The sequence below is a fragment of the Mesorhizobium sp. Root695 genome (assembly GCF_001428185.1).
Classification (GTDB): Bacteria; Pseudomonadota; Alphaproteobacteria; order Rhizobiales; family Rhizobiaceae; genus Mesorhizobium.
Map to the genome: position 1 here is coordinate 1 of NZ_LMHO01000021.1, position 55,548 is coordinate 55,548.

A 55,548-nucleotide genomic window follows, 5' to 3' on the forward strand; every position below is an offset into this window, starting at 1 on the left:
CGCCGGATCGCAACGAGATACGACCGCCTCGAAACTAATTTCCTCGCCGCAGTCTGCATCGCCGCGACCGTCAGCTTCTGGTTATGAGTCCGGACCCTAGGGGACCATCATTTTGGGTATCCGTAAAGGCTATCAATACTCAAGGCCGCACTTGCCCTGTTTAGGAGGCCATGAAATGAGGGGGGCACAATTCGGCCAAACTGTCGATTTCGTACATTTAGATGAGCCTTTTGAGACGGGACGTGTTACTCCTAGCGGTAACCTGGAGAAGTCTGGTGACGGCACGCGCTCGCGACCTGTTCAACCTATACGTTGTCGGTAGTCTCAACAGTCCTGAGCTCAAGGGGTTGCCCCTCCTCAGCCACGTTTTCAACCTCAACTCGGCAGCCGGGGACCGGCGCATCCCGAACGCAGAGATGGTGGAAGAACTCGGCCCTCTTGCGCAGGCGCTTCTGGCCGCGCGGACATAGGACTCGCTAAGTCGATCTAATGGCGTACACTGCGTTATCGGCGATCACGCAAGGGCATCACCGATTGGGAGACAAGTCGCACTCTCGCCCCGATGAGGCGTTGAGATGCAGCGTACGTTGAAAAGCGATTTCCTTGGGCCAGAAGATCTAACTATCTGCCAGCATGTCTTTGATCAGATATGCGCCGATGCCAGGTTATCGGATCGGCAGTCGCTTGACGCCCAACTCCTCGCATCGACCGTGCTCACGGTCTTCCAGGCATCGCCCGAGATGTCCAAAGCGGACCTGCTCGCTGCGATCCTATCACGGCGCAATGACTTCGATAAGCTGGCCGGGTAAGTCTGTCGCATTCATCGCGACGGTCGCCCCCGAAAACCTACCCCATTCCGCCCGCACTACGGGGTAGGGCGCGCTTTCGTTGTCGTCGCGACACATGACCCCCGATCCTCGCGCTCGCTGACCTCACCCTGCTGGTAACGCCCTGTGCACAAGCGGGTCAGGTCTAGTTAGTTCTCCCTTTGTCTGACGAGAGGTATAAATGAGTCGGTCATCTGAAATCTGCGAAAGGATTTGCGCCCCGATGACCCTCCTCCAGTTTGCCTATTCAATGCTCGCCGTCTCGTACCTCGTTGCCGTGGTGGCGTTGTGGGCGGGGTACTAGCGCCCTTGTCATTGCCCGTTTACTGCTGAGGATCCTAAACTTATCGGGGTTAGATCTTGGCTCTACGTGCTTGCATTGATGCCGGCCGGTCGAAAGATGGCGTCTTTTCGGTCGCCGGAGTGGCTTTCGGCTATGGACAGGCTGCGAAGGCAAACGCCGAGTGGAGGCGCCCATTGAACGGGCGCACATTTCACATGACCGACTTGCACAATCGAAAGAAGGACTTTGAAGGCATAGACGACGACGAGGTGGATAAAATCATGCTCTGCGTAGTAGCGATCATTCGCAAATATGCTGCCAACGTCGTAGCCGTTTCTTGCGACCTCACTTTGCTCACCGAACCATTTCCGATGACTAGCAACAGTCGAGACGAGTTTCTTACGACGGCCTTCCGTTCACCATATGCAGCCATGTTGTACATCTGCATGTGGGCGATGGGACGCTTTGCAAACAACCATTCCAAAGGCCGCCGCGAAATTTCTTATGTGCTGGAGTCCGGAGATGCAGGCCAACCGGCATTCGTTTCATATATCCAGGGTTTAATGGCCGAGCCAAAGTTTGGGAGCCAATTGGATCACTATTCACTGTCGGCGCTGACAAGCAAATCAAAGGACCAGATTGAGGGCGTGTTCCACTCAGCCGATTTCTTCGCTTGGGAGTGGGCTCGTCAGGTCGAGCGGCATAAGAAGACTCTGCCTATGCGGAAGTCGTTCTCAATCGTCACTGAACAGGGACAATCCGATTCGGATTATTTCGGGCTCACATTCAGCGACAGGCGCAAGAACTTCTTTCGCCATTACGACGAACGTCACCTCAATCGCTGGGTACGTTTCCTGCGAGAAGGTCTCGGCGCAAAGACCTCTGATGACCTAGATGAAGCCCTCAATCAGTGGACAGCGACGAGGTAGGTAGGAACCTTAGGCAGCGACCGTCGCGCGTCTTCGCATAGGCGTTGCCGGTGCGCTTGGCGTCGGCCTTCGCGTAGTCGGGCGTATAGATCAGATCGACGTTCCGACTTTGGCACTCGCCGCACTTCATCCTGGGTAGCAGATCGTCGCGCATGGCCGGCGTGTCGGCGCCGAGCGTGTCGCGCAGGCGCAGGAGGTCGAGTTCCTGCTTGTGGCCGCAGCTAACATTCCGGCAGTGGGCCGTCACCACCATGTCACCGTCAGGAGTTACGCTTTCGCCTTCCGTTTAGCCGGCGCCTTCTTGACTGGTTCGCTCTTGCGACCGAGACCACTAGCCTTCGCCATGTCTGATCTGCGTACGGAATAGCTAGGAGCCACCATTGGGTAGTCGTGTGGCAAACCCCACTTTTCGCGGTATTGATCTGGTGTCATGCCCAGCAGGCCCAAAGCCCGTCTCATCGACTTAAATTTGCGGCCGTCTTCGAGGCTGATGATGTAGTCAGGAAACACCGACTTCTTCGGATTAACCGCAGGCGTCTGAGGCTCGATGGCCGGCGCCTGTGGTACGCTGAGACCGGACAGTGATTGATGAACCGACGAGATCAGATCCGGTAGACCCGATACAGGTATCGAATTGTTGCCCACAAACGCCGATACGATCTCGGTGGTCAATTCGGCCAGGTCGGCTGCGCGGTCTGCGGCTTCATCTGTCATGTATCGATTCTCCTTGGCGAGTGCATGATTTGTTATCTACCGCCCTAAGCACAAGCGCAATATATTAGTTAACGCTAAAATGACGGCATTTGCCAATCTGGAACCAGTTTAGCGCGGTTTAATTGAGTCGCGTTTGGGTTTGTGGGTTGCGTCGATGAGTTTGCGGTTCATTCAACCGATGTTGCCGACATTGGTAGAGGTCGCCCCGACAGGGGACAATTGGATTCACGAAATCAAATATGACGGCTACCGCACCCAGGTACATATAGAGGGTGGTACGGCGCGCGCGCTCACGCGCACTGGCATTGACTGGTCGGGCACATACAAGCAGGTTGTCGAGGCTGCAAAGGGCCTCGCAGACAGCGCAATCATCGACCGCGAGGTGATCGTTCTAAACGATGCCGGCGCCTCTGATTTCCACGCGCTCCGATCCGCCATGCGCTGGAACCCCGGCAAGTTCATTTTCGTCGCCTTCGACCTACTCCATATCAACGGCGACGATCTTCGACGCCTGCCATTGATCGAGCGCCGCGCCATGCTCGCCGAACTGATCCAGTTTAGCCACCATGTCTGCGGTGGTGCTGAGTTCTACGCGGCTGTCGATCGGCTGGGTCTCGAAGGCATGGTCTCGAAACGACCGGACAGCGTCTATCGCAGCGGCAAGACAGAGACGTGGTTGAAAAAGCAAATGCTACGAGCAGATCGATTACGAGGTGGCAGGCCCGTTGCGCAAGCCAGGCATGGCGCCCTTGGCGTTGATGGTCACGCGACACGCGGATCGACGCTATGTCGGCACGGCCAATATCGCCTTGACCAAGGCCATGCGTGTGCGGCTATGGGCGAGGGTCGAGGCTGGCAAGGGGTCAGGGCGTCGACAAGGGCGAGGCCGAATGGATCAAGCCCGGCTGGTCGGCCGCGTGAGCACGTTGAAACGAGAAGACAAGCTGCGCCACGCGACATTGCGATCCATATCAGACGAGAGCGATCCGAGCGACCTCGCCGACTGACGACACACACCCCACCGTGTCAACTGGTCCAAGGAAACACTAGCCGGATTGAAACCCATCGAAACGCCCGGTCACGGCGGCGAGGAGCTTATCTTCGTCAGCCAAGCCGGCGTTAAAAACATTGATTACAGCCACCGCGAGATCCTCCGCATCACCGGACGATCGTTCGACTCTCCTTTCCGCGCAAAGCCGATCAAAGACACGTTGGCAGATTTGCAACTCAGATGGGGAGAATCCGTTGGGACGAAGGCGGTTCAACATCAAGGCGCACTCCCGTGTGGAGCAACTGCGGTGAGGGAAGGCTTTCGAGCGGGATGTAAATATCCTGCCCACCGGGAGTCAAGAGGCATGAAATGCGATAAGCCCTCGACCCATCGATGCGGAACCTTAGATCTACCCCAGACTTGTGTTGATGCGGGTGACAAGGTCAGGTCGATGGCTGACGAAAAGAAGAGCCCTCATGGGACTGAGGAATACGTTCACAGGCTGGCGCTGAAAACTGGCGTCACCGACCAGCAAGTTCGCGAGATAATTGCAATGGTTGGCTACGATCAGTCCTCAATCATCCGCGAAGCCCGGATCATCGCCAATGGCAAGAACGACAATGGCCGTAGCTAAGAAGGGCCAAGAGCGCACGAACTACGCTTGGATGTACGTCGCTCAGGCACGCAAGGACGGCAAGGGGCAGGCCGTTCCCGCGTATTGGCAGGAGTTGACAGATGCATGGTTGCGAGGCTTCGACGGCGTCTCATTAGTTGGGACTGAAAGGCCAAAACCGGTCAGCGACCAGCTCGAGGCCGAGCTTGACGAAGCCGCGGTCGAGAGCCCGCCTACCGAGTGATTGGCGCCAGAGCTATTTTTGCCCAAGATGTCAAATTTTATAGACGGCGGATTTTAGCGTGATCTAATAAGATGCTGCGTGCCGTTTCCGGTGGGAATGGACGGCAAGCCCATGAGACCGTCGCGAGGTGGGAAGCGACGGTCTCTATTAGGCGCGAAGACTACCTTCGATCAGCTAGGATCTGGAACGCGCCTGAAGTTAATGTCCTGCCAGGCTGAAAACAACCGTGCCCTCGTCCTTGCGAACTTCCACCGCCACAATACCGTCGACTTCCTTGCGAGCTGGAAAAGTTGCTAGAGCGTGATCTCGAGCGGCTCTCTCGGTGTCAAACGGCACCTTTTCAACGATACCATGTTTCCCGTACCAAATCACAGTGTAGGCCACTGCGACGCCCCCTTGGCAGGTAATTTGATGCTTCGTGCCTTAGCCAACAATTCGCGTGGCACATCTAGGTCCTTTAGGGCGGCATAAAGGGCCACGGTAGCAACCACCAGATGACCCTCCGTAGTCACGTTGTCGTTGGCCAGGTCGATATTAAGCGGCGTTTTCATTTGCCAGCTATGCGCCTTGCGCGATCGTTGGTCTACCTAGGCCCGCAAAATTTGCTTAAACTGAGGCTCTCAAGATTTGGGTGCCGCGTCCCATTTAGGCCTCATCTCTTTGCCCCACTTCTCCGGATCTTTGTTGTGCATTTCTTCCATCTTCTTGGCCACGTCCGGGTGCTTGTCCATGACGTGCTTGGTCATCTTCTTGACCATCTCGTCCCATGTTTCCGCAGAAATTTTCTGATCGCACTTACCGCCGAGTTCTTTGCACGTCATCGTCTTCACGGCCAATCTCCGCTCTTAAGTTCCGGACTTGTTGCTGATAGCCAGAACGTGTTGCCGAGACAATGTTCCGGTCCGTTCCCTCCTTCGGTGAAGCTAATCTGCACGGAACCGAAAGCCCATCCAACTTAATGGGCTCATGAGCACACGTGGCACAAACTTCTTAGAAAAATGGCTGTGAACAACGTTCCCGAGACAGCCAGCGCTGATATCATTTCGGTCGCTGAACTGACCCAGCAGCTGTTCGCCAACGCGAAAGCCTTAACCAACAGTAGCGTTGAGATCGAGGAAGACATTGGCAGTGTTTACGACACGATCCTCGACGCCATAGTGCACTATGACGCAGGGCTGCCGGAGTAGCTTCCACTCCCTATCGGGTCAATCGTTCGACCGTAGCAATGATCGCCTTCGCCGGCGCCTCTCCGGCTCGGGACCGTAAAACCCCGTCACCCATTCCTCGCTCTGCAGAACCCTGCCGGACATACCTGTTCGATGGTCATGCGGATCAGCTTCAATGCGGCTCGAGCGTCGCGAGTATCGCTTGTTGGTTCATTCACTTCAATGCTCATTAGGTTTAAGCGATATCGCCGAACGTCGGCGATTGTGGATCTTCGGCAGCCATCTGTGCGGCGAGAGCGTATGGCAGCGCGCGTACCCACCTTTCCGACACGCCGTGAGCTGCCATCGTGCTCGCTTCCATCAAGGGCAAGGCTTCGCCGACCGGATTTGCTCGCCGTAAAGTGTGGCGGCACGTCGAGAGCGTTGGCGATATTGATGGACTGTCGAGCAAGGGGGCCATGGGCTTGATGCCAATGATGCCTGCGACGCCTACGAAGTGCGCATCAGGCACCGCCTGGGCACCGACCAGCATGGTCGATGATTCACTTCCAATGCGGTGCAGCAAAGCTCGTGCAGGGTGGACGCATCCCGATCTCCAGTGTCAGGCCGCCTCAGCGACGCACGACGGCGCGAAACACTCATCACGGATCCGCGGAGCTTGTGGATGCCGGCAGCGCGCGTCGCGCCCATAGTGCGTGCTGCGGAGCCACGCAGCTTGGCGCGATGGAACGGTGACTGCGATGCACGCCGATAGCCCATCGTGTGTTGGCGCAATGAACGTCCTGGGCGACAAGCAAGCGTCCGACCGCCCTTGACGTAGGGGCGGTTGGCGGAATGCCCGATAACCAGACGCTTTACCCATTCAACTCGGTGCAAAACTATGCCGCGTTCTCAGCCTGGGTTTTTTCGACTGTGGCCCGACTATCCGCACTTCCGCTTTCGGACACCGGTTGATCAGCAAAATTCGGAACAAAGCAGCACAGGCTGCGTTTTTTTCAAAGACGAGGTCCATCCGTTCAACCGACCGCGTTTGAAGTGGGCAAGAGAGTGCTCTTTAGACGCCGAAATCCTGATGGTCTCGTTGAGCGATTGCGCATTTATATGTGGCCGCGCCGCTCCTTCTCGCGATCGTTTCAGTATGTCTCAAAGCGCGTTCTCCGTCTGAACGCCACTCCAAACGCCGTCGCGGCGGGGGTGGCGGCTGGGGTTTTCGCGTCTTTCTTTCCACTAGGGTCCCATTTCGCCATTGCCGGCATCGTGTGCTGGCTGATTTCAGGAAACATGGTGGCGGCAGGGCTAGGAACATTTGTCTTTGGCAACCCGCTGACCCTCCCGTTTGTTGTGGGAGCGACTTGGGAGACCGGCAAGATCATGTTGCACGGCCACATGCAAAGTCACGAACGGCCAGCCCATCTGAGTGAGATGTTGCAGACCCTTTCAATTTCGCAATTGTGGGCACCGGTCTTAAAGCCCATGCTGTGCGGCGCGGTGCCACTCGGGCTGATTTTTGGCCTGTTGTTCTATGGCATCACCCGCTATGGCATGACAGCCTTCCGCGAACAGAGGCGCAAGCGACTGGCCGAAAAGGGGAGCCTGCTCCAGCAGCAGGAAGACATCGTGTTATCACCCCCTCTGCCCACTCGACATCGCCGTTCTGGAGGGTGAATTGCGCGTAGGGCAGCTGTAGAAATGCCTCCGCTCGTCGGCAATATCGCCGCTATAGTGCTTCCCTACAATTGCGACCCGATATTCCCTACCCCCGCAAAGGCACCATTGCTGTCGGCTCGGACGCCGACATCGTGCTGTGGGACCCCAAGCGCGAGGTCACGATCACCCATTCGATGCTGAAGGACGGCTGCGACTACACACCCTATGAAGGCATGGCTGTGCGGTCCGCACCATATTGCGCGGCAGGACGATCGATCCCGACGTGGCTGCGCGCAACGGAGAACTTGTCTCCCGCTAGTCTAGCTCAGCGATTGGTCGAGCACATCGATCAGCCGGTCGACTTCGGCAATCGTGTTGTAGTGCACCATGGATACGCGAATGACGCCGCTGGGCGACAGCCCAAGCGCTTCAGCCAGGCGGCGCGAATGGAAATCGCCGTGACGCACGCCGATCCTGGCCTGGTCCGTTCTGGCGACGATATCATGAGGGGCGTGGCCGTCGACCGTGAAGCTGATCGTCGGCACCCGAAGTGCCGCCTGCGAGCTCCGGTCGCCAACGATCCGGACGCCATTGCGCACGCGCAGCCATGACAGCAGGCGTTCGCCGATCTCGGCCTCGTGCGCCGCGATATGGTCGAATGCGCTCTCGATCGCCTGGCGGCCTTGGCCCCCGCCTAGTGCCTCCAGATAGTCGACAATACCGGCCGCGCCCCAGACAAGTTCGTAGCAGGGATTTCCGGGCTCAAGTTTTCCCGGCACTTTGTCCTTGCCGTAGAAATAATGGTATAGCCCGTCGAATTCGAGCAGCAGTTCATGGCGCCCGTACATGACCGCGTAATGCGGCCCGTAGGTCTTGTAGAAAGAGAATACGTAGTAGTCGACGTCGAGTTCCTGGACGTCGAGCGCGCGGTGCGGGGCGTAGGCGACACCGTCGACGCAGATGCGAGCCCCGCGCGCATGAACGAAATCGGCGATTTGCCGGATCGGGTTGATGGAGCCGAGCAGGTTGGAGGCATGGGTCACGCAGACCAGCCGCGTGCGATCGCTCATCAGCGCCTCGAGCGTATCGAGGCTTGGCATCAGCGTTTCGGGATCGATCTCCCATACCTTGAAGACGATGCCACGCTCCTTGAGGATCAGCCAAGGACCGATGTTCGACTCATGATCGAAATTGGTCAGGATAATCTCGTCGCCCGCCGTCAATTGGCTTGCCATGGCGGTTGCCAGAAAACGCACCAGCACGGTTGTCGAAGGTCCGAAGAAAACCTCATCGGGTCGCGCCGCGCCAACGAATGTAGCGATGCGGGCGCGTGCCTGCGCCAGCATTTCGCTGGCTTTGACCGACGGCCCGTAAGAGGCGCCGGTCTGGACGCTGGTGGTGAGCAGATAGTCGGCGACTCGCTCGGCCACTGGGCGCAGCACCTGCGAACCACCGGCATTGTCGAAAAACGCCCAGCCTGTTTCCAGCGCGGGAAATTGGGAACGGACAAAATCGATATCGAGCGACATGGAGGGCCTCGTCGGGAAGTTTTCAACGTTCGGATTTTGCGAGACGCTTCTCCAGCATGCCGACAAGCCGGACCAGGGGAAGCAGGATGATGAGGTAGATGGCGGCCGCTACGATCAGCGGCGTGGGATTGGCTGCCAGCGCCTGCGCCTGATTTGCCTGTTTGAGCAGGTCGGGCATAGCAACGACCGACGCCAATGCCGTGTCCTTCATGACGTTGATGGCGTTCGAGGTCAGCGGCGGCACGACAATCTTGATCGCTTGCGGCAGGATCACCTTGAGCATGGTCGAGTAGAAGTGGAGGCCGAGCGCCCGTGCCGCTTCGAATTGACCTTTTGGGATAGCGACGATGCCGGCGCGGATGATTTCGGCAGAATAGGCGGCCGATATCATCGAGATCGAGGTTGACGCGGCCGTGAACGAGCTGAACCGGATGCCGGCAAAGGGCAGCGCGTAGTAGACGACGAACAGCAGCACCAGAACAGGTATAGAGCGGAAGACGTCGATATAGGCGACTGTCACAAAACGCACCGGCGAAGGCCCGTAAAGCCGCAGCATCGCCAGACCAATGCCGACGAAGAACCCGACGAGGATGCAGACGACGCCAAGCGTCAGCGTGGTGGCAAGGCCACTCAGGATGAGCGGCAGCGTCTCCACGAAAACGCGGTAGTTCAAAAACGTATCGAAAATGGACATGTCCCAGCCTCTGCGTCACGGGAGAAGGAGGCCGCAACGCGGTCTCCTTCCACATGATGACCGGGATCAGAGCTTTGGCATATCCAGGACAGTCGACGTCGCAAGCCCTTCATCGGGCTTGGCGCCAAACCAGGTTTCGTGAATCTTTGCCAGTGTGCCGTCTTTTTTCAGAGCTGTGATGACGTCGTTGACCTTGGCAGCCAGCGGCGCATCCTTGGCGAACATCACCGAGTATTGCTCCGTGGTCTTGATGCGTTCGACGACCTTGAATTGCGGCTTATCCTTCGAATAATAGAGCAATGCCGGAATGTCCGAGATGTAGCCGTCGATGCGGCCCGCCTGCAGATCCAGCATTGCCGGCTGCAAGCCCTCATATTTGTTGATGGTGGCGATTTTCGTTTCGGCCTGATGCGCGGTGGTCCAGATATCACCGGTCGAACCGGTATCGACGCCGACAGTCTTGCCAGCCATGCCGGCGAGGCCGGTGATGCCGCTGTCGCTCTTGACCGTCAGCGACTGGTCGCTGTCGTAATAGGGCTGGGCGAAGCTGACCGACTCAAGGCGTTTCTTGGTGATCGTGATCGATGAGACCGCGGCGTCGATCTGACCGGACTGAACGGCAGCGAACAGACCGGCGAATGGGATGTTCGTGAACTTGACGTCCATGCCGAGCCGCTTTCCGACCTCTGTCATCAGGTCGATTTCAAAGCCCACCATCTTTCCGCTGGCGTCCTGGAACTCCCAGGGAACATTGCCGATGTTGGCGCCGACATTGATCTCCGCTGCGTGCGAAACGGCGGCACTGAAAGACCCCAGGGCAAGTGCTCCCGAGATCAGAATCGCTTTCAACGCTCTCATTGAATTCCCCTTTTTTGATGACTTTTTTGATTGAGGTGGTTAGACCGGTCTGACCAGTCCGACCAACCAATCATGTGCCCCTGAAAAATGCAAGGCATTCCGTCCGCCAGCCGGATCGGTTACAGCGATCAGAGGTGCATCCGGATCAGGGCTGTCGCCCCAGAATGGAAGAAATTCGATGCTTTCGCGTGTTCCAGTACCCCACGCCGCCGCGAGGAAAATCCAGGGCATGATCCTCAGTGGAGAACTGAGGTCAGGTGAGAAGGTGCCGTCGCAGCGCGAGTTCGCGCTCAGCCTCGGCGTCAGCCGCGCCTCATTGCGCGAAGCGCTGCTCACACTCGAGACACTGGGCTTGCTGAAGACGGAACCTGGGCGAGGGACGTTCGTTTCGCAGGAAAGGCCTTCTGCGTCGCGTAACATGGCGCGGTGGCGATATGCCGACAGCTATCCGGTAGCCGATGTCTTCGAGACGCGCATCATGCTGGAAGGGCGGATAGCGGGCCTGTCATCACAGACCCTCACAGAAGCCGAGTTTCAGGCACTTGAGACTGAAACGGATACGATGGAGCGCAATTGGGAAAGCGGCGACCTGCTGTCCAATGTCGAAGCTGACCTTGAATTCCACGCAATCATTGCATCCGCCTGCCCGAACAGAATGATTGTCGATCTCTATCAGTCTGTGCGTGACCAGCTGACTGAGACACAAATCCAGCCAATTCCAATCACCGAGCCGGCGCGAATGCGGGCGTCGATCGCAGAGCACAGGCGCATTATAGAGGCGATTCGCATGCGGGACGCGGCCAAGGCAACGCGCGAAATGCAAAACCACATTCTCAACACAGCTCGTTGCGCCGGCATCTCGATTGCGTTGAACGTCCGCAATTCCGATTGAGGATCGCTAATCCCGCGACCGCGGTCAAAAACAGGTCTGTGATCAATGAGCCCCCGCTCGGAATTCACATGGCCACCTCACATTCAATTAACTTAACATGCAAGGGTTAGCTCCGAAGCCTAGGCTTCCTTGGCATTGGCTTCCTCGAACGGAACCTAGTATGCATGCGCAGCTTATCGGGGCATGAGCACGCGCGGACTAAACTTCCTAGACCGATGGTTGGCCAACAACATCCCTGAGACGACGAAGGCAGACGTCATCTCCGTCGATGAACTCACGCACAAACTGATTGCTGACGCGAAAGCGCTCGGCATCAAACGCGGCGAGATCGATGAGGAGGTGGACAGCCTCTATCGCACGATCCTCGACGCGATTGTGCATTACGACCCTGGCCTGCCCGAATAGCCCTTGCCATCGAGATCGAGGGGAGGAATTCCTCCACTTACGGCGACCCTTCAATGGAGATCGCCATGCCTCAAAAGACTCTCGCCGACATCCTGGCCGCTCGCGAAACCGTATATGTCAATTCCGCGCATCCCATGTGCGCAAGTCGACCAAGCTCGATATCCAGGCGCTGATCGACAGGCTCGGGCTTGGACATGGCTCCATGCACTGGCCGCGATCGGCGCCCGGTGTTCTTCACATACATTCCTGACTACGAAGGCCTCCAGGCGAAGCGCAACCGCGACTGGAAGCCGACGTTCGAAAGCGCCAAGCGAGAGACTTAGGCAACGGCCCAGCGGCTGGGGTTGCTAGGGGGACTGGCAGCTGAAGGCCGCCGGGCCTGACCGACAGGACCTTGAGGACGGGCGGCGCCGGCTGGGCGAATATATACACCTCTGCTAATATAATTGGCACCTATCATTTTGAACGATGGAAGCAGCAAAAGGTGGAGCACAAGCCGGCCACAACCTACATCGTCAGCGTCCTCGACAAGCCGCATTGGCGCACCATCCTAACCACCAAGGACCAGGCTGAGGCCGAGGCGCTCGAACAGGCGATGCTTCAGGACGGAGCTAAGGCTAATATCGAGGAGATCACGCCGAAGCCGAAAAAGCGCTAAAACAAAAATGGCCGGCGCCAGTTGGGAGCTGGGTGGCTTTGGGGATGACGCCGGCCAGACGAACCATCAGGTCCGCCGCAAGCAGATGCTAATATACCGAAGGCGATACCTGGCTATGGTGTGATCGCGGAAGCCCTGCTGCCGTCTTGTTTGGTTTCACGTCCCGTGGATCAAACTGCCTGTCAGCCAAAGGGCAAGCGCCATAAAAAACAGAACGCCAAGAGCCACAAGCAGGAACCTCATCGGCCCGATTTAGCACATCTGAAAACAAAGGCCGCGCGGGAGTTCCTTACGGATTCGTAAGTGGCCGTTCCTGACATCGCCAGCTAACCATCACCATCGGCGGCGAACGGCACATTTGCTGCCCGGTGGCCTCCACCCGCCGAAACTTAATGGCCCGCTGTCCGCTCAAAAGGTGACAGCGGGCTACCGAGTTTTACTGGCCGCGACCGTCTTGGCCGCCCTTCCTCAATTTCACCCCGGCGCCGCCGCCATTCTCGGGATGAACTCTACGGCGGCGGCGGTAACTAATCCTCGACGCTCCCGTCGCCATATACAGTTGCCCAACTGGCGCTGAACTTATTTCAGCAGCAGTGTTCTGAGAGACGTTAGCCACACACTCTCGTGCGCTCGACTACCCGGTGATGATGGCGCCAGTGAGTAGTTACAAATATGCGGCAACCATGGTGGCGGTGATGATGCCGCCTATAGTGTCCGTCGTTGTACTGGCTGTCATTGTACTGATCGTTGTAGCTGTCTTGATAGTGATGTCGATGGTGGCGACGGTATTGATCGCCATTGTCCGAGGAGTATTGATCAGCGTAACCTCCGCCGGTGTCAGACTGAATAATTACGCTCTGGGCGTAGGTAGGCGCCAATGATATAAATGTTGTCACTGCCGCGACCGCAGCTCCCAATAATAGTTTCATCAGTTTCCTCCTTGCTGGATTTAATCGCATCTCACAACGACGTGATGAACTCTCTGTTCCAGCCGCGTTGTTTACAAATTCGTAAGCCATCAACATGCCCGCGCTGACGCTCCCTCGAATCTTACCGAACGCGCGGCTTAATTTCTGGATAGAGGCAATCCACAATCGAGATCCTCCGCAGAATATTTGGTTTCAATGGCGACCGTGGGGCCGCCCTGATGGTTGCGTCGCCACAGCCCAGACAATAGACAGGATGCCAAATCAACCAGGACGGATGAGTAGATGCCTGAAAGATCGACGAAAATTCCATCGAACTTATCGGGCGCACCGCTGATTTCGTTTCGGCCTTCGGGCAACAAGTCGGTGCCAGTCTCAAACTTGGCTCGCTGATCACACCAATGGGCGTGAGTGCTTGAGAGCGTCCATCGTACTCCCGCCCTGTCGGAGTCGATCGATGCAAGACAACGGCCCCCAGCACTTTCCGTGCTGGCGGTGCGCAAATTGCACGACCAATACTGGCTCATTCCTTCAGGGTCAGGGAAGGGCGGATGCCCACGGCGAGCCAGTCGATCGACCCGGGATCGTGAGGCTTTCGGTACTCTTTATGCCGCTTGCCAGGACAGCGCCGCCGGGTAAGTTTTGAGCTTCGTTCACCGCTGCTGACGTGGCCACGTCCGCCAAAAAGGTTCCCGCGATACAGGTGCGTGCGAGCTCGAAAAAATTGCGAGATCCAGCAGTTTAATTGGCTCTACGAGGCGCTTCGCATGCCGACAAACACTGCTGTCGATCAGCGCGACTGACCGGTGAGCCCTCTCAGGCGCCTTCCGAATTCCAAGGGGAACTTCGCATCGTGCGGCCCGTTGTCGGGTAGCAAACTGTGCCGCGCTCAGCCTCCCTGCAACGGTTCGGCCGAACGCGGCGTGCATCAACACTAACGCACAAGGAACTGTACCATGATCAGCAAACTTTTTGCTACCACCGCAATAGCAACGCTGCTGTCGTCTGGCCTCTGGGTATCAGGGGCCGCCGCTGAAGATGCCACCAAACCGGCGACCGCTACGACCACTGCGGCGACAGCGCCGGCGACCGTTGCAGACGGCAGCCTCGTCACCAAGATCATAGGCGCCGACGTCTATGATAGCGCCGCAGACAATGCCGAGAAGATCGGGGATGTCAAAGACATCGTCCTCTCCAAGGACGGCAAAGCCAAGTATATTATCATCGGCGTAGGCGGATTCCTGGGCTTGGGGGAAAAGAACGTCGCCTACGATTTCAGCAAGGCCGAGTGGGTCGAGAAGAAGGGTGAGCGCTGGCTGGTCGCGAAGACCACCAAGGAAGACCTCCAAGCGCAAAAGGATTTTGACCTGAAGGTCTATGGCACAGCAGCGGCGTCGAACACCAATGATGTCGCGGCGACCCCGGCTAACAATGCAGCGGCTCCAGCCACCACGGACAAGACGGCCACAGCGGCAATCGACAAGTCTTCGCTGACCGAGACGCCGATGGATAAAATCAGCACCAAGGACTTTATCGGCACCAACGTCTACGGCGCCGACGATGCAAAAGTCGGTGAGATCGGCGACGTGGTGATGACCGGCGACAAGAAGGTCGATGCCGTCATCGTCGAAGTGGGTGGTTTCCTTGGCATGGGCGAAAAACAGGTGGCCATTGGCCTGGAGAAACTGAAGTTCATGTCGGACAAAGACGGCAACCGGTATCTCTACACCAACTTCACCAAGGCTCAGCTTGAGGCGCAGACTGCTTATGACAAGGGCACCTACGCGCAGAATCGCGACAAACAGCGGATCATTGTTGGCCAGTAGAGCCCAGCGTGGCCCGCGCTCTTAGGCGCGGGCCAATTTGCGGCTGGCCGAGACGTTCCAGCGTTTGGGCAGCTTTGCCGGCGTCGGCATGCCGGCGTTTGGTCGCGCAATGGTAACCACGCCTACAGGGTAGGGCGCGGAATCCAGGCGGGCGGGTGTGGACCAATTGTTTATTAGTCCATCCCGCCCAGCCCAGCTTACAGCCACGTGGGCATTAGCGAACTTATCCTCCGAGACCTCGATCTTGCCTTGTCGCTTTCGGCAGCGATACGAAGGATCAAGCGAAGCCGTCGACAGGCTATCCGCGTCAATCCATCGAGACGATCGCCATCAGGGTGTCGTTCAGATCGTGCGCCATCGAAAAATCGTCGCTCGAGGCATGGGGAATGATTCGGCGCAACATGGGTGATATCGCCATTTACGCAATGTCGACTTGATCGGGACGCCTTCGGAAAAGGCCGCCGAGTGTTGAAACAAATCAGCTACGCGATATCGCGGAACCAGTCGTCCTGATCGAAGTTTCTGTGTGCCTCAATTCGAGGCCTCAAAACGGGAGACCAACATGGCGACGACCAAATCGGCCTCACCCAAAGGCCTTAGCGAACTCTTCCACGATACCCTGAAGGACATCTACTTCGCCGAGAAGAAGATCCTTTCTACGCTGCCCAAGATGGCCAAGGCGGCGCAGAGCCCTGATCTCAAGGCGGCCTTCGAAAAGCACCGCGGCGAGACCGAGGAGCATGTCGCGCGTCTCGAAGAACTCTTCGAGGTCATCGAGAAGAAGCCTCAGGCCAAGACATGCGCTGCAATCGTTGGAATCACCGATGAAGGCGCGGAGATCATGGAAGAATACAAAGGCACTCCGGCGCTTGATGCCGGCCTTCTGGCGGTGGCTCAGGCCGTCGAGCACTACGAGATCTCGCGCTACGGCACGATGAAGACCTGGGCGACCGAACTCGGCCTGGACGAAGCCGTGTCCCTGCTGGAGCTGACGCTCGGCGAAGAAAAAGCGACCGACGAAGCGCTCACCGCGCTTGCCGAGTCGACTGTGAATATGGCTGCTGAAGCGGCCTGACGGACTGCAAAGTCCCCTGTCTTCGCAGTTCCGGAGCCCCGGCAGTGGATAGCCGGGGCTCATTCTCCCTTGCAATGCGTTGAATGTCCTCGTCACAAGAGAATGAAAATGGAAGTCGTTGATACACGGGTTGTTCAGGGCGGCAATTCTCACCTGGTGGAATTCCAGGGTGAAGGTGGAGAGCAGGTTCGCGTGACTCTCGCGTCCGGCACTTATCCAATCTCAGACCAAGAATTGATCGAGTCGGCCAAGGCTATGCTGGTGCAGGTCGCTACGTTTGGCACCGACCTGCAGACGTCACAGCCTTCCGCTGCCGACGGCCCGCCAGATGCGCAGCCCGTCGATGCGGACAGCTACACACTCGAATATCAAGACGATGGCCAGGTCCGCCAGATGGCTGACATTCGTCTTCCTCACCTCGGAGCGGTCTAAGAGGAGGTGCGCAGATCGGCTGAAGATCTTTGGCGCGATGCTCTCAGCAACAACCGCGCACCGACTGGTTGGGCTGTTCGAGCCCGTGACGCCCAGGGCACGGTCGTCGCCTCGATTGACTACTCCGAGCTGCAAAAGCTGAGTGTCGATGACGCAGCGGGAGGCTGAGATGGGGTTTTTCTCGAAGCTCTTTCGCAAGAAACCCGCTGCCGATGAGTCTGGTGAGATGCGCAAAAAAACAGGCGCTGGCCCGGCGATAGCAGCACATTCAAAGGACGCAAAAACCAACGCGCCCACAGGACAAAACGCAGCAGCCGCAAGGAAAAAGAAATGACCGATGACAAGAATAAGCTCGGCTATCAGGATCGTTCCCGGGTGAGCGGCGACGAGGAGTATGAGGTCGGATATTTTGCCAGCAAGTTCGGCCTTTCCATCCCGCAGGTCCGAGAGCTAATCGCCAAGCACGGCAATGACCGCGAAACGTTGGAGCGTGAGGCAAAGGCTCTGGGTCGATGACGAAGCTATCAGATCTCGGTCCTCCCATGCCCGGCATGCCGCACGGCAAAGGGAAAGAAAATGGTCAAGACTATTTCTACTCTTGCGCAACGTGTGGCCAGAAGGTGGACATGCGTGATTTCCGCCAGGTGATGTGGCACGAAAAGCCAGATCATGAACCGCTGGAGCCAGAGCCCGACGCGACGGTCATCGAGTTTACGGGGAAGAAATAAGGCCCGCCGCCCCATTCACGGCAGCGACGGGACGACCGGGGCTCTGGTACCGGGCATGCAACGCTACCTAGGGAAGGGACGCTGCGTTATTCCAAACTTGAGCGCTGATTTCGCGGTTCCTCACGAATTGAAGGCCCAGCCGACGCGAGGGGGCTTAAAGCAATTGCGTCTTTAACCCCGGCGACCAAATTCGGCGGCCAGCCACAAGCCGGACGCCATGAATAGCCCGAACACGATCGCAAATATGACCGCGCTTCGCCATACCATAATCGTCACAGAAAAGCCCGCCACTGACGAAGCAGTGACGGGCCTTTATTTTGAGCTCGGTCGAGGGGACGTCCGAGCATACGAGGAACTTCAGGGACGCAAATTGGTTCCAGACAACTGTTTCGCAATGGCGGCGCTTGCGGACGCGGGCGTCATGCCTTCTTCGCCGTCCGGCCTACTATGCCCCAGCCAATCATCTCCCGCCATCCTGCGGGCCCTTAGCTATGACGCGAACGAATTCCGGGCTGTCAAGCTCGCACGGAGGATCTGGTTGCGACACCGTTCTAAGCCCAGGATCATTCCGTTCACAAGTGGTCGCGGGGCGTGCTCGGCTGCCAACTGTTTGTGAACAGTAAAGTTTGTAGCCAGGCGACCGCATCGCTGCTGGCAGGATGCGATCATGACGCGTCGTCCAAGTAGCCACAATGTTAACACGAGCGGCACACCGGCCGGTCGGCCTTTGACCCAAAGCAGACACTCAACTCAGTTGACCGGTGTCATCACCATCCAGGAGTGCCTGGCGTTCTCGCGAGAAAGACCAGACAATTGCCTCGTCTGCCTCCAGTACCCAGATGCTGTCGAAATCATCGTCTTGCCATGATTGCGGCGCGATTCCGATGCCCCCGACAAGCGCAGCTGCCAGGGCAGGAATAGACTCGTGTTGCCAGCTAACCAACACCGGCGACTGAGCTATTCGGATGGCGTCCGCCGCTAACTGCTCTTGGCCCTTTGAATGAGTGACATCCGGCTCGAGACCAAGGCGCCTTGCCAGTGGAGTGATTGTTTGGCTAGGCCGCTTGCTGCGAGTGCCGGAATCATCTCTTTTGATCGTGCCCGACGCAACAATTGATGCTGGTCTGCCTAGAGGCAGAGGTGGCTCCAAAAAAAATCGGCAAAGACCTCCTGCGCGTTGCCAGCCGCGCACGGTCAATGACGAGGGATCACTTTCGCCCTGTTCGGTAACTCCGAAGTCCGGACCACCTAGGGTCGGCTTTTCGGCATGACGAATGATCATTACAAGCTTCTTTGGCATCGTTTTCGCCTGCCTAAGGTTAGCATTGGACCAGTCGGCTATTCTCTATTGGCTAGTTTCGTCGTGTCACCAAGTATCGCGGGCATCTGCCAACCGTCCTAAGCGCTCCAAAAAGCCGAGCACAGTCAGCTAAGCCAGCCAATCCACCCAGTAGATGATTTTCGGTGTGAGTGCGGCGCATCAGAAACCCGTTCTATCGTTCGCAAGCCCATATTACCACGTCGCAAACAGGCCAACGGCGGCCACGGCCATGACCGAGGTGGCAAGCCAGCCGACAATTCTGAGCCCTGTCGGCAGCTGAAAGTCTCCCATTGCCGCGCGCTTGCCCGAGAGATGCATCATCATACCCATGACTGGCACGGCCACAACGCCATTGATAACCGCGCTCCAGAACAGAGCCTTTATCGGATCGATCGGGGTAAAATTAAGGGCCACCCCGACCATGGTCGCCAAAGCGATCGTGGTGTAGAAGGCTTTAGCCCGGTGCGGTTTTTTGGCTAATCCCACGTTCCAGCCGAGCGTCTCTCCCAACGCATAGGCGGACGATCCGGCGAGCACGGGCAAGGCCAGCAAGCCTGTGCCAATAATTCCAAGCGCAAAGACGAAGAACGCAAACTGGCCGGCGATCGGACGAAGCGCTTCGGCCGCCTGCGATGAGGTCTGAATGTCGGTCACACCGTTGGCATTGAGCGTGGCCGCCGTTGTCACGATTATGAAAAGGGCCACAGCGTTGGAGATGGCCATGCCGAAGTAGGTATCGATGCGGATGCGTGTCAGTTCTTCCGGTGCCTGTTTGGGAGCGACTTTGAGCGGCGATGCCTCCTTGCGCTCCTTGACCTCCTCTACCTCCTGTCCGGCTTGCCAAAAGAAAAGATAAGGGCTGATCGTCGTCCCAAGAATGGCGACGACAGAAGTTATATATTGGCCATTGAAGCTAATGTGGGGAACAATCAGGTTGTAGCCGACCGTCGCCCAGGGGACTTTCGCCACGAAGGCCACCGCGACATACGCCAGAAGTGACAGCGTCAGCCACTTCAGTACAGACACATAGCGGGAGTAACGGGAAAAGATTTCAAGCAGGACGGTCACGATGCCAAACGCGGCAACGTAAAGCAGCTGCGGCCCGCCAATAATTAGTTTTAGCGCAGCTCCCATTGCTCCCAGGTCGGCGCCGATGTTGATGATATTGGCGACCATGAGCAACGAAACGATGGAAATTCCAACGCTGGCCGGATAGTGCTTTCGCAGATTGCCCGCGATACCTCGACCGGTGACACGGCCGATCCTGGCGCTGATCTCCTGTATGGCGCACATCAGAGGCCAGCTGAACAACATGACCCAGCCCATGCCGTAACCAAACTGGGCACCGACCTGGGAATAGGTCGCAATGCCGCTTGGATCGTCGTCAGAGGCTCCCGTGATCAGGCCGGGTCCAAGGATGCTAAGCAGTCGCGGCTTGGATGGCCCGACAACCGGATTTGCTGCTTTTGCGTCCACGCTTAAACCCCGCTCAATGTAAAATCCGGCAACTAACGTCCGGATTGCTAAAAGGTCCCGATCTAAGATCGGATGCAGTAATATTTACAGACTACGAGCGCCGATCCTGCGCACAGGAGGCTTGCGCCGACTGCGAAGACAGTCGTTTGAAGAGGTGGCGAGCGTTATTGTGGCCACAAAGAAAGTTGATCTAACTGTTGCTCACCCAAACCAGCCAAACGTAAGGCTAACCGTCAACACCGCGACCAGGATTGAGAGCGGCACAGCGACGAACAGCGCTGCCTCTAAGAATCGTGTTTCTTTGTCACTGAACATTAGGCTCGCCTTATCCGTCCTTCGTTGAACGCTAGGAAGCCGCAAACCCCAGTTCTGTTCCGTGCGCCTACCTTACAAATTAGTATGAATGGTATGGCCGCCCCCTTGAACAGGTGATGGAAGGGGTTGGCTGCCAGGTTTTGACAAGTAGTCGAGAGAAGCCTTAATTCAGCTACGGCCCCGCTCCCATGAATGGTTCGCCCAAATGGCGGAAATGCTCTCTAAAGTCTCAATAGGGCGATCAATTAGTATCGCCGCACTGATCGCCCTTTCACTGAGGCCAGGATATGAACCGCCACCTTTTTATGGGGGCCGATTTTCTGGCTCGCCCACCAGGATTCTACGTCATGACGATTGCCATGGTGTTGTGCACTGCATTGGTGCCCTACGGGCTGACCTACGCCTGTCGGTCGCGGCAATCGTGATCACCGGGGTGGTTCTCATACCGAGCTATCGCGACACCGCTGCCATTCACGCCAAACTCGATGAGATTATCGTTTCACTGGAAGAAACTCGAAACGACGTTGTCGGGCTCGAGCATGCCGAGCCAGAAGAAATCCGAGATCGCTTGTGGAAGCGGGTCCAGGAGCGTGCTGGGCCGGCCCCAAAGGGGATGAAGCGGCTGGCAACCCAATGGGTCAAGCCAGGGATCATCGGTCGGGTAGAGCACTTTGCGTGGCGAAGAGGATCTGCGGCACGCTTCGCTGCAGGACTTCCGGGAGGATATCGATGCCAATACGGACAAAGGCGAATGAAGCCGGCATTTTCGATCCATCAGAGTTGGCTTTGCTCGGCAGGGTCTTTGAGCATTTGAAGCTTGAAGACCAATCGCCGGAAGCGCGAGATGCCATCGCCTCCCGGATCATCGCCAACTACATGGCCGGTATCAAACACGAGGCCGAACTTGTCTCGCTTTCAAAGCAGCCATTGGGACGTTAGAGGGAGTAGACAATGGCGGCCGAGGAGCAAGGATGACTGCACCCATTCGTATCGCCATTGTCGACGACCATCCGCTTTTTCGCGATGGCGTAACGCGCAGCCTGTCGGAGATCGGAGGCTTCCAGATCGTCGGCGAAGGTGCGACGGCGCAGGACGCCGAACGCATCGCCTCGACGGTGCGGCCCGACCTATTGCTGCTCGACATCTCCCTGCCGGGCGGAGGCCTGGCCGCGGTCGCAACCATCCTTGCCGACCATCCCACCCAGAAGATCGTCATGCTGACCGTTTCGGAGGCCAATGCCGATGTAACCAAGGCTCTGAACGCTGGGGTGCACGGCTATATCCTGAAGGGTGTCGGATCGCGCGCGCTCGCCGACATCCTGCGCAACGTGGCAGCCGGCGAGCGCTATCTTACGCCCGCCCTGTCGGCCCGGCTGCTTTCCGATCTCCAATCCCCGCAGCCGGCCAACGGCGTGGCGGGCCGGCTGCGTCAACTGACCGAACGACAGACGGAAATCCTGCGGCTGGTGGCAGAGGGCCTCACCAACAAGGAGGTCGCCCTGCGCCTGGATTTGCATGAGAAGACCGTCAAGCATCACATGACCGGGGTGCTGTCAAAACTCAGTGTGCGAAACCGCACCGAGGCGGCTCTCACGATGCGCGAGTTTCGCGAACGGGACAGGAACTCTTTTTAAGGTGGCGCTCGAAATCGCCAGCTAATTCGCACTTTTGCCTGGAACCATCGCGCTGGCAGAGAAGACCGGCCGGCACCTCGTCTTGGAGCACAACGCGCTACCGGCCAGACGAACGCCACCGCATTGCACATATGTCCGGTTCGGACTGACCAGGTTACGGCGTGACCGCCACTCCTTACGAATCAGTAAGTCGCGTGCACGATCGCGGTCCACTATGGCTGTCCCGGAGCAGCGAACCATAGCCGCCCATTCGCTGCTCTTGGGGTGTAAGCCCACAGCCCGCTGCTACCCCCCAAGAGTCCCGGCAGCGGGCTGGTTCTCCCGCATGATGCGCCATTCGTGCCAGATCAAGACCATCACGATCGCGTCGAACAGGGTCAGGACCAGGAGACCAGCAGAAGACGTGTAGGTGTAGCGATAGACCTGGTAGACTATGAACGCTCCCAATGCGACGAGCGAAGCCGGATACGACCAGAGCTTTCCCCGCAGAAGCCCGACGACCAACAGCAGCTTTATCAGCCCATGGCTAAGCAGGTAGAAGGCATAGAATTCCTTACTGGCGATCGAAAAATGGCTTGCAGCCTGCGACAGGTAGCCAGCTATCAAATCGTTCGGATCTTCGATCAGTTCATCTTGGGTGAAGGCCTTGACCCACGAGACAATGGTGTCTGTGGTTGCGAGATAAAGCAGGACGCCGCCAAAACATTCGATCAGAGCGTGCGCACCCTTGAGCCACACACTGACTTCAAAAATCTGATGGATGCGACGTTCGGCGACCGGTCTCATGGATGCACCTCGTAAGCGACAACAACGGGAGCAAGACGGAATGGATGCAACTCTCACCCGCTGGATCAACGCTGGGGCCGGGCTTCACCCGCTTCTGGATAAGGCAATGACAGGCGCCTCACAAATTGGCGTCCCGCTCATTGTGTTGGCTGTGGTTCTGCAATGGTGGGCTAAGAATGACCGCTATCATGTTCGCCACGCAGCCTTGTCGTCCGGCCTGGCGTTCTTGCTCGGTCTTGCGATCAACCAGTTCATTCTGCTGTTCGTGCATCGGATGCGGCCCTACGACGCCGGTGTGACTCACCTGTTGATTGCGCCCAGCGCGGACTGGTCGTTTCCATCTGACCTTGCGACCGCGACCACGGCGATCGTCTCCGCCTTCGCGATGCAAGCCTTGCCGCGGCGAGCCGCAGCTCTTTTCGTTGTTGCTTTCCTCGTTTGCTGGTCGAGAATTTACATCGGCACCCACTATCTCACCGACGTCGTCGGCGGTGCCATGACCGGCGTAGTTGGGGCATCAGTCACGCGATTGGTTTACCGCGAGAACTCTTGGCTGGACAATTTCGTGACGAGAATCTTTTAAAGAAGCGGATCTGCGGAAGCAGTTCCAACCCAACCTGATCCGCAGGCGACGGTTCCCGCAAATCCGACTATTCATCGGCGTGCAGCGATGCTCGCGAGATCGGCATAAATTTCGGTCCGGTCTCCGTCGTGTTTTTCGATCAAGGCCAACGTTTCCACTCGCGTCATTTGCCCGAGCTTCATTAGAAATTCGAACTCGTGCTTTGGTATCGACGCCGAGAGACGTTCGAGCTTCAGCTTTCTACTTTCACCTCTGGCAATCATGGAACGTCAGTCACCCTTTGGTCGTGGACGTGCAAGGGTGGGTAACAGAACGGTGGCGAACGCATTGGCGATAATTTCTCCAAGCTATGCAAAGAACCCACCGTCGCGACTTGCTAACGGTGGGTTGAAACCAGTTCAAACATGCAACATGCTGCTTGACAGCGTCAGCCGCCATTGGTCGGAGCAGGAGCGGCAGGCTTTGCCGGCGCTGCCGGAGCCTCCACCTTTGGAGCTTCAACTTTTACGTTGATGTCCTTTCCGCCGCCACCATCGACGTTGATGACGCCGGTGAAAATCAACAGTACAACGATAGCGATCAGTCCAAGGACAACGGCGACAGCGGTTCCACCGCCACCACCGGAGTTAACAACAGTTGGGCCATCAGCCATGGATATTCCTCTCCATTTTTCAAATGCTTACGACGGTCAACGAGGACCAAGTCTTCACGTTCCTTCATGAGGCTCAGGTCTGAGAAACAGTGCGACTTTGGTCTGGTCGGGCGCCGTGAGACCCTGCGAAGGGAATGTGGGAGGGGCTGGCTCTATCAATAGCTTGGTGGAGTCGAGGGAGCATAAGATCTCTAAAGGTTTTGTGCAGGCGGCGGGGCGGTGTCCCCTGCTGAAGATCGGGTACAAAACCTTTGATCGACCCGCGCTCTCCGCCACGAGACGCGGACTTTCAAACACGAAGGGTAACCGGCACGAACGACAAAGCCGGCTAACCTAAATCATGAGTATCAGGGAGGCCGCGCTGTTGCCGATAGACGAGCGTTGGTATCGCCTCTCAGTTACCATCCTGGAGCGTCGACGGAGGTGCGAGGACCGCTCAGCCAAGCGTCCAACGACCCTGATATTCGTTTGCGCTAATATACAAGTGACGTAGGGTCATGGTCTCGCATCTTGGGGATGCGCAAGCCATGGGGAACCACGATGAAAGTAGCTATGTTTTGCGCCGCTGCAGTGATTGCGGCGACGGGTGTCGCTGTTGCCAAGGAGAAGAAGGTGGTTGTCAGTGACGCCGCTACCCTATGCTCTATCAAACATTCGACCAAGAAGCCGGTGCCAGAGCTGGACTGCGGTTTCACCGGAACAGCCAAATTGCCCGGTGGAGCAACGCCTGCGAAACCACGTCTCGGATATGACACTGACCCGTGGATCGTAAATGGATTCTAGACGGGTTGGGCGACCAGCCGCCGGCTATAGGTGTCAGATAGCGATAACTGGCACAGCAGCAGGCTAAGTGGGATGGTCCAGGATTGACCGTACCTTTTCCGCGAGATCTTCCAGGCTGAATGGTTTGGATAACAGCTGCGTCCCCGGGTCCAGAATGCCGTTGTGGACGATGGCATTGCGTGTGTAGCCGGTGGTGTAGAGGACCTTGAGCTTCGGATTCATAATTCGCAGGATATCGACGAGTTGACGCCCTGACATTTCCGGCATGACGACGTCCGTGAACAGCAAGGACAATTGCTGGCCTGCCTCGATCAGCTTGATGGCTTCATTCGGTCCGCCGGCTTCGATAACGGTGTAGCCAAGCTCGCGCAACGCTTCGGCTGAGATCGCGCGCACCCGATCTTCGTCCTCCACGACCATGACGATCTCGGTCGGCTGGCCGCCGTCGATCGATCTTGGCCGCGTTTTGTCTGCGTCCTGTGTGGCGCTGCCGTAGAATCTGGGCAAATAGATCTTGACGGTCGTGCCTACGCTGAGCTCCGAGTAGATCTTCACATTTCCGCCGGACTGCCGCACGAAGCCGTACACTTGGCTGAGACCGAGCCCAGTTCCCTTGCCGACGCTTTTTGTTGTGTAGAAGGGGTCGAAAGCTTTGCCGACAACCTCCGCAGACATCCCGGTTCCTGTATCGGTAACGGCGATTAGCACGAACTGCCCGGCGGCGATGGCGGATTCGCGCGCGTATCGCTCGTCGACATAGGCGTTCGACGTTTCGATGGTCAGCTTGCCGCCATTCGGCATGGCATCCCGCGCATTGACCGAGAGGTTGAGTAGGGCGCTCTCCAACTGGCTGGGATCCGCTTTGACTTGCCAGAGACCGGCGCCGAATGCGGTCTCGACTGTTATTGTCTCGCCAAGTGTCCGCATCAGCAGATCAGTCATCCCGCCAATCAAGCGGTTCGCGTTGATAGGCTCGGGCTTGAGTGGTTGCTGCCGCGAGAAGGCCAGCAAACGCTGTGTCAGGGCGGCGGCGCGGTGCGCGCCGTCCATGGCGCCTTCGACAAATCGGCCCACATCTGTCTCGCCCTTTGCCAGTTTGCGCTGAAGCAGATTGAGCCCGCCGATGATGACGGCAAGCATGTTGTTGAAGTCGTGCGCGATGCCGCCCGTCAACTGGCCCACCGCCTCCATCTTCTGCACCTGACGCAACTGCTCTTCTGCTTTCGAACGCTCCGCAACTTCCTCGATCACTCGCTGTTCAAGCGTGGAATTGAGCGTTTGCAACGCGGCTTCCGCGCGTCGTCGCTCTGCAAGTTCCCGCTCGGCCGCCTGGAACAGGCGGGCGTTGTCGATCGCGGTTGCGGCGTGGCCGGCAATACCCAAAAGAGCAGTCTCGTGTTCAGGCAGAAATTTGCCGGTTTCTGCATGGCCGAAGAACAGCCCACCCAGCACCCCTCCAGAGTTGGAGACTACCGGCACGGCCAGATAGGAGCGCACAGGCAGGTGGCCTTCCGGCATGCCTTTGCGAGGGGTGTTCTTGCCGTAGCGCGGGTCTTTCAGGATGTCGTCCGATCGAACCACGGCCGTCCCGAGAAAAGTCGGTTCAAACACGGCTGTCGCGCGCGGCATCGGATAATTCTCAAAGGCCGAACGTGGGGCGCCGGACAGGGCGTAGAGCATGTAGCTGCCGCCCTGGTCGTTCAGCACGTTGTAGAAGAACGCGCCGAATTGCGCGCCCGATAGTTGCACGCCGGCATCGGTGGTGATCTGCACGATCTTGTCGAGATTAAACTCGGCGGCGACCGCCGCGCCGGTGTCGTTCATGATCTTGAGATGACGCTCGGCTTTCTTGCGATCGGAAACATCGATCACCGTGCCGATGAAACGGACGGCTTTTCTGCCCTCGAAAATCGCGTGTCCGCTTGCCGCGACCCAGCGCTCGATGCCGTCCTCCAGACCGATCGTTCGATATTCGATGTTGAACGGTTGTGGATCGTCTGGAGACAGCGCCTGTCGCACGGCCTTGTCCGCTTGGTCGCGGTCATCGGGGTGCAAGCCAGCGACAAAAGATCCTTCATAAGAAACGTCGCAATCCGACAGAATCCCAAACAAGGCCCGGCATTGCCTGTCCCATCGCAACTGGTTGGCGACAGGGTCGTAGTCCCAGGTTCCAATTGCCGCTGCCTGGGTGGCGAGGCTCAGCCTTTCCGCGGTCTCTGTCGCGCTTTGATCCGACCTCACCCTTTCGATATGCGCCCACGATCGCTCGGTGACCTCGGTGAGAAGCGCAAGCTCGTTTTGTGTCCAAGACCGTGCAACGCTGTCGTGGATCGCCATCAACGCCGTCAGGCGGCCCTCTTTGACGAGCGGCATGCAGATCGTCGCTGCAATTCCAATGTTCTGGAATGTGGCGGCTTCTTCCGGCGGCAATTCGGCGGCATTGTCGTTGATGATCAAGGGCAAGCCCTGATGGAGCCGCAGGACCGCGAGCTGGCCGAAGTCCTGCAGGCTGTAGTAGCCGACGATGCTGGATGAGCCTTGCCTGTGCCAATCGCCACGGATGGTAAAGTGGTCCTGATCGGGCTCCATATCGGCATAGGCACAGATTGCCACGCCGAGATGCTGTCCAAGCATCCTTGTGGTGATTTCAAGGATTGCGTCCGCGTCCGCGCTCTTTGCCGTTTCTTTTCCAAGCGCATCGAGGAAGCGCAGACGGCTTTCGTTCTGGCGCAGTTCCGCCTGCGCGCGCCGTCGTTCAACCGCTGTGCGGGTCCGCTCGGCCATCTCGCGAACGAACTCGATTTCTTCCTCCGACCACAACCGCGGTCTGTCGTGGTTGAGGTATAGCAGGGCGACAAAGCCACCCTTTTCAGTGATCGGCATGTTGATCAAGGATTGGGCGCTGATCGCCTTCAGCGCCTCGGCGTTGTGGCTCGTGCGCGGATCCTTCTCGGCGTCCTCGAAGACAACTGTGATGCCGCGTTTAAGGTCCTCGATATACGTGCCGTAATCACGAAAATGCAGCACGCCGGCCAGGCTCTTGATGCCGGGAGCATTCCAGTCGCGTTCGATTGAAATGGTCTCTTTCGCTAGATCGATCGTGCCATAACCAGCCCGGCTCACCTCCAATTCCCGGCCAATGATTTCGGCCACGGCGTAGGCCAGGTCATCCGGGTCCTCAATAAGCCGAACAGTCTCACCGAGTTCTGCAAACGCAGCGCTTCGTTTCCTCGCGCGGTATGTCTCGGTGACGTCGAAACCCTCGCAGAAAATTCCGGTCACGGTGCTGTTGCCGTCATAGAGCGGCGCGTAGATGAACGTCAGGTACCGGCTCTCTTCAGGGGTTTCAGGCGAGCGGCGAAAGCGAACCGGAACGCCTTGCGCCTCGAATGTCTTGCCGCTGCTGAACACTTCGTCCAGATGCTCGAAGAACCCTTGGCCTTCGAGGCTTGGAATGGCACTCCGGATTGGTCTTCCCAGCCAATCGTCGCTGTTGAACACGAGGCGATGGGCGTCATTCAGGAATTCAACCACGTGGTCGGGACCGCGCATGATGATGATGAAGCCGGGCGCCTGTTCGAACAGATTGATCTGACGTTCCGCGGCAAGCCGCTCGCGTCTTTCAGCAAGAAACTTGTCCGTTGTTTCCGTGCAGACGCCGAAGATTCCGCCCACCTTGCCGGTGTCCGACTGAATGACCGGGTTATAGGAGAACGCGAAATGCGTTTCCTCTGGAGCGCCGTGCTTGTCGATCCGGATCTCGATGTCGTCCATGTGTACGGACTGGCCTTGGAAGACCTGATCGAACATCGGGCTGATCATGTCCCAGGCCTCAGCCCAAACCTGCTGGCTGGCCAGGCCGAGAGCAGTCGGATGCTTGCGGCCGAGGATTGGAATGAAGGCGTCGTTGTAGAGCCATATGCGCTCCGCGCCCCAGACAACAAACATGGGTTGAGCAGAATTCAGGATCAGATCGACGAGGGTCTTAAGCTCTGTTGGCCATGACGAAACGGGTCCGATATGGGTCTCGCTCCACGCGCGCGACCCAATACGCCCAGCCATCTCGCCGGCGCTGCGAAATGCGGCGCTCGCCCTGTCCTGGTTGGATGCTGCCAAGATATCCCCCAATATCGAACGGGGCAAAACGACAGAACTTGATTTTGGTTGCATCGCCATATTTCAGCTGGAGCGCTTTCTTGCATCGCGGGAAGTCTCACCCCGCCCGCCCCGAACCGATGCGGCAACTTTTCGCTCAACGCACGTTGTCGGTCGGCAGCCGAGGACACGACCATGCCGATTGCGAGCAAAACCGACACTTCCAAGATCACCCAGCTGCGCACAGCACAAGGACTATGCCGATAATCCGGCCAAACGGAAATCGAAACCGGCATACAGGATGCACTTCTGACCAATTTCCATGCGCGCCCTCTAAGGCTTGGATCGGTCCGATGCAACCAGATTAACGCTGAAGTGTTCTTGCTATGATTTTGAGCAGGGGCGGCTCCAGTGCCGTTCGAGGGTACCCAATTCATGGACGTCTCCATCGCGCGAACGACGGACGACAAAATCAAAGCTGGCAAGAGCGGCTTGCTGCTCGTTTCGGACAATTATGACGCCTTCGCCGCACGCGTACTGGCGGCGAGAAGCGCGGTTCGCACCCTCGACCTCATGTACTACCTTTGGCACGACGATCACACCGGCCGTTTGCTCCTGCAGGAAGTCTTCCGGGCCGCGCAGCGGGGCGTGCGCGTGCGGTTGCTCCTCGATGACGTCAATCCGCGCAAGGACGATTCTGCGTATCTGGCGTTGAGCAGCCATCCAAACATCGAGCTGAAGTTGTTCAACCCGAGTGGCATCAGGGCGCGCGGTATCATGCGCGGCGTGGAAGTTATCCTTCGGCTTTTTGCATTGACGCGCAGGATGCACAACAAGGCATGGATCGCCGACGATACCATCGCCATCGTCGGTGGGCGCAACGTTGGCGATGCCTATTTCGATGCCGCGGAAACCAATTTCCGCGACCTTGACCTGCTGCTGCTAGGCCCCGCCGTGCAGCAGACCGCTGAGATATTCGAGGCCTTCTGGAATTGCCAGGACGCAAAAGCAATCGGTGATCTTGGTCCAGCCAGGACCGCGACCAAAGCCAATCCATTTGAAGGAAGCGATGGCGAAACCGAGTCAAAGCTTTTGAGCTTGATCGGTGATCGAGCGTCGATCGCAGAGTTCATCGCGGCCAGCAACAACGTCCATTGGGTGGAACGCGTTCGGGTGATTTCCGACCCTCCAGAGAAGGTTCGTGGCTGGAGACGTCGCGGTTGGCTGATGAAGGAGCTGCTTCCCGTCATTCAATCGGCGCGCAAGTCTCTGGAGATTGTCTCTCCATATTTCATCCCTGGCAAAAGGGGCTCCGCGATCTTGTCCGACCTCGTCGGCGACGGAGCGGATGTCACGGTCTTGACCAACTCCCTGGCAGCCACGGATGTCGCTGCGGTCCATGGGGCCTATGCAAACTACCGCAAGCGGTTGTTGCGCAAGGGCGTCAGGCTGTTCGAACTCCAGCCTTTCAGCCGGCAGACTAAAATCTCGGTCTTTGGTTCCAAGGGCGCCAGCCTACACACGAAAGCGTTCAGCGTTGACCACAGGACCGGCTTCGTCGGCTCCTTCAATTTCGATCCGCGGTCAGTGTCTTTGAACGCGGAAATGGGCGTGCTTTTCGAGGATGAGAAACTGGTCGCTGAGCTCCAGAGCCGATTCCAGGCGGAGATATCACCGGAAGCGAGCTATCGGCTCGAACTGAAAGGCAATGTTCTGCACTGGCATGGGTGCGACGAAGGCAGGGTCCAAGATTATACCCACGAGCCCGAAGCCGGTTTTTTCCGCCGCATCCTCGCAGTCCTTGTTCGTCACCTTCCGCTCGAATCCCAACTTTAGGCGGCAAATCGAACTCACTGCCCTAACGAAGCACTGCCACACGCCTGCCTGAGGGTTGGTGTAGCCGGTGTGATCGACACCGGCGGCCGCGCGTCTTTGGCGTTGAATCAGTTGGAACTGTTGGCCGCGTCGCAGGATGGGAGAGCCCTCTCCACCAGGAGATGCAAACATGGACCACAGCCACCGCCGCGTGCCTCTATCCCGCTCAGGCCAGTGCACGCTTTGGCGGATCGCGGTTCTCGTCAGGATTGGGGACAGGAAGTTCGTCCGGTAAAAGATCCGGGTCAGGCTCTCGCACGTCCGGCGTCCAAGTCGGGGCATCCATCGGCGGTTCTTTAGTTGGCTCTGGTTTGGGCGGCATGATTAGTCTCCGGGTTTTTCGCTCGGGCGCGGCGTCTTGCCTGCCACCCGCGCATCGCTTTGTCTTGCAGGGAAGGGATCTACCAGAAGGCTTTTGCTTTTAGGGGAAGCGACTGGGTTGGGTGGCACTTGACCGTCGTCGCTGTCGCTATGGGCCTTACGTTCGACCCAGGCGCCGGCTGTCTCCGGCTCCCTGACAATAGGCGCACCGAAGTTTTTGATCTTGGCCATTTCCAAATTCCCTTGCTGACCAACGACCGGCCGTAGGGAATGTTCCATCTGGAGCGGAACTTGCACAGCCGGGGCTAGTTCTCTTTGCTCACACGGAGGACCGAGAGATGTCTGGCAACGAAAACCATCGCGAAACCGGGGCAACAAAATATCCGGCAAAGACTGGCGCCGATCCTTCGGATGCCTTCTCCCAGGATGCGGCTGGCAATAAGAAGCCCAAGAACGGCATCGGACTGACGCGGCCCGTGGACGAAGTCGATGACAAGACCCATCAGTCTGACGGGCAAAACCCACCAGGCTAGGTGAAGAGCGCAGGGCCATCAACGTCGCCAATCTTCAGCTTGAGGGCCTGATGATGGCGGTCGCTTCGCTCAACAATTTCCAGGGCTTCGAAGACCTGGCTTATAAGCGACGAAATCGAACATCGCGCGGCCCTTTCGGCCAACGTGGAGCGATTAAAGTCAAACGACCGTCGAGCATGTCAGGTCCGAAGGGTCTGGCCGCCCTGATGCCATTCCCGCAGCAAATGGTCGACCGTCCATTCGCTGATCGGATCAGATCGAGAGACTGCAGTTCGACAGACGGATGGGCGAACGACCAGCCCGGCTGACTTCGGCGCCGGTCAGAGGTCGCGCAGGGGAACGAACAGGAATATTCTGCAAGGGCAGGAACCGCCGGCGATTGGCGAAGTTCACTTCCAATCAACAGGAGTGAAACATCGTGAACACGCCAGACACAAACGACTTCCCGGGAACCGGCCCATCCAACGAGAACGGATGGCAGACTGATGACAAAGGTGCGGGGAAAAGCAAGGCAGCTCTCAGCAAATTGAAGGCAAGCGCTTCCGAGACCGCGACCCACCTCAAAGGCGCTGCTGCCTCCGTATCGACTGACGCCAAGGCGTATGCTGGCTCTGTCGCTTCCGACGCCGCCGGAGCGTTCAAGGAAGCTGTCGAATCGAACAAGACCGCCGGCGCTGATGCGATCGCCAACATCGCGCACTCTGTCAAGGACGCCGCTGACGGCATTGAAAAGCAATCGCCTCAAGTCGCCGGCCTAGTGCGCAGCGCGGCTGAAGGCGTGGAACGGATTTCGACCGACATCAGAGATCGCAACGTCGGTGAGTTGTTCGACTCCGTCACGAAATTCGCGCAGCGCCAACCGGCGGCGTTCTTTGGCGTCGGGATCCTCGCCGGAGTGATGCTGACCCGTATCATGCGCAGTTCGGATCGGTCCTGAGAGAGGCTGATTAGATGGATGATGGTATCGATCGCCGACCCTTCGGCAGCATCTTCGAGGAAGCGATCGCGAAAATCGCGTCATTGGTGCGTCTGGATTTGCGTCTGCTTGAGGCGGAAATGCGGACCAAGATGTCGACCATCATGTCCTCGGGCGGATGCGTGGTTGCAGCCACCATCCTCTTTGTCTTGGGAGCTTTCGCCTTGGTCCAGTGTCTGATCCTGGCGATGATCTCTTTGGGTATCGGCGCTATGTCTTCCTGTCTGATAGTCGGCGTCATCCTGATAGGCGGAGGTTTACTTTCGCTTTACTTGGCCAAAAGAGCACTCGTTGGCTGGACCATCACACCTATCGAGACCGCGAACCAGGTCCGCAGCGATCTGGCTGCATTGAAGCAGGGGATACGCTATGGCACTACGCAACGATGAGATCAGCGAGATTATGGTGAAAAGCCGCGCTGAAAGGCAGGCCCTGTTTGGGCCTGTCGCCGAGATAAGCCGTCGCCTCCAGCCTGGTCATTTGGTCGACGTGTCCACGCGCTACGCAAAGGACAAAGTCGCCGTGGTCTTTGGAGGCGTGTCAAACGCCATAAAGGAAAACGGGGGCACGGCGGCAGCGGTCGCCTTGGGGGCCGTGGCGGTTTTTGATGCAGGCAGAAAAAGTGCCGAAGGCGGCAATGATCTCGGCAATGCTCCTGCGCCGGACTCCGAAACACGCAACGGGAGCACGCAAGCGGGTCACGTGTCCTTGCATGACGTGGAGACCCGGCGAAAGGCCATCACCAATCTGGCCCGAGCAAAGGTGCTTGCTGGTTCCGCAGGAGGACTGTTCATCGGCCACATTATCGGTCGGTCGTTCAAGCCGACCGGCACGGAGCGCGAGCTGTTCGGGAAAGCGGGGGAAGAAGTCCAGACTGCCGCTGCCGAATTTATGAGCCAGCATTCGCGTGGCGCAAAACTGGCGGCGGCGCAGGCGTTTGGATTCGCCAGATACTCCGCCGCATTGTTGGCGCTGATGGCTGCGGTCGGCGACTATTTCGATAGCTCAAAGGACTGTGGCGATCAGCCCTGAGCGAAAAGGCGGTGCGTGGAAAGCCATCTGTTCTTCAAATCGAATGCGCTCGTCGCTGTCGCCTGAAACTCATACGGCTAGCGCCTCCCGAATAGCTCCGACCCAGTTTGCAAATCAACGGGCGCCACCCGGCCGGAACATCGTAAGTTCCAGCGCATTTCTAATGGACGCCTTCACATCCTTGCGGATTCCCAATGCGACCCTCGATCAAAAAGATTTGGGACCTGGTCAAAGAGAGCGCAGTCGGGTTCGTCAACGACAATGCTCTTAGCCATGGCGCGGCCATGGCTTTCTACGCCACCACCTCGCTGGCTCCAATCCTGCTGATCGTCGTCGCTATTGCAGGCCTCGTTTTCGGTCGGGATGCTGCACAATTGGCTTTGTCTGCTCAGATTTCCGGACTGATGGGGCCAGAAAGTGCCGATCTCCTCCGGACCGCCTTGCAGAGTGCCTCAAGTAAGTTGTCCGGAACCTGGGCCGCGGTGATCGGCGTAATCACTCTGTTGGTGGCCGCATCGGGCGTTTTTGGCGAAATGCAGCAATCGCTGAACACCATATGGAAGGTTGAACCTCAGGGAAGTTCGTTGGCGCGTCTGGTCCGGGCGCGTGCGGCAAGTCTGGGTTTAGTCGCCGCGCTCGGTTTCATGTTGCTCGTGTCTCTCGTTGCCAGCGCGGCGATCTCGGCCTTGGGAAACATCATCAACGCTCAGCTGCCGTTTGGTACATTCGTCCTCGGGGTGATGAACGCCGTCTTCTCGTTTGCCCTGATCTCAGGGATGTTCGCAGCAATCTACAAAGTCCTACCCGATCGAACACTCGAATGGCGTGACGTGGGGATCGGTGCTGTCATGACCGCCGCCCTGTTTACGCTCGGGAAGTCGCTTATCGGCTGGTATATCGGCACCAGCGCGATCGCCTCCTCATATGGAGCCGCCGGTGCGCTGCTCGTCATCCTCCTATGGGTTTACTACTCATCGGAAATTTTTCTCCTCGGCGCCGAATTCACGCGCGCCTATTCCATTCGACACGGCAGCAGGTCGGATCTGGAAGCGTTGGCTGACAGTCCTTTGTCTGCAGAACATGTACCGCTTCGGCCGGAGCAAACTTCCCCGCCCGCGGGTGTGATCACGCTGCTGGCGGTGGCGTGCGCGGGCGCAACGATGACCGCTCTTATGCTCGGTCTTCGGCGTTTCCAAGCCGACAGGGACGACTGACGTCGACTGGCCTGGGACGACCAGAGGCTCCTGCGAAACCGTATCGTCCCAGCCTGAGAATATCGCGCGATACGGGCGCTGGCGTTGATCGACACCATCGACCGTATTGCCAACCGCGTCCGGTTACGACCAACCGCTATTCCCACCACAACGCGGTCGACCAAGCTTTTTGGAGCCGCCATCGACTTGCGAGGGCTGGAGGCAAACCTCGCCAGAGCCCCGCTACGTGCGCACTGGGGGTTAAGACGCGGAATCACAATCCGATGCAGGTCAGCACGCGCCATATCGGCACCCGGCTCTTGCCTCCGCACCGTGCTCGCGGCGACTACACAAGCTGCGACCATTCGTGCCAATGGAATCGCGAAGAAAGAGGCCAAGAGCCTTGGTGGGGCTGGAGATCGCATGACGCTGGATCACGGCTATCCTGGCGATCATCGCACGGAACATTAGAAGGTTCTAAGTGTTCATTACAGTACGAGGGTAACCGGAAAAGCTCCGGCGCCAAATCCTCGGAAGCACCACTGTGCTTGAACCGCAAATTCTGAGGAGATGGACCCATGAACAGCATTATCTACATCGTCGGACTGGTGGTTGTCGTCATTGCGGTCTTGAGCTTTTTTGGCCTCAGAAGATAGGCGATAGAGGGCGCGGCGATCGGTCCAACCGATGGTCAGTCGGGCATCTGGAACCTTTTGCCCGTCGGTTTATTGGTGTGCATGTCCCTAACCGTCGAACCACCAATATTGCCAGCGGGTAATCCGGATCGGGAGGTCAATTGTGAAGTCGCCTTGGAAGCAGCTTTCGCCGTGCTGGTGACCAGTTCGGTAGCGCAAGGTTGGAGCCCGCAGGAAACGGCATCGACCCTTCTCAAAATAGCTACGGCACATGTCCTCCACGTTGAGAGCGAAGTAGAGGCTTCGGCTGAAGGCTAATCACCTGGCATGCGTCGCTGATTAGAGTTCGTCACCCTTAAATGCGCCTGGGTCTGGTCGCCCAAATAATCACGAAGGCTCAGACTGTGCGTGTCCTGGTGCTCGTTAAGGCGACTGAAGACAGCGAGAGGGGGATTCTTCCCACTACGGACGCGTTGGAGGCGATGGGCCGATACAACGACCTATTGCGCAATGCCGGAATTTTGCGAGCCGCCGACGGCCTTGAGCCCTCTTCCGAGGGCAAGCGCGTTGCGTTCGACGGTTCCGGCCGCAAGATCATCGACGGCCCATTCGCCCAGCCTCGTGAGCTGGTTGCCGGGTTCTGGCTTTGGGAAGTAAAGGATATGGACGAGGCCGTCGCTTGGGTGAAGCGATGTCCAAACCCCATGCCGGGGGCGAGCGAGGTCGAAATCCGACCACTACAAGAGTTGCCTGATCTGCGATGAGGGCGCCGGCCCCTTTGAGAGATGGCTGCACGCCTGTCGAAACCGTACGCATGAAGATCGGCAGGAAATGTGTCAAAGTCGGACTTGGGCGACACCTCAACGCCGATCGCCCCGCGTTGGCTCTAATACAGCCCAACTGCCGAATTTCGGAATTATTCTCCGCTTCAAAAGCCGGCCACCTTCACGATGGCGGGCTTCTTTACTTGGACGACGACTTCCGTCGGCTCAGCGCGTGGCAGACGAAAATTCAGACGCCAAACGCACGCTTGAGCTTGAGAAAACGACGAACGCAAACATCAACACGGCTGCAGCAACGATTAGCGAACCGAGAGCGACGATCGGCTCAAGGGCGGTATTGCCTTGCAGCATCAGATATAGTGCCGGCAGCATCACAACCAGCCCGACATTATAAAGGCCGTAGTGGATCATCGCGATTTTGCGCGCTGCCTTTGCCGGGTTAAGGGCGTAGTAGCCGCCGAAGATAGCGCTTGTGACCCAGCCGAGAAGATTGATGTGGGCATGGGCCGGAAAGGCGCCGTGGTCGCCTGAGATCGCCATCTGGAGGCCGGCCACGATCCCCAAAATGAGCCACACAATAGCTGTCTTAAAGAAAAGATCCGAAACCTTAGGCATGACGCTTCCTCCCCAAATGCTGATTCCAGCCGTCTATCTTGATGCCAATCCATCCCTTTTGCCAAGGGTAGCGTCTGCCACTGCTCGGCCTTTCCAGCCGCCTGGAAACTGTCATCAAAACCAAGATCGGCTCGCCCGCAGTCGGGTTGATCCTGCCGGCTGAAGGCGCTGGCGAAGCTCAAACCGAACTCTGCTCCGCCTGTCCAATTGAGGAGCCATTTTGCCCGAAGACCGGTATTGCGTGGCGACGGGTGCTTCCTCCTGCGCAGATCCCGCGCAAAGGCTAGATCGACCCGCCGCTGCCGTGAAACGGGCGGCGGTTTTGAGGGATATTCTTCGCTCGGCACCGAAGGCATTTCTACGGAGGCGGTCCTTGTCCTTCGGAGAAAGCCGCAACCGGGCCGTGCCGGCATTCTGTCACTGCCGGCCTTGACGAGTGTCACACCGCAATGTCGCGCGGACATGAGACGCGCGAACTTCGCCCGCAAGGGCTATCGAAGCGCAGGGGATGAGGGAAGGTGATGACGAGAGCGAGGTGGATTCTGTTGACGCTGGCTTCGCGGAAGAGGTCGCTGGCATGCATTCCTGTCACCGACCTAGGTAAGCCTTGGGCCGCTGCCCACGGTGGCTGGCTTTCTAATCCTTGTGCGGCACAATGTAACTACTGCTGACGCCGTTGCTCCCGATGCCTCGGGTGACAATAACTTTTGAGTAACCGGTTGGGAGCGAGCCAGTCACCGTCGCGTCGATTGCGGCGGCAGCGGCCGATTATTTCACCACTGGGGCCGCTTGCAAGCCTTTGCTTCAATGAAGTCCTGCACTGGTCAAGCGATGAGTACACTGCCTGAGGCGTACCAATTGGTTTGCAGACGAAAGGCTCGCTCGGCTTGCACGAAAGCAAGATCATCACTGCAGCAGTTGCCGGGTCCATAGGAAGCTCCCGTGTCGGACAGGGCTTCAACGCCGAAGGGAGGACTTTGTTTCCTTCGCGAGGAGCCATCGAGCGGCGGTCCAGTTTCGGGCGTGGGGGAAGCAGACATGATAAAGTCAGAGAAGCGCCGCCGAAGCGAGACCCGAAGAATACGCCTGTCCATCGACTCAAAAACACCCGCACCGCCAGAGCCCCGCGCGGGATCCAAACGCTGGGTGATCTTTCAGCTGAGTCGGCCAGCGTTGGCCGCGCCTATGCAGCCTTCCCGCGACGAATTCCATCACAGGAGCCCGACCCCGGACCCGCGCGGAATGCCGAAGCGGCCAAGAACGCGCAGCAGCATCGACCCCTATCTGTACATCAACCAGATCAACGCGGGATTTCAAATAGCGTGTCCGGAAATCGGCCGGCGCCGGCATTGATCGCTTTGTCTTCCATTTGTGCGACCTGGCCTTTCTTTTGCCACTAGCAAAACGTTTATCGACTTCGCTTGCATGATTGCAGGCCGAAGGGCGCAGGAATTTCCTATGGCTTCTACCGCAGTGTTGATCTGGTATCTGGTGATCTCTGGCCCCCAAGGTGGCCTGGTCGTGCTGCCCAGCACCTTCGACAAGCGGGAACAATGCACCGCCGCCATCACAGAATATCAGAAACAACCGACACCGGCAGGCTGGTCCTTGCAGTGCGTGCCCAGCGCATCGCCTTTCACCGACAATGGCTCTGCAGAATAAAAGGAACGTCCCGGTCCTCCTCGACACGGCTTTATTAATGCCCCCGGAACCCTGCATAGCGGCTTTCACCAAATGGTCCGGAACCTTTAAGCAGTGAGAATGTTCGGTCGACTATGCCGGACAACGCATCTCATGAGCGAGAGCAGCGCGCGACGAGAAGGCTCCTAAGATGGAGTATCGCTATCGTCGCAACGCTCTTCGTCGTTCTGCTGGCCATCTTCCAACTCGTTCCAACTTGACAGTGTCCCGGTGCCGTACACGGGTCCTCCTTCAGGGCTAGAGACGGATAAACGTTACGCGATGCCGGCTGGATAGCTGTGCAACGCTGTTTGCAAGAACCATCTTTTCGGCGTCACGAAACCTTCTGACTGCTAACGCGTTGTCGGCCGAATGTCCCAAGCCATATCCAAGCCGAAAACGGCTAAGAACGCCAACCCACGCGGCACCCAGAAGTCGCGTCAGCGAGAGTCGATTGCCGTTGAAGGCGCTTCCGATGTCGTGGGAGAGGCCCCGCTACCCCCACCGGAAGCCATAGAACCCAAACCGGAATGGACGCCCGAGCAGGTCGAGCAGGCGCGCAGGAAATATCTGCTGAAGCGCTTCTGGATCAGCGCGCGCGCCTACTGGAGCCGCAATGGCGACAGGCTTGCCTGGCCATTCACAATTGCACTCTTGGCGATGATCGGCATTAATGTTGGCTTCCAGTATGGCATCAATGTCTGGAACCGAGCGATTTTCGACGCCATTGAAAAGCGCGATGCCCACACCGTCTATTTTCTCAGCATCGTTTTTCTGCCGCTCGTAGCCGGAAACGCAGGTCTTGTTGTTGCTCAGGTATTCGTTCGCATGACCATGCAGCGCCGCTGGCGCTCCTGGCTGACCACTTCGGTCATCGGGCGCTGGCTGACCAACGGGCGCTATTATCAATTGAACCTTGTCAGCGGTGACCACCAGAACCCCGAAGCCCGCATAGCCGAGGACTTGCGGATTGCAACGGAGTCGCCTGTCGATTTCGTCGCTGGCGTCATTTCCGCGTTTTTGGCGGCGGCGACCTTTATTGTCGTCCTCTGGACGATCGGCGGCGCGCTGACTTTGCCGCTTGGAGGGTCGAGCATCACCATTCCCGGCTTTCTGGTCATCACCGCGGTGATCTATGCCGCCATCACTTCCACCTCGATGGTCTTCATCGGCCGTCATTTCGTCGAACTCTCCGAGGAGAAGAACCAGGCGGAAGCCGAGTTCCGTTACACGCTGACGCGGGTGCGCGAAAACGGCGAGAGCATCGCCTTGCTCGGCGGCGAGGAGGAGGAGCGCAGCGGCATCGACCGCAGGTTCGGCCATGCGCTTAAGCAATGGGCGCTCCTTACAGGCCAGCACATGCGCACGGCTTTGGTCTCGCAGGGATCAAGCCTGTTTGCGCCCGTTGTGCCCGTTCTGCTTTGCGCACCGAAATTTCTTGACGGTAGCATGTCGCTTGGACAGGTCATGCAAGCCGCGTCCGCCTTTGCCATCGTGCAAGGCGCGTTCGGATGGTTGGTCGACAACTACCCACGCCTTGCTGACTGGAACGCTTCCGCGCGCCGCATTGCCTCGCTGATGATGTCGCTCGATGGGCTCGAACGTGCGGAGCAAAGCGATGCACTCGGACGCATCAATCGAGGCAAGACGGACGGCAAATCGGTGCTCAGTCTGAATGACCTCTCCGTGTCGCTTGACGACGGCACGGCCGTGGTCGAGGAAACCGAGGTCGCGATCGGGCAGGGTGAGCGGGTGCTGGTCGCCGGCGAATCCGGTTCAGGCAAGAGCACGCTGGTGCGGGCGATCGCGGGCCTATGGCCTTGGGGCGGTGGCAGTGTCAATTTCCACCCGGACAAGCAGATGTTCATGTTGCCGCAGCGTCCCTACATCCCCTCCGGGACACTTCGCCGGGCAGCCGCCTATCCCGGTGCTGCCGACAAATGGACGGTGAAAGAGATCGGGGCCGCCCTCGACAAGGTGGGCCTAGGGCATCTGGGTGACAGGATCGAGGAGGATGCGCCTTGGGACCAGACCCTCTCGGGTGGCGAAAAGCAGCGCCTGGCATTTGCGCGTCTGCTCCTGCACGCGCCCGATATCGTTGTGCTGGATGAAGCGACCGCAGCGCTCGATGCGAAGAGTCAGGACACGATGATGGAGACCATCATCCATGAGCTGCCAAAGGTGACCATCATCAGTGTCGCGCATCGGGTCGAGTTGGAAGCCTACCACAGCCGAAAGATCACCCTTGAACGGCGCAAGGGCGGCGCAAAGCTCGTCAGCGATATTGATCTGATCCCACGCAAGGGCGGGCGGAAATTGCTTGCGAGCCTTCTCCGGCGCCGGCGTTCCGGCTGAGACGTCGTGTGGGCGCTTCCCCTGACGAGCTTCGCAAAAGGGCAACATCTCGGAATAAAAGCGACACAATTTCAGGACGCGAGTGGCTTCTATGACCACGTCACCGCCACCAACCCTCCGCCGCTCGTTGATCCTCCGCTGTGTTGATCCCTAGCACTCCAGACCCTCGCCAGCTGCCCCACCCGGGCGGGCTTTTTCATTCTGCCTGAGAAACTTTTTTCGAAGAGCGAAGTTGCCTCAACACGCTGCCGTCCTGGCAGCCTCAACCGGAGGAATTTTCCATGAACTTCAAGATGCTCACCATGGGCGCGATGGCCCTTGCAATGATGACTGGCTCGGCTTTAGCCGGCGCAGCAACCGGAACGTCGGCGCTGATCCGGCGAAGATGCAGCCCTTCTACACAGATTCCGGCATGAAGACGATGCAGTCGGATGACGCGTTCAAGAAGGCCTGGCTCGCCTTGACCGATGACGATCGCGCATCGATCACCAAGGACTGCGGCGACACCGTTATCGCCAAGTCGCATGACAACTACTGCGCAAAGACGAAGCAGCTCGGCGGCGCAAACTAGCTACAGTCACTGTCTGATGAACAAGCGTGGCGCATGGCCCGCTGCCGAAAGGCAGCGGGCTTTCGCGTTAGGGGTTGTTAGCGCCTTGTCCCCATGTAGGCGCGGTCACTGGCTTGCGTCGGAAATGGGGTTTTGCATCGCGCCGGTACCCGAAGAAGACGCCGCTTGGTGCAGAGATTATGCGCTACCCCGTTGAGAATCATCAGCCAAAGTGCAGCGTCAGGACGCTCGCCGGGCCGCCAATGGCGCTGCCGACATCCAGGATTCGTCGGGGGGACGGGCACATGGACTTGAGTGGCGATGAGTTCGCGGCCATGAAGCTGGTCGAACTTGCGCAGCACTGAGGCTATCGATTTTTGCGCCGAAGACCGCAGCCAATATGCGCTGGACGATGCCATCGCTGCCGTGGTGCGCGTGCTGGCAATCGATGTTTGACTTCTCGATATATGTGTGTTTGTGTATATACATGGATCCACAACTGTCTCTTTTCCACGCTCTTGCCGATCCAACCCGGCTTCGCATCGTCAATGCGATGAGGTCGGGGGAGTGCGCCGTAGGCGACATTGTCGAGAGCATGGACATCCACCAGTCCGGGGTCTCTCGGCACCTGCGCATACTGTCGGAGGCAGGGATCGTGCGCATGCGTCCGGATGGACAGAAGCGGCTCTACTCACTGCGTAAGGAAGCGTTCGACCAGCTTGATGCTTGGGTCGCGGCCTACCGCAGCCAGTGGGAGGCGCGGCTCGACCGGTTCGGAGTCGCACTCGAGAAGCGACGGACCACAATTGATCCAGGCCCCCAGGAGAATTCGCAATGACCACGACACACGCACGAGCTCAATTCTCGATCGAGCGCGCCTATACCGCCTCGTTAGAGGAAGCTTGGGCGCTATGGACTACAAAAGAGGGTATCGAATCTTGGTGGGGGCCAGAAGGGTTCGACGTCACCGTCAGCTCGCTAGACCTAAGGCCCGGCGGCGAGCTGGTCTATCTGATGACCGCCACGGGGGCGCAACAGATAGCCTTCATGAAGCAAGCCGGCATGGCTGTCACCACGCAGTGCCGGGTCACCTACACGGAAGTCTCGCCGCCCGGTCGGTTGGCCTACAAAACGTTGACCGATTTTGTGCCTGACGTAACACCATATGAAGTGGCCACGGTCGTTGATCTGCGGTCCACGGCCGATGGCGTGAAGGTCACCATTTACTTCGATGCCATGCACGACGACATCTGGACCGAACGGGCCCGCGCCGGCCACGAAAGCCAGCTGCGCAAACTCGACGCACTGCTCGCGGCTCAAAGCAACACGGTCCACAAATGAAACCTTGGCTCGCCAGTGCAGGCGCCATAGTTGCGGGCTTCGTCGTCACGGCTGCCGCGTCGACTGCGATGGACGCGGTGATGCAGGCCGTGGGCATATTTCCGAGCGGGCCCCAGCTCATGACCGCTCCGCTGTTCGCCTTGGCCTCGGCTTACCGGGCGGTCTTCACCGTCGCCGGTGGCTATACGACTGCTCGATTGGCACCCGACCGGCCGATGCGCCATGCGTGGATACTGGCGGGGATTGGCTTCCTCGCAGGCATGGCCGGGGTTATTGCCTATTACATGATCGGCGGGGAAAAACTTGGCCCGGCCTGGTACGCGATCTCGATTCCGCTCGAAGCCATACCCTGCGTTTGGCTGGGTGCTCGACTTGTTCTCGGTCTGCGACCACGGCCGAAGAAGCCGGGTGACTCGTGAAGCAGCAGCGTCGAGCCCTGATCGCCGAGTACACGCACGCCGGAGGCCCTCCCGCATAGACTAGGAAGCGATGAGCACGAGCAATGATGTCAGCCAGTGAAATCTCTTGTGGGAGTTTCTTCGCTCGTCGCTGGAAAGCGCTGGCGTTTCCATCCTTCGTCGAGAAGCCATTCCTAATCATTTCAGCGCCTCGACCTGCTTCGACGGCCAGTTCGACGCGCCGCCGACTATTTCGTTGTGGTGTTGAATTCACGGTTTGCTGCATAGTCGATCGTGAAGGTGTTCGCAGGAGCGGGGACGCCCTGCTTCACGTTGGTTAAAGTGACCGTGGTGGTAAGGCCCTTTTAGTCGGTAAGGCTCCATCTGCGCAGATCGAGCGACTTCCTGTCAAACACCATGCTGATGTTCGAATTGCCGAAGGCCGACTTGTCAGCCAGCTTAACGACAACCTGAGCACCGTCTTCTTTGATGCTTTTGAGGCGATTGCCAGAGAAATCGACCTGGTTGTCGAGCAGCAGCTTAAGCGGCGTCTTCGAGAGGGCATAGAGCCGCGAAGTCTTGAGCTTCTTGTTATAGACGACCAAGGATTTTCCATCCGCGATGACGCTGACCCCTGATTGGCCTGCATAGTTGAACCTGATCCTGCCCGGCCGCTGCAGAAAAAATCGGCCGCTGGTCGTTTCCGCTCTTGGGCCCGACTGGACGAAGTCCCCGGACATCGACTTTACCGATGAGAAGTGATCGGCAATCGTCTTTGCTTCTATCGGCGAGGCCAAGACCGCGGTCGTAAGTTCGACGTTTGTCGCGGCAGCGCTGACGACGGCAAACAAGAAACCCAGCATTGTCTTAATCTTATGTGCCATTCACTTGTCCTACCCGAGAAGGCGCGTGATCTGATAAGACCACGCGCCGTGAGATCAGTATCCGTCCGGGCACCTTGCAACGTAAACTCGGCCATGCCGATCGCGGTATCTGCACTGGCCGGCTTCGCTGGCGTGCCCGATGACCGCCCCGGCTAGTGCTCCGACCGCGCCGCCAACGACCGCCCCCTGCACCGGGTCGCCCGCCACTGCTGCGCCTATAGCTGCGCCACCCAAGCCACCGACGGCAGCGCCCTGTTCTGTGCGGGAGCATGCCGCGAGCGGAATGAGTAGACTCAAAATGAGCAGCGTCTTCTTCATTGGTTCTCTCCTGGGGCCATTATTAGCCGAAGCTTAAATGCGCCACAGAGGTTTTTGATCCATCGACCCAGGCTAAGAGCTCAGACATTGCACCCGTATGGCGCTGCGCTCGTTCCGTGCTGCTTTCCAGGGAGGAGGGAGAAGGTAGAGCATTAAAAACAGGCGGGAGTGTCGGGAGCGAAACCCAAATCTTCTGGAACTGGCGCAGGCCACGGATACGTGGTCAGTCGCAGGAGGTCCGAATACTGCCGAAAGATTTGCGCACCGTCGTCGTACTGGCATGTGTCTGCTTTCCGGAAGCGGCCGAAAGCCGCTTGCTGGTCTTCCCATGGGCCGGCGTTCTGGCTGAACGGCGACGTGAATTCACGTAAGGGGCACTGTCCCCCTGGAACCAAGTTGATCTGCGCTAATCAAGCAGGCGCCATCCGTCTCGGCCATGCCGAAAGGAATATCTCGCCGAGGTTTCGAAGCCGCCCTGCGGAGACCGCCAGCCTCGACATTCCACGGATATTTCCGGACGATCGATGCAAATAATGTTGAACGAATTTGCGGCCTGGCGAAGTCGCGATGACACCGCCGTTCCCGCCTGAATAAGCAATGCCGCATAGCCGTCGATAAGGTAACGCCGGGCGCTCGAACCGGCGCGATGAACATGCTGATGGCCAGACAATATGATGTCGACGTCGCTACGCGAGAAGGCGTTCATTGCAAGACTTGCCCGGCCGACGACGCCATCGTCGGCTTCGAAATCCAGTCCCTCGAACGGATGATGGGTGACGACTATCCGGGTAATGTCATCGGACAAATGTGCGAATTTTTCAGCCGCCGCCCCAAGCTGACGGAGATTGATCCTGCCATCCTTGATTGTCAGGGATCGGGCCGTGTTGATCCCGACGACAGCGACTTCACTATCGGCGTAGAACGGATCTGTGTCCGCCTCGATGTAGCGCATGTACCGAGACAGAGGCGCGAGGGCACGGGCAAAGACATTCCAGAGCGGTACATCATGGTTGCCAGGAACCACAAGGCGCGGGCCAGGAAGGGAGTCGAGGAACGCTCGCGCCTGCAAGAATTCATGTTTGCGGGCGCGTTGCGTCAGATCCCCGGAAACGACCAGCAAATCTGGAGCGATTGCGCGCACCTCCGAAGCGATGGCCTTCACAAGCTGGCTGTCTGCTTTTCCGAAATGCAGATCCGAAAGATGGACGAGTGTCCTCACCAAATTGCTCCGGCGTCAGGGGCGGTCGCTGATCGAACCCGCTTGGGCGGGCGAAAGAACCTTCAGCGCCGCTGGGCGAATGCTGAATTTCAGGGGCATGTTCATATGGACGGCTTCGCCATCCAGCGAGACCAGCATGGTGGTTCGATGCGACGTGATCTCCAGTGTTTTTGTGCGATACAATTCCACGTCGCGAGCTGAATCGATCAGACCGAATGCGACCTTCAATGGGATCAACACCAGCCCAAACCAAGATTGCTGTTTGACGACATAAACGCACAGCTCTTTTGAGGACAGGTTTTTGCGACGGCCGAGGTCAGCGACGTCGTAGAAATTGTTCCCGACGAACACGCAGGGCGTCCGCAGTCTCTTGCGCTCACCTTGAGCGGCAATGTGGACCGCCTGCCAGGATGCGAACCTGAATGTTCTTGCGAGAGCAGGACCGATGGCTGCAAGTTTGCCCAACCCGCTACGCCGTTGCTCGGCAGAACGTTTCGCAACAAAGAAGGGATAGATGCCAATCGATGAGTTGTTGAGAAACACGCGTCCGTTCACCTCGGCGACATCGACGGTCACAGGATTGTTCGCGGCGATCGCGTCCATTGCCGCATCGAGATCGATCGGCAGGCCAAGATCCTTGGCGAAGTGGTTCAGTGTGCCTAGCGGCAGGACGCCCAGCGCTACATTCGTCCCGGCAAGCGCCGACGCCGCGCTCCCAAGCGTGCCATCGCCACCACCCACCACCAACACTCTTCGATCTCCGGATCTCGGGCGTTCAGCCACGAACCCCCGCGCGATCTCACCAATCTGGCGCCCAGCGACCAACTTCACATCGGCGTCGATGCCGCGTTTCGCGAACCCCTCACGGATGAGCTTTTCGATATCGCCGCTGCGCGCGGCAGCGCCCGCGCGTTGGTTGATGAGCGCCAAAGCCCTCAAGGCTCGAGCTCCTGATTGACGCTGGTTGGCTGAAACCATGACGCGGCCGTCCAACACAGGATTGCCCAGCCGGAACCGACGCACCATCCCGCGAGCACATCCGTGGGATAGTGGACCGCGAGATAGACACGGCTTACGCCAACGGCGACCGTCAGGAAGACGGCGAGCCCCATGAAATAGGACTTGACGCGCGGGTCGGCGTTGGCACGAGCAAGCAGGGCGCCAACGGTGAGGAAGGTGATTGCTGAAAGCATGGCGTGTCCGCTCGGGAAGCTCGCCGTGAACACTTGTGTGACGTGAGGTATGTCCGGCCTGGGCCGATCAAAGCTCTTCTTGAGGATCGTGCTGAGCAATTCACCGCCGACCACCGACACAGCCATCAAGATCGCGAGAGCCCGCTTATGGATCAGAAGCAGATAGCCGACCCCTGCCAGCAGCACAAATCCAAGAAACACCACGCTGCCGATGGATGTTACATCCCGGGCGGCTTCGTGAAGCCACGGTGGGCCAATTGGATTGGCGGGATCGGCTGCGCTGCGCAAGGCTGACAGAACGGCAAGATCGAACGCGGTGGTGTTGCCCTCCAGGACTTCTTCCGCAAGCGCGCCGAAGGCAAGAATGAGGACGGCAATAACCAGCCCCGCCGCAACCGACCAAGTCGCGCTGGGCCAGGCCCTCCCCGAAAGCGAGAGCGGGCCGCGACGCCCGGACGATTTGCACTCGTTGGTTGGGGTTAATTCAGGCAAGCGCACGACCTCATTTCCGAGGCACAACGGGATTGTCAGGACGAAGTTCCCGTGCCACCCGTGCGCTATAGGCGACGCGCTCGGTGCGAGATGCGCGCTCATGTTTCGCGGCCACCTTGGGTGCAACTATTGCGCTTCTCAAGCGTCATGGGTGCAGGTCATCTTCGTTGCGTTGCGGAACTTTCCAAACGCCGTGCATCACCCCGAGACGAAAACAGGACAGGCCGCATGAAACAGCGCCGGCCAAAAACAAGTCGTCCGCGGCGCGGTGCTTTCGCAAAGTCCACTGTACGGATGCCGACGCTTCGCAGCCGGCCGTCCTTGAGCCATTTGTGACGTTCGCGCGCAAGGATCGTCAGGATATCCTCTGCCTCGCGCGGAAGCGCCCGCGCACATCGAGGACGTGCTCGATCGCGACCTACCGACCGTCTGGAGAGAACAGCATGCGCAGGAAGTTGCCGAGAACAGGCGGCGCGGCGCCCGTCTTGGAGATGGTGTGGCATTGAAGACCTGCCCATGAAGGCCGCGCTGACGCGCGCAAGGGTGCAAAACACACGGCAAAGAATGAAGGGCCGCTATCAAACTTGGAGGGATGGGACGTGTTCGAGGACGAGGGCTTGCTGCGCTAGACCTGGCAGCAACCTGATTTTAGACGACACCTGTGCCGCTATTTGCCCCGAAACCATCGGTGTCCGTGGTTTTGCCGGATGCGCAAGCAGGACGAAGAGCGGTGCAACTTCTACCGGCCGGCGCGACCGGTGAAGTGCTTTCCAGGCAATGATGCAGGGCGGCCTGGCTCTCGCCTGGGGCTTTCAGAGATCGACCTTAGCGTTATCGCCCACGTTCGGTTTGGTGCCGGTCACAGCCGCGTACACCATTTTCGCTGTAGCGACGACCAGTCCCGGACTGTCCCACAATTCGCCTTCGTCCGGTTTCACCGTTATCAGGCGAATTTCGGGATCGTCAGCGTTGTCCCACCAGGCCGCGTCAGTCTTTTCCCAGAGCTCGGCTATCTTTTTCCTGTCATTTGTCACTGATGCTGAGCCCGAGATCGTGACATATTTGTAGTGGCTGCTGTCACTCCAGGCCAATGTAATCTTCGGATATTTCGACAGCTGTTTGTTCTTCGCACTGTCGTCATTGACGAGAAAGTAGATAGCGTTTTCCTCACGGAAGACGCGCGCAGAGAGCGGCCTGGCGCGATTGTATTCGCCGTCCCATGTCACGAACATGCAGACGTCGATTTCCTTGGCCAGTTCCCAGATGCGGTCCGTCGCCTCGGCGGGCATTAGGTCTGTCTCTTTCTCTTGACGCTTGGCCATAATGTTTGCTCCGCCGGTGGATGTGCTCGTACAACTCGCATGTGGCTGTAGCGTTCCCGGTGCCGGCTGTTTACGCTGCCTTTGCATTTGATTTGGGTGGGAGCCTGGGCCTTTTGCCCCGCCGAGGGTCGTGAGCGACTTTTGTTTCCCAGCAGGAGAACTCTGACGCTGCAATATGCCGACGCCTGGTTGCAGGGCTTCGATTGAGAGTCTATCGGACGTTGAGAACGTTCGGTTGCATTCGCTCATGATGGGTCCTCAATTGTGATATCGGGAGGGGGCAATCGCGAAACGCCGCACTGTGGGCTTCCACAGTCGCGATGCGGGCGCAATGGCGACACGGCTGCGTCAACTCCTCGGACGAAAATCGGCTCCTCCTTGAGATGGTAGGACGCCCCATGCCCTGTCGGCTGCTTGATTTTCGCTTCGACGCAAAGTGTCCTCGCCGCTCAGAGGTGGCGGAGGAAACCGGCAGATGTGGCAGCGCTTCGTCCAACCCGACCCCGCTGACGGGGTCGCCACGATACAGCGACGCTGTCGGAGGGCGCCTGGCGCTTCAGGGGCGGCTTCGCGGTTGGAATGGCAATGCGGGACATGAGTTCCTCCGCTGTATGATGGCCGGTCGTCGCCGGTGTGCCAAATACGTACGGCCATTCTCAAAGGATGATAATTCCTAAAATTGAGAGTTATCATTGCTCGATCAGCAATGATGGATGTATCGATTGGCTGAGATGCGCATTTTCGTTTCTGTTGCAACGCTGGGCAGCATAGGCGGCACGGCTACGAGCATTGCGTCATCGGCAGATGCATTCAGCGCGCAGCGAATTGCTGAATGGAACATGGTTCATAGTCTAGGTCCCTTTTTATGCGAAATATCTGGGAGGGGACGAATACCTCGGGCACCGAGGGGCGGCGTCTTCCAGGCTGCAGTTGTTTCAGAGGCAGCCGCATCCGCCTTATGCTTGCTTGTCATTGCGACGCCCGTTGCGGCATGGAGGGCGTCCACCGAGATCGCATCTAGGCGCACAGCTCCTGGTCTCATGACGTGTCCTCTCCTTGTTGAACGATTGCCCAGACGACCGTCTTGGTACTGGTCGAAGCAATCAAAAGCGTTGTTTTGCTTGCTTGAGACGAGCATGGCCAACCCGAAGGTTTGCATCCAATGCCATGTGCCTATGGAGTTGATGCGACCTCGACACTTCGCAATTAGAGGCGAAGAGGGCAGCTCTTTGTCATCCGACCAATCCGACCCGGACCGAACCGAGAACCACATGACAATCAGGTTGCCCACGCTTGGACGACAGGGACGCAATGTATCGGACGATAGCAGCCGCATGTTTTTTGGGTCGACCGGATCGAGAGCTTCGTGGTGCCAGGTTCAGATCTGTGAGCTCGTTCGAGGACGCCCGTGTACCTCTTGAGGGTTTAGATGAGATAGCCGTCGTTCTTCAGCCGCTATAGGCTCAATGCACCAGCGCCGCGCGCTGCGGAGTATCGGCGGCGATATCTTTAGCAGCCGTTTACCGGAGCGCGATAGGTCATTGTGTATGCAATACCGTCGAATGACGTAGGGAACCGCCGTGCCGCACAGAGCAGCAGCCATAGCCGGCGGTTCTACGCCCCGCCTGCATCGTTTCATGAGCGTGATGCTCGAACTGGCTCCGGGCGTTCTCGTGCCGCGTCAGGAAACAGAGTTGCTCGGACAGAGCGCTCTCGCCATTCTTCGCGATCGCGCGCCCCGGCCGATGGTGATCGACATGTGCTGCGGCTCCGGCAACCTTGCTCTGGCGATCGCGGCGGAAGTTCCGTCGGCCCGCGTCTGGGGGGTGGACGTGACTGACAGCACGGTCGCGCTCGCCCGTAGCAATGCCGAACGCTTGGCCCTCCAGGACAGGGTCACCATCCGGAGAGGGGATCTGTTCGGTGCGCTGGAGCGCGATGGGCTTATCGGCGCGGCGGACATGATTGTCTGCAATCCGCCCTATATCTCGACCGCGCGCCTCGAGGGCGAGCTCGCGCATCTGCTTGAGGGCGAGCCGCGCGAGGCCTTCGACGGGGGGCCTTACGGCATCTCGATCCACCAGCGGCTGATCCGGGACGCAATCGATTTCCTCAAGCCTGGTGGCTGGCTGCTGTTCGAGTTCGGGCAGGGGCAGGACCGCCAGGTGGCTGCCCTGATAGCCAGAGCCAAGGCCTATGAACCCGTGACATTCGCCAAGGATGAGATCGGAATGCCGCGTGTCGCACTCCTCCGCAAGCTGGAGAACGGTGCGCCCGCGATCTCACCCTCCGCGAGTTTGGAATGAGCCAGATTCGTCCCCTGCAGGCTGCGGATATTCCGGCCGTCGCCGGGCTCTTTCAAAGAACCTTCCGGGACGGTGGAAAGCCGCCGCCTCCGGCGCTCGAGACTTATCTGCGCTGGCACTATCTCGAAGGCCCGGTCTGCGATCCCGAGATGGCGTCTCTCGTCCATATTGCGAGCGAAGGCGATATTTCAGGCTTTGTCGGCGTGAATGTGCTGCCGATGAGGCATGGCCAGCGCAAACTGCGCGCCGCCATCTGTGGCTCGCTCATGGTCGAACCGCAGGCGAACGACCCGATGGCCGGCGCAAGGCTGCTCAGGACATTCCTGGCCGGGCCCCAGGACATCTCCCTCAGCGAAACCGCAAATGCCCTCTCGACGCAGATGTGGACGAAACTGCGCGGGGTTGCCCTGCCGCAATACAGCCTGGACTGGATCCGGGTCATCCGGCCTTCGGCCTTCCTGCTCGATCTAGCCTCGCGGCGAGCCGACGCCGTGCGCTTGCTTGACCCGCTCGCGCGCGGACTCGATCGCTATCTTCGCGGACGGATGCAGGAGAACGAGATGCGCTGGTCCGGGGTCCCGGAATTCTGGAATGGCCAAGGCGGCCTCAAGGTTGCCGAAATCGATCATTCCGGTTTTGCGGCTCTTTTAGACCCGTTGACGCGGCAGTTCCCGCTTCGCCCCGACTGGAGCGCGGAGCAGCTTGCGCATATCCTCGCGGAGGCTTCCCAGAAGCCGGACTATGGCGAGGCCGTGTTCGCGTCCGTCTCCTCCCCTAGCGGGGCGCTGGTCGGCGCCTTCCTCTATCACACCCGCCCGGGCAGGATGGCCCGCGTGCTGCAGGTTCTGGCCCTGCCGGGGCAAGCTGGTTCCGTCGTCGACTGCTTGATTGGCGATGCAGCGCGGCGCGGCGCCGCCGGCCTGCGCGGCCGGACGCAACCCGCCCTGCTGGCAGCGATGCTGGGTCGGCGGGTCGCCTTCATTCAACCGGCCTCGACCGTGGTGCATTCGCGCGACGAGGAGCTGGTGAACGCGTTCCTGACCTCGCAAGGCTTCTTCAACGGGCTGGCCGGCGAGCACTGGAATCGCCTGGCCGGGGAGCGGTTCGAATAGGCCGTTATTGCGCGCGCGGCGACATAATCCCGATGGTCGCCCCGATCTCAGCAGGCGATTTCCGCGACGGGGCGGACGAGCTGCGGGCCAAGGTGCAGATAGCGCGTCGCCCGGCGCTTGGCGGCGATATCGGCCCAGACGCGTTCGACCTCGACCGTAGTCAGCTTCGCGGCGTCGCCGACCTCCACGGCTGAAAGGCCGTTATTCAGGCCGAAGAGGCAAATATCCATGCGGTCATAGGGCAGGGAGAAGTAGAACTCTTCCTGCGTCTGCTCCAGGGAATAGGTGTCGGTCGTCGGCGCCCTACGGCAGATTTCCTCGGGAATGCCGAGATGGGCAGCAAGCGCATAGACCTGGCTCTTGTAGAGATGGGCGATCGGTTTGACGTCAGCCGCGCCGTCGCCATTCTTCACGAAGAAGCCTTGGTCGTATTCGAGCCGGTTCGGCGTGCCGAGCACGGCGAAATTCAGCCGGTCGGCGTGATAGTACTCGATCTGTTTGCGCGTGCGCTGCTTCATGCTGGTGGCGGCGACGATGCCGAGATAGACCGCCGGCGACATGCGCAGCTTCGTTTGCCGGCCTTCGGGGTCCTGCACCACCAGCGAGGAGATGTTGTAGCCCTCGCCGGCGAGCGAATTGGCGATGACGATCTTTGAGGCCCAGCCCGGCCCGTATTCCGGCACCAACTCGCGGATGAAGGCATCCCGCCGCTCATAACAACCCATCGCGTGCAGCGTCGGGCCGATATCCTCCACGATCGCTTCGACGCCGAAGGTTTCGGCGGCCAGCCGGCCGAGGCGGAGGCTGTCGGGATCGGAGTCGCTTTCCGGCATGAACAGGCAGAAGACGTTCTTCGCGCCGAGGGCGCGGGCGGCGAGCGCGACCGAGACGCTGGAATCGATGCCGCCAGAGAGGCCGAGCACGAGCCCGCGCTTGCGCATGCCGCGTAGCTGCACGCGCAACCCGGCGACGATGCGGTCGGTTTCTGCAGCGTTGTCGAGCGTCAGCGCGTCGGCCGAGAAGGCGGAACGGCTCGGGGCGAGGGAGAGGTTCATTTTGCAGTCCCCAACGTTTCGGCCGCCAGCCTTCGGCTAACCTTCCCGGTATCGGTCTTCGGCAACTCGCGGCGGAACTCGATGAGCTTCGGCACCATGAAATCCTCGAGATGAACGGCGCAGTAGCGAATGATGTCCCGTTCGCTCAGGGTCTCGTCCGAGAGAACGACGAGGGCGGCAATGGCGTGGCCGAGCACCGAATCCGGCACGCCGGTCACCACGGCTTCCACGATGCCGGGATGGGCGTGCAGCACAGTTTCGACTTCCTTCGGGGCGACCTTTTCGCCGCGCGTCTTGATGATGTCGTCCTTACGGCCAACGAAATAGAGGAAGCCGTCCTCGTCCGTCCGGAACAGGTCGCCGGTGTGGAGCCGCTTTTCCCAGGGATGCGGCCCGGGACGCAGCATCTGCTCCGTGGCCACGTCGTTGCGCCAATAGCCCTGCATGACATGCGGGCCGCGGATGACCAACTCGCCCGCCACGCCCGGTGGCACGCGGTTGCCCTCATCGTCGACGACGATCGCTTCCGTGTTGGGAATAGCGATGCCGACGGAACCCGGCCGGCGGTCCAGCTCCTCCGGGGGCAGGTAGGTGCAGCGCTTGCACTCCGTCAGACCGTACATGGAATAGAGCCGCACGCGGGGGAACAGCTCGCGCAGCCGGGCGATATGCATCGGCGGCAGGGCGGCGGCGGTGTTCGAGATATAGCGCAGGCTCGGCAGGAAACCCGGCGCCAAATCGCGCATCTGCAGGATCAGCGCCGCCATCGTCGGCACCAGCGGGAAACCGGTGACCTTCTCGGCGCGGATGCGCTCGAAAATGGCCTGCGGAAAGGCGAAGGATTTTTCGAGGACGAGGGTCGCGCCGAGCTTCATCGCCATCAGCAGCTGATAGAGGCCGTAGTCGAAAGCCAGGGGCAGGACATTGAGGATGATGTCGTCACGGGTGTTGCGCAGATAGGTCGTGATGGATTCGGCCGCGGCATCGATATTGCGATGCGTCATCATCACGCCCTTGGGGCGGCCGGTGGAGCCCGAGGTGTAGATCAGCATGGCGAGGTCGATGTCGATCCCGCCATGGCGAACGGGCACGGGCGCGACCTTGAGACAATCCTCGAAGGAGGCAGCGCCATCCGGCGTATGGCTGGCTGGCGCTTGCGTCGACGCGACGAAGAGTGGCCGGTCCGACAGCGCACGCGCCTGGATCACGACAGGCATCAGCTTGGCCTGGGTCAGGATCGCCGCAGCCTCGCAATCGTCGATGACATAAGCGAGCTTGTCGGCCTTGGTGGAGGCGTTGATCGGGCTGAAGGTCGCGCCCGCCTTGAGAACCGCGAAGATCGAGACGGCGGCTTCCCAGCAATTGTCCATGAAGACGAGAACGCGGTCGCCGCGCTGCACGCCATTCGCGGCGAGAGCGGTCGCGAGCCGGTTCGACAGATCGTCGAGCTCGTCATAGCGCAACCGCTTCCGGTCGGTGACAAGCGCCGTCTTCGCGCCATGCGCGGCCGCGTTCGTGAGGAGGAATTGCTCGACCCGCATGAGCTCGGGCCTTCCGCGGCCAGCCGTCACGCTGCGACGAGCGATGCGGTCTTCGCTGTGATGAAGGCCGTGATGCGCGCCAGTGAATCGAGGTTGGCCGGCACGATATCGGCGTCCGCAACTGTGATTCCGCAATGGTCCTCGATAAAGGCCACCAGTTCCAGAACGCCGGTCGAATCGATGATGCCGTTCTCGATCAGCGAATCCGTATCGGCGAGGGCGTGGGTGGTGTCGCCGAACAGGAAGTTCTCGATGACAAAGGCCTTCACTGCGTCTCGGATCGTATCGGTCATGTCGTTCGCTTTCCTTGGTGGTGTCAGGCGGCCTTTGCGTTGCAAATGCCTGTGCCGGTGAAAGTCGTCAGCCACAGCTGCGTCGACAGGATGCCGACAAAGGCCGCGTTGTCGCGAAAGCCGGAGGCCGCCTGGCGGCTGCATTTCTCATGTAGTTTTGCCACTGCCTTCGGATTGAAGAGCCCGCCGGCGCTGACTGCGGCGTCGCCCAGGGCCGACTGGACATAGTCCCTCGTGCCCGGCCCAACGAAGGACTGGCTGTCCGGTGCGCGATAGGGCTGTTTGGTCCGCCGGCCGATGGCGGCCGGCAGCAGGTCTTTGGTCGCCTCCCGGAGAATATGCTTCTCCACGAGCCCCTTCAGCTTCATCTCGGGAGGAAGGCCGGCGGCAAACTCGATCAGATGATGGTCGAGGAAGGGAAAGCGGCCCTCGATGCCGTGGGCCA

The 55,548-nt window shown here is 58.8% G+C and carries 61 protein-coding genes and 4 pseudogenes (1 of these 65 only partly in view); 40 read left to right on the plus strand and 25 right to left on the minus strand.

Features of this window, described 5'->3' with window-relative positions; translation table 11 throughout:
* The 3 genes and pseudogenes from ASD99_RS33450 to ASD99_RS18210 all read left to right on the plus strand — a co-directional run.
* A pseudogene (locus ASD99_RS33450) lies at positions 1–87 on the plus strand (IS5/IS1182 family transposase); the annotation flags it as partial.
* Positions 88–575: 488 nt separating this feature from the next.
* Positions 576–809: a hypothetical protein gene (locus ASD99_RS18205; protein WP_057144479.1), complete on the plus strand. Its 234-nt coding sequence runs from the start codon at positions 576–578 to the stop codon at positions 807–809.
* 516 nt (positions 810–1,325) lie between these two features.
* A complete protein-coding gene (locus ASD99_RS18210) occupies positions 1,326–2,039 on the plus strand; it encodes a hypothetical protein (RefSeq protein WP_057144480.1) in 714 nt (237 codons plus the stop codon).
* On the opposite strand, the gene ASD99_RS18215 is transcribed toward ASD99_RS18210, so the two are convergent.
* Both ASD99_RS18215 and ASD99_RS18220 read right to left on the minus strand, forming a co-directional pair.
* Positions 2,014–2,292 (minus strand): hypothetical protein, encoded by a 279-nt coding sequence (locus ASD99_RS18215; RefSeq protein ID WP_057144481.1) that lies wholly within the window; start codon positions 2,290–2,292, stop codon positions 2,014–2,016. The genes ASD99_RS18210 and ASD99_RS18215 overlap by 26 nt on opposite strands.
* A gap of 14 nt (positions 2,293–2,306) precedes the next feature.
* Positions 2,307–2,753 (minus strand): MucR family transcriptional regulator, encoded by a 447-nt coding sequence (locus ASD99_RS18220; protein ID WP_057144482.1) that lies wholly within the window; start codon positions 2,751–2,753, stop codon positions 2,307–2,309.
* Positions 2,754–2,931: 178 nt separating this feature from the next.
* On the opposite strand from ASD99_RS18220, the pseudogene ASD99_RS34785 reads away from it, so the two are divergent.
* The 3 genes and pseudogenes from ASD99_RS34785 to ASD99_RS18240 all read left to right on the plus strand — a co-directional run.
* Positions 2,932–3,375: pseudogene (locus tag ASD99_RS34785) on the plus strand (DNA ligase); the annotation flags it as partial.
* 433 nt (positions 3,376–3,808) lie between these two features.
* Positions 3,809–4,378, plus strand: coding sequence for a hypothetical protein (locus ASD99_RS34790; RefSeq protein WP_244497798.1), 570 nt, complete (start codon positions 3,809–3,811; stop codon positions 4,376–4,378).
* Entirely contained in the window at positions 4,365–4,601 is a 237-nt protein-coding gene (locus tag ASD99_RS18240; RefSeq protein WP_057144486.1) for a hypothetical protein, read from the plus strand. The genes ASD99_RS34790 and ASD99_RS18240 overlap by 14 nt, the downstream gene beginning before the upstream one ends.
* A gap of 198 nt (positions 4,602–4,799) precedes the next feature.
* Here the strand turns inward: ASD99_RS18240 and ASD99_RS33455 are convergent, their stop codons facing one another.
* Together ASD99_RS33455 and ASD99_RS18250 are read right to left on the minus strand one after the other, a co-directional pair.
* Positions 4,800–4,985 carry a hypothetical protein gene (locus ASD99_RS33455; RefSeq protein WP_156389016.1) on the minus strand — a complete coding sequence of 62 codons (186 nt, stop codon included), beginning with the start codon at positions 4,983–4,985 and terminating at the stop codon, positions 4,800–4,802.
* Between the two features lie 236 nt (positions 4,986–5,221).
* Complete coding sequence (locus ASD99_RS18250; RefSeq protein ID WP_274533707.1) at positions 5,222–5,422, minus strand: DUF1059 domain-containing protein; 201 nt, start codon at positions 5,420–5,422, stop codon at positions 5,222–5,224.
* A gap of 183 nt (positions 5,423–5,605) precedes the next feature.
* Here ASD99_RS18250 and ASD99_RS18255 point away from each other — a divergent pair, with 183 nt between their 5' ends.
* Positions 5,606–5,788: a hypothetical protein gene (locus ASD99_RS18255; protein ID WP_320410773.1), complete on the plus strand. Its 183-nt coding sequence runs from the start codon at positions 5,606–5,608 to the stop codon at positions 5,786–5,788.
* A 214-nt stretch (positions 5,789–6,002) separates the two neighbouring features.
* On the opposite strand, the gene ASD99_RS18260 is transcribed toward ASD99_RS18255, so the two are convergent.
* A complete protein-coding gene (locus ASD99_RS18260; protein ID WP_057144489.1) occupies positions 6,003–6,299 on the minus strand; it encodes a hypothetical protein in 297 nt (98 codons plus the stop codon).
* A gap of 515 nt (positions 6,300–6,814) precedes the next feature.
* Here ASD99_RS18260 and ASD99_RS18265 point away from each other — a divergent pair.
* The gene (locus tag ASD99_RS18265; RefSeq protein ID WP_057144551.1) at positions 6,815–7,432 is read left to right on the plus strand and encodes a DUF2062 domain-containing protein; all 618 of its coding nucleotides are present in this window, start codon (positions 6,815–6,817) and stop codon (positions 7,430–7,432) included.
* A gap of 302 nt (positions 7,433–7,734) precedes the next feature.
* On the opposite strand, the gene ASD99_RS18270 is transcribed toward ASD99_RS18265, so the two are convergent.
* From ASD99_RS18270 to ASD99_RS18280, 3 genes are all read right to left on the minus strand, one after another.
* Positions 7,735–8,943, minus strand: coding sequence for a cysteine desulfurase-like protein (locus ASD99_RS18270; RefSeq protein WP_057144490.1), 1,209 nt, complete (start codon positions 8,941–8,943; stop codon positions 7,735–7,737).
* Between the two features lie 22 nt (positions 8,944–8,965).
* Positions 8,966–9,637: an amino acid ABC transporter permease gene (locus tag ASD99_RS18275; protein WP_057144491.1), complete on the minus strand. Its 672-nt coding sequence runs from the start codon at positions 9,635–9,637 to the stop codon at positions 8,966–8,968.
* 66 nt (positions 9,638–9,703) lie between these two features.
* The gene (locus ASD99_RS18280) at positions 9,704–10,495 is read right to left on the minus strand and encodes a transporter substrate-binding domain-containing protein (protein ID WP_057144492.1); all 792 of its coding nucleotides are present in this window, start codon (positions 10,493–10,495) and stop codon (positions 9,704–9,706) included.
* Positions 10,496–10,673: 178 nt separating this feature from the next.
* On the opposite strand from ASD99_RS18280, the gene ASD99_RS18285 reads away from it, so the two are divergent.
* The 11 genes from ASD99_RS18285 to ASD99_RS18320 all read left to right on the plus strand — a co-directional run bounded on the left by ASD99_RS18285 (position 10,674) and on the right by ASD99_RS18320 (position 17,437).
* Entirely contained in the window at positions 10,674–11,387 is a 714-nt protein-coding gene (locus ASD99_RS18285; RefSeq protein WP_057144493.1) for a FadR/GntR family transcriptional regulator, read from the plus strand.
* Positions 11,388–11,570: 183 nt separating this feature from the next.
* Positions 11,571–11,792, plus strand: a complete 222-nt coding sequence (locus ASD99_RS18290; protein WP_057144494.1) for a DUF768 domain-containing protein — start codon at positions 11,571–11,573, stop codon at positions 11,790–11,792.
* A 484-nt stretch (positions 11,793–12,276) separates the two neighbouring features.
* The gene (locus ASD99_RS34110; RefSeq protein WP_164482297.1) at positions 12,277–12,450 is read left to right on the plus strand and encodes a hypothetical protein; all 174 of its coding nucleotides are present in this window, start codon (positions 12,277–12,279) and stop codon (positions 12,448–12,450) included.
* Positions 12,451–14,332: 1,882 nt separating this feature from the next.
* Entirely contained in the window at positions 14,333–15,202 is an 870-nt protein-coding gene (locus ASD99_RS18300; RefSeq protein WP_082583338.1) for a PRC-barrel domain-containing protein, read from the plus strand.
* Between the two features lie 157 nt (positions 15,203–15,359).
* Positions 15,360–15,611, plus strand: coding sequence for a BLUF domain-containing protein (locus tag ASD99_RS35480; protein WP_413813939.1), 252 nt, complete (start codon positions 15,360–15,362; stop codon positions 15,609–15,611).
* A 153-nt stretch (positions 15,612–15,764) separates the two neighbouring features.
* A complete protein-coding gene (locus ASD99_RS18305) occupies positions 15,765–16,277 on the plus strand; it encodes a ferritin-like domain-containing protein (protein ID WP_057144496.1) in 513 nt (170 codons plus the stop codon).
* Positions 16,278–16,385: 108 nt separating this feature from the next.
* Positions 16,386–16,709 (plus strand): hypothetical protein, encoded by a 324-nt coding sequence (locus ASD99_RS18310; RefSeq protein WP_244497800.1) that lies wholly within the window; start codon positions 16,386–16,388, stop codon positions 16,707–16,709.
* A gap of 6 nt (positions 16,710–16,715) precedes the next feature.
* Positions 16,716–16,877 (plus strand): DUF6894 family protein, encoded by a 162-nt coding sequence (locus ASD99_RS35485; protein WP_413813940.1) that lies wholly within the window; start codon positions 16,716–16,718, stop codon positions 16,875–16,877.
* The gene (locus ASD99_RS33915; protein ID WP_082583339.1) at positions 16,858–17,043 is read left to right on the plus strand and encodes a hypothetical protein; all 186 of its coding nucleotides are present in this window, start codon (positions 16,858–16,860) and stop codon (positions 17,041–17,043) included. Before ASD99_RS35485 ends, ASD99_RS33915 begins: the two co-directional genes overlap by 20 nt.
* Positions 17,040–17,225 carry a DUF3606 domain-containing protein gene (locus tag ASD99_RS18315; RefSeq protein WP_057144498.1) on the plus strand — a complete coding sequence of 62 codons (186 nt, stop codon included), beginning with the start codon at positions 17,040–17,042 and terminating at the stop codon, positions 17,223–17,225. The genes ASD99_RS33915 and ASD99_RS18315 overlap by 4 nt, the downstream gene beginning before the upstream one ends.
* Complete coding sequence (locus tag ASD99_RS18320) at positions 17,222–17,437, plus strand: hypothetical protein (RefSeq protein WP_057144499.1); 216 nt, start codon at positions 17,222–17,224, stop codon at positions 17,435–17,437. Before ASD99_RS18315 ends, ASD99_RS18320 begins: the two co-directional genes overlap by 4 nt.
* Before the next feature lie 745 nt (positions 17,438–18,182).
* On the opposite strand, the gene ASD99_RS33460 is transcribed toward ASD99_RS18320, so the two are convergent.
* Together ASD99_RS33460 and ASD99_RS18335 are read right to left on the minus strand one after the other, a co-directional pair.
* Entirely contained in the window at positions 18,183–18,737 is a 555-nt protein-coding gene (locus ASD99_RS33460; RefSeq protein WP_156389019.1) for a hypothetical protein, read from the minus strand.
* Between the two features lie 213 nt (positions 18,738–18,950).
* Complete coding sequence (locus ASD99_RS18335; protein ID WP_057144502.1) at positions 18,951–20,234, minus strand: NRAMP family divalent metal transporter; 1,284 nt, start codon at positions 20,232–20,234, stop codon at positions 18,951–18,953.
* Positions 20,235–20,836: 602 nt separating this feature from the next.
* On the opposite strand from ASD99_RS18335, the pseudogene ASD99_RS34800 reads away from it, so the two are divergent.
* The 3 genes and pseudogenes from ASD99_RS34800 to ASD99_RS18345 form a co-directional block, all read left to right on the plus strand.
* Positions 20,837–21,138, plus strand: a pseudogene (locus tag ASD99_RS34800) (low affinity iron permease family protein); the annotation flags it as partial.
* Between the two features lie 86 nt (positions 21,139–21,224).
* Positions 21,225–21,488, plus strand: coding sequence for a hypothetical protein (locus ASD99_RS18340; protein ID WP_320410774.1), 264 nt, complete (start codon positions 21,225–21,227; stop codon positions 21,486–21,488).
* Positions 21,489–21,520: 32 nt separating this feature from the next.
* Complete coding sequence (locus ASD99_RS18345) at positions 21,521–22,183, plus strand: response regulator (RefSeq protein WP_057144504.1); 663 nt, start codon at positions 21,521–21,523, stop codon at positions 22,181–22,183.
* Positions 22,184–22,468: 285 nt separating this feature from the next.
* Here ASD99_RS18345 and ASD99_RS18350 read toward each other — a convergent pair whose 3' ends face one another.
* The gene (locus ASD99_RS18350; protein WP_057144505.1) at positions 22,469–22,969 is read right to left on the minus strand and encodes a DUF2127 domain-containing protein; all 501 of its coding nucleotides are present in this window, start codon (positions 22,967–22,969) and stop codon (positions 22,469–22,471) included.
* A 40-nt stretch (positions 22,970–23,009) separates the two neighbouring features.
* On the opposite strand from ASD99_RS18350, the gene ASD99_RS18355 reads away from it, so the two are divergent.
* Entirely contained in the window at positions 23,010–23,552 is a 543-nt protein-coding gene (locus ASD99_RS18355) for a phosphatase PAP2 family protein (protein ID WP_057144552.1), read from the plus strand.
* Positions 23,553–23,979: 427 nt separating this feature from the next.
* On the opposite strand, the gene ASD99_RS32425 is transcribed toward ASD99_RS18355, so the two are convergent.
* Entirely contained in the window at positions 23,980–24,204 is a 225-nt protein-coding gene (locus ASD99_RS32425) for a hypothetical protein (RefSeq protein WP_082583340.1), read from the minus strand.
* A gap of 540 nt (positions 24,205–24,744) precedes the next feature.
* Between ASD99_RS32425 and ASD99_RS32430 the strand changes: the two genes are divergently transcribed.
* Positions 24,745–24,987: a DUF680 domain-containing protein gene (locus ASD99_RS32430; RefSeq protein WP_156389020.1), complete on the plus strand. Its 243-nt coding sequence runs from the start codon at positions 24,745–24,747 to the stop codon at positions 24,985–24,987.
* 63 nt (positions 24,988–25,050) lie between these two features.
* Here ASD99_RS32430 and ASD99_RS18365 read toward each other — a convergent pair whose 3' ends face one another.
* Positions 25,051–29,163, minus strand: a complete 4,113-nt coding sequence (locus ASD99_RS18365) for a GAF domain-containing protein (protein ID WP_413813941.1) — start codon at positions 29,161–29,163, stop codon at positions 25,051–25,053.
* Positions 29,164–29,517: 354 nt separating this feature from the next.
* Here ASD99_RS18365 and ASD99_RS18370 point away from each other — a divergent pair, with 354 nt between their 5' ends.
* Positions 29,518–30,918 (plus strand): phospholipase D family protein, encoded by a 1,401-nt coding sequence (locus ASD99_RS18370; RefSeq protein ID WP_057144507.1) that lies wholly within the window; start codon positions 29,518–29,520, stop codon positions 30,916–30,918.
* Between the two features lie 363 nt (positions 30,919–31,281).
* Here ASD99_RS18370 and ASD99_RS32440 read toward each other — a convergent pair whose 3' ends face one another.
* Positions 31,282–31,509 carry a hypothetical protein gene (locus ASD99_RS32440; protein WP_164482299.1) on the minus strand — a complete coding sequence of 76 codons (228 nt, stop codon included), beginning with the start codon at positions 31,507–31,509 and terminating at the stop codon, positions 31,282–31,284.
* A 107-nt stretch (positions 31,510–31,616) separates the two neighbouring features.
* Here ASD99_RS32440 and ASD99_RS18375 point away from each other — a divergent pair, with 107 nt between their 5' ends.
* From ASD99_RS18375 to ASD99_RS18400, 6 genes are all read left to right on the plus strand, one after another.
* Positions 31,617–31,811: a hypothetical protein gene (locus ASD99_RS18375; protein WP_200951010.1), complete on the plus strand. Its 195-nt coding sequence runs from the start codon at positions 31,617–31,619 to the stop codon at positions 31,809–31,811.
* A 418-nt stretch (positions 31,812–32,229) separates the two neighbouring features.
* On the plus strand, positions 32,230–32,748 hold the full coding sequence (locus ASD99_RS18380; RefSeq protein WP_057144508.1) for a hypothetical protein: 519 nt from the start codon (positions 32,230–32,232) through the stop codon (positions 32,746–32,748).
* A gap of 14 nt (positions 32,749–32,762) precedes the next feature.
* Entirely contained in the window at positions 32,763–33,176 is a 414-nt protein-coding gene (locus ASD99_RS18385; RefSeq protein ID WP_057144509.1) for a phage holin family protein, read from the plus strand.
* Positions 33,157–33,819: a hypothetical protein gene (locus ASD99_RS18390; protein WP_057144510.1), complete on the plus strand. Its 663-nt coding sequence runs from the start codon at positions 33,157–33,159 to the stop codon at positions 33,817–33,819. The genes ASD99_RS18385 and ASD99_RS18390 overlap by 20 nt, the downstream gene beginning before the upstream one ends.
* Positions 33,820–34,013: 194 nt before the next feature.
* Positions 34,014–35,033 carry a YihY/virulence factor BrkB family protein gene (locus ASD99_RS18395; protein WP_057144513.1) on the plus strand — a complete coding sequence of 340 codons (1,020 nt, stop codon included), beginning with the start codon at positions 34,014–34,016 and terminating at the stop codon, positions 35,031–35,033.
* 1,018 nt (positions 35,034–36,051) lie between these two features.
* A complete protein-coding gene (locus tag ASD99_RS18400) occupies positions 36,052–36,411 on the plus strand; it encodes a YciI family protein (protein ID WP_057144554.1) in 360 nt (119 codons plus the stop codon).
* 225 nt (positions 36,412–36,636) lie between these two features.
* On the opposite strand, the gene ASD99_RS18405 is transcribed toward ASD99_RS18400, so the two are convergent.
* Complete coding sequence (locus tag ASD99_RS18405; protein ID WP_057144515.1) at positions 36,637–37,044, minus strand: hypothetical protein; 408 nt, start codon at positions 37,042–37,044, stop codon at positions 36,637–36,639.
* 1,458 nt (positions 37,045–38,502) lie between these two features.
* On the opposite strand from ASD99_RS18405, the gene ASD99_RS18410 reads away from it, so the two are divergent.
* From ASD99_RS18410 to ASD99_RS18435, 7 genes are all read left to right on the plus strand, one after another.
* Positions 38,503–38,706 (plus strand): hypothetical protein, encoded by a 204-nt coding sequence (locus ASD99_RS18410; RefSeq protein ID WP_057144516.1) that lies wholly within the window; start codon positions 38,503–38,505, stop codon positions 38,704–38,706.
* Positions 38,707–39,096: 390 nt separating this feature from the next.
* Positions 39,097–41,079 carry an ABC transporter ATP-binding protein/permease gene (locus ASD99_RS18415; RefSeq protein ID WP_057144517.1) on the plus strand — a complete coding sequence of 661 codons (1,983 nt, stop codon included), beginning with the start codon at positions 39,097–39,099 and terminating at the stop codon, positions 41,077–41,079.
* Positions 41,080–41,360: 281 nt separating this feature from the next.
* The gene (locus tag ASD99_RS35490) at positions 41,361–41,495 is read left to right on the plus strand and encodes a hypothetical protein (RefSeq protein ID WP_413813942.1); all 135 of its coding nucleotides are present in this window, start codon (positions 41,361–41,363) and stop codon (positions 41,493–41,495) included.
* Positions 41,492–41,650: a hypothetical protein gene (locus ASD99_RS35495; protein ID WP_413813943.1), complete on the plus strand. Its 159-nt coding sequence runs from the start codon at positions 41,492–41,494 to the stop codon at positions 41,648–41,650. The genes ASD99_RS35490 and ASD99_RS35495 overlap by 4 nt, the downstream gene beginning before the upstream one ends.
* A 466-nt stretch (positions 41,651–42,116) precedes the next feature.
* Positions 42,117–42,467 (plus strand): ArsR/SmtB family transcription factor, encoded by a 351-nt coding sequence (locus ASD99_RS18425; RefSeq protein ID WP_057144555.1) that lies wholly within the window; start codon positions 42,117–42,119, stop codon positions 42,465–42,467.
* Entirely contained in the window at positions 42,464–42,970 is a 507-nt protein-coding gene (locus ASD99_RS18430; protein ID WP_057144518.1) for an SRPBCC family protein, read from the plus strand. The genes ASD99_RS18425 and ASD99_RS18430 overlap by 4 nt, the downstream gene beginning before the upstream one ends.
* Entirely contained in the window at positions 42,967–43,389 is a 423-nt protein-coding gene (locus ASD99_RS18435; RefSeq protein ID WP_057144519.1) for a hypothetical protein, read from the plus strand. Before ASD99_RS18430 ends, ASD99_RS18435 begins: the two co-directional genes overlap by 4 nt.
* A 227-nt stretch (positions 43,390–43,616) precedes the next feature.
* On the opposite strand, the pseudogene ASD99_RS18440 reads toward ASD99_RS18435, so the two are convergent.
* The 6 genes and pseudogenes from ASD99_RS18440 to ASD99_RS18465 form a co-directional block, all read right to left on the minus strand.
* Positions 43,617–44,252, minus strand: a pseudogene (locus tag ASD99_RS18440) (outer-membrane lipoprotein carrier protein LolA).
* Between the two features lie 54 nt (positions 44,253–44,306).
* Positions 44,307–44,570, minus strand: coding sequence for a YMGG-like glycine zipper-containing protein (locus ASD99_RS18445; RefSeq protein ID WP_057144520.1), 264 nt, complete (start codon positions 44,568–44,570; stop codon positions 44,307–44,309).
* Between the two features lie 406 nt (positions 44,571–44,976).
* Positions 44,977–45,789 (minus strand): metallophosphoesterase family protein, encoded by an 813-nt coding sequence (locus tag ASD99_RS18450; protein WP_057144521.1) that lies wholly within the window; start codon positions 45,787–45,789, stop codon positions 44,977–44,979.
* A 15-nt stretch (positions 45,790–45,804) separates the two neighbouring features.
* Positions 45,805–46,767, minus strand: coding sequence for a diacylglycerol/lipid kinase family protein (locus tag ASD99_RS18455; RefSeq protein ID WP_244497803.1), 963 nt, complete (start codon positions 46,765–46,767; stop codon positions 45,805–45,807).
* Positions 46,725–47,366 carry a phosphatase PAP2 family protein gene (locus tag ASD99_RS18460; protein ID WP_156389028.1) on the minus strand — a complete coding sequence of 214 codons (642 nt, stop codon included), beginning with the start codon at positions 47,364–47,366 and terminating at the stop codon, positions 46,725–46,727. Before ASD99_RS18460 ends, ASD99_RS18455 begins: the two co-directional genes overlap by 43 nt.
* Positions 47,367–48,286: 920 nt before the next feature.
* Entirely contained in the window at positions 48,287–48,796 is a 510-nt protein-coding gene (locus ASD99_RS18465) for a pyridoxamine 5'-phosphate oxidase family protein (RefSeq protein ID WP_057144523.1), read from the minus strand.
* A gap of 1,637 nt (positions 48,797–50,433) precedes the next feature.
* Here ASD99_RS18465 and ASD99_RS18470 point away from each other — a divergent pair.
* Positions 50,434–51,102, plus strand: a complete 669-nt coding sequence (locus ASD99_RS18470; protein WP_244497805.1) for a N5-glutamine methyltransferase family protein — start codon at positions 50,434–50,436, stop codon at positions 51,100–51,102.
* Entirely contained in the window at positions 51,099–52,214 is a 1,116-nt protein-coding gene (locus tag ASD99_RS18475) for a hypothetical protein (protein WP_057144525.1), read from the plus strand. The genes ASD99_RS18470 and ASD99_RS18475 overlap by 4 nt, the downstream gene beginning before the upstream one ends.
* Positions 52,215–52,261: 47 nt before the next feature.
* Here ASD99_RS18475 and nadE read toward each other — a convergent pair whose 3' ends face one another.
* The 4 genes in view from nadE to asnB are tightly spaced (at most 26 nt apart) and all read right to left on the minus strand, a layout consistent with a single transcriptional unit that may run on beyond the window.
* A complete protein-coding gene (gene nadE / locus ASD99_RS18480; protein WP_057144526.1) occupies positions 52,262–53,269 on the minus strand; it encodes an NAD(+) synthase in 1,008 nt (335 codons plus the stop codon).
* Positions 53,266–54,810, minus strand: coding sequence for a class I adenylate-forming enzyme family protein (locus ASD99_RS18485; RefSeq protein ID WP_057144557.1), 1,545 nt, complete (start codon positions 54,808–54,810; stop codon positions 53,266–53,268). The genes nadE and ASD99_RS18485 overlap by 4 nt, the downstream gene beginning before the upstream one ends.
* Positions 54,811–54,836: 26 nt before the next feature.
* On the minus strand, positions 54,837–55,103 hold the full coding sequence (locus tag ASD99_RS18490; protein ID WP_057144558.1) for an acyl carrier protein: 267 nt from the start codon (positions 55,101–55,103) through the stop codon (positions 54,837–54,839).
* Positions 55,104–55,126: 23 nt separating this feature from the next.
* Positions 55,127–55,548, minus strand: partial view of an asparagine synthase (glutamine-hydrolyzing) gene (asnB, locus tag ASD99_RS18495; protein ID WP_057144527.1) — the 3' portion only. 1,516 nt of this gene lie beyond the right edge of the window; only the last 422 of its 1,938 coding nucleotides appear in the window; its start codon lies beyond the right edge, outside the window; its stop codon occupies positions 55,127–55,129.

Coding starts and splice junctions, on each gene's coding strand:
- ASD99_RS18205 (WP_057144479.1), top strand. CDS start 576: ATGCAGCGTACGTTGAAAAGCGATTTCCTTGGGCCAGAAGATCTAACT.
- ASD99_RS18210 (WP_057144480.1), top strand. CDS start 1,326: ATGACCGACTTGCACAATCGAAAGAAGGACTTTGAAGGCATAGACGAC.
- ASD99_RS18215 (WP_057144481.1), bottom strand. CDS start 2,292: ATGGTGGTGACGGCCCACTGCCGGAATGTTAGCTGCGGCCACAAGCAG.
- ASD99_RS18220 (WP_057144482.1), bottom strand. CDS start 2,753: ATGACAGATGAAGCCGCAGACCGCGCAGCCGACCTGGCCGAATTGACC.
- ASD99_RS18240 (WP_057144486.1), top strand. CDS start 4,365: ATGGCCGTAGCTAAGAAGGGCCAAGAGCGCACGAACTACGCTTGGATG.
- ASD99_RS18250 (WP_274533707.1), bottom strand. CDS start 5,422: ATGACGTGCAAAGAACTCGGCGGTAAGTGCGATCAGAAAATTTCTGCG.
- ASD99_RS18260 (WP_057144489.1), bottom strand. CDS start 6,299: ATGCTGGTCGGTGCCCAGGCGGTGCCTGATGCGCACTTCGTAGGCGTC.
- ASD99_RS18270 (WP_057144490.1), bottom strand. CDS start 8,943: ATGTCGCTCGATATCGATTTTGTCCGTTCCCAATTTCCCGCGCTGGAA.
- ASD99_RS18275 (WP_057144491.1), bottom strand. CDS start 9,637: ATGTCCATTTTCGATACGTTTTTGAACTACCGCGTTTTCGTGGAGACG.
- ASD99_RS18280 (WP_057144492.1), bottom strand. CDS start 10,495: ATGAGAGCGTTGAAAGCGATTCTGATCTCGGGAGCACTTGCCCTGGGG.
- ASD99_RS18285 (WP_057144493.1), top strand. CDS start 10,674: ATGCTTTCGCGTGTTCCAGTACCCCACGCCGCCGCGAGGAAAATCCAG.
- ASD99_RS18290 (WP_057144494.1), top strand. CDS start 11,571: ATGAGCACGCGCGGACTAAACTTCCTAGACCGATGGTTGGCCAACAAC.
- ASD99_RS18300 (WP_082583338.1), top strand. CDS start 14,333: ATGATCAGCAAACTTTTTGCTACCACCGCAATAGCAACGCTGCTGTCG.
- ASD99_RS18305 (WP_057144496.1), top strand. CDS start 15,765: ATGGCGACGACCAAATCGGCCTCACCCAAAGGCCTTAGCGAACTCTTC.
- ASD99_RS18310 (WP_244497800.1), top strand. CDS start 16,386: ATGGAAGTCGTTGATACACGGGTTGTTCAGGGCGGCAATTCTCACCTG.
- ASD99_RS33915 (WP_082583339.1), top strand. CDS start 16,858: ATGACGCAGCGGGAGGCTGAGATGGGGTTTTTCTCGAAGCTCTTTCGC.
- ASD99_RS18315 (WP_057144498.1), top strand. CDS start 17,040: ATGACCGATGACAAGAATAAGCTCGGCTATCAGGATCGTTCCCGGGTG.
- ASD99_RS18320 (WP_057144499.1), top strand. CDS start 17,222: ATGACGAAGCTATCAGATCTCGGTCCTCCCATGCCCGGCATGCCGCAC.
- ASD99_RS33460 (WP_156389019.1), bottom strand. CDS start 18,737: ATGCCAAAGAAGCTTGTAATGATCATTCGTCATGCCGAAAAGCCGACC.
- ASD99_RS18345 (WP_057144504.1), top strand. CDS start 21,521: ATGACTGCACCCATTCGTATCGCCATTGTCGACGACCATCCGCTTTTT.
- ASD99_RS18350 (WP_057144505.1), bottom strand. CDS start 22,969: ATGAGACCGGTCGCCGAACGTCGCATCCATCAGATTTTTGAAGTCAGT.
- ASD99_RS18355 (WP_057144552.1), top strand. CDS start 23,010: ATGGATGCAACTCTCACCCGCTGGATCAACGCTGGGGCCGGGCTTCAC.
- ASD99_RS32425 (WP_082583340.1), bottom strand. CDS start 24,204: ATGGCTGATGGCCCAACTGTTGTTAACTCCGGTGGTGGCGGTGGAACC.
- ASD99_RS32430 (WP_156389020.1), top strand. CDS start 24,745: ATGAAAGTAGCTATGTTTTGCGCCGCTGCAGTGATTGCGGCGACGGGT.
- ASD99_RS18365 (WP_413813941.1), bottom strand. CDS start 29,163: ATGGCGATGCAACCAAAATCAAGTTCTGTCGTTTTGCCCCGTTCGATA.
- ASD99_RS18370 (WP_057144507.1), top strand. CDS start 29,518: ATGGACGTCTCCATCGCGCGAACGACGGACGACAAAATCAAAGCTGGC.
- ASD99_RS32440 (WP_164482299.1), bottom strand. CDS start 31,509: ATGGCCAAGATCAAAAACTTCGGTGCGCCTATTGTCAGGGAGCCGGAG.
- ASD99_RS18375 (WP_200951010.1), top strand. CDS start 31,617: ATGTCTGGCAACGAAAACCATCGCGAAACCGGGGCAACAAAATATCCG.
- ASD99_RS18385 (WP_057144509.1), top strand. CDS start 32,763: ATGGATGATGGTATCGATCGCCGACCCTTCGGCAGCATCTTCGAGGAA.
- ASD99_RS18390 (WP_057144510.1), top strand. CDS start 33,157: ATGGCACTACGCAACGATGAGATCAGCGAGATTATGGTGAAAAGCCGC.
- ASD99_RS18395 (WP_057144513.1), top strand. CDS start 34,014: ATGCGACCCTCGATCAAAAAGATTTGGGACCTGGTCAAAGAGAGCGCA.
- ASD99_RS18405 (WP_057144515.1), bottom strand. CDS start 37,044: ATGCCTAAGGTTTCGGATCTTTTCTTTAAGACAGCTATTGTGTGGCTC.
- ASD99_RS18410 (WP_057144516.1), top strand. CDS start 38,503: ATGGCTTCTACCGCAGTGTTGATCTGGTATCTGGTGATCTCTGGCCCC.
- ASD99_RS18415 (WP_057144517.1), top strand. CDS start 39,097: ATGTCCCAAGCCATATCCAAGCCGAAAACGGCTAAGAACGCCAACCCA.
- ASD99_RS35490 (WP_413813942.1), top strand. CDS start 41,361: ATGAACTTCAAGATGCTCACCATGGGCGCGATGGCCCTTGCAATGATG.
- ASD99_RS35495 (WP_413813943.1), top strand. CDS start 41,492: ATGAAGACGATGCAGTCGGATGACGCGTTCAAGAAGGCCTGGCTCGCC.
- ASD99_RS18425 (WP_057144555.1), top strand. CDS start 42,117: ATGGATCCACAACTGTCTCTTTTCCACGCTCTTGCCGATCCAACCCGG.
- ASD99_RS18430 (WP_057144518.1), top strand. CDS start 42,464: ATGACCACGACACACGCACGAGCTCAATTCTCGATCGAGCGCGCCTAT.
- ASD99_RS18435 (WP_057144519.1), top strand. CDS start 42,967: ATGAAACCTTGGCTCGCCAGTGCAGGCGCCATAGTTGCGGGCTTCGTC.
- ASD99_RS18445 (WP_057144520.1), bottom strand. CDS start 44,570: ATGAAGAAGACGCTGCTCATTTTGAGTCTACTCATTCCGCTCGCGGCA.
- ASD99_RS18455 (WP_244497803.1), bottom strand. CDS start 46,767: ATGGTTTCAGCCAACCAGCGTCAATCAGGAGCTCGAGCCTTGAGGGCT.
- ASD99_RS18465 (WP_057144523.1), bottom strand. CDS start 48,796: ATGGCCAAGCGTCAAGAGAAAGAGACAGACCTAATGCCCGCCGAGGCG.
- ASD99_RS18470 (WP_244497805.1), top strand. CDS start 50,434: ATGAGCGTGATGCTCGAACTGGCTCCGGGCGTTCTCGTGCCGCGTCAG.
- ASD99_RS18475 (WP_057144525.1), top strand. CDS start 51,099: ATGAGCCAGATTCGTCCCCTGCAGGCTGCGGATATTCCGGCCGTCGCC.
- nadE (WP_057144526.1), bottom strand. CDS start 53,269: ATGAACCTCTCCCTCGCCCCGAGCCGTTCCGCCTTCTCGGCCGACGCG.
- ASD99_RS18485 (WP_057144557.1), bottom strand. CDS start 54,810: ATGCGGGTCGAGCAATTCCTCCTCACGAACGCGGCCGCGCATGGCGCG.
- ASD99_RS18490 (WP_057144558.1), bottom strand. CDS start 55,103: ATGACCGATACGATCCGAGACGCAGTGAAGGCCTTTGTCATCGAGAAC.